Genomic DNA, 49,939 nt, shown 5'->3' on the forward strand with positions numbered 1-49,939 from the left:
GGACAATCTTCTTTTTAAACTCTGGTGTGTAATTTTGTGGCATGATAAGAACCTCTTTTCTCATTGTTTTTAGTATATCTTATTAGCCACTTCCGTTACAACTTTATTATAGCACTTCAAGTCTTTTTTCTTTCGGGGCGGCGCTACGGCGATAAAAATTGCCACAAACATAAGGATACAGCCGATAATCATCCGTCCGCTGAATACCTCTCCCGCCAAAGCGATCGCGAAAAATGTACCAAAGACCGTTTCCGAAGAAAGAAGAATCGCTACATAGTTAGGCGGAGCGATGCTCTGGCACCGGTTCTGTAAGAGAAACGCGAAGGTAGAATTAAAGGAAATCAGATAAATAAGACCCGCTAACGGAACAAGACCTATGTCGACAAGACTTTCCGGTTCCCCGAATATCAGAGCGGTCAGCACGGAAAAGACCGCAGCTGAGGCGATTTCAACAAAGGTAAACAGATTCGCATCCATGTTTTTCATAAAAACGCCCAGCAGGATCACCTCGATTGAAAAGGCCACCGCGAAAAGGAAGGTCAGGAAGTCTCCCCATCCGATGGTCAGGTCATCTTTTAAGGTAAGCAGGGAAATTCCCAGCAGGGCGATCACCGCCGCGGCAATAATTTTCTTGGGAGGACGGATCCTCAGAATCAGCCAGGAAAGCAGCGGCACCATAACCGTATACAGGGAAATGATAAAGCTTTGTTTTCCCGGCGTCGTATACTGGAGACCAATGGTCTGTAACGTATTTCCCAGAAATACCAGGAATCCTACAAGGGACCCTCCAAGAATCATTTTCACATTCATCAGTCGGAATTTTTTCACGCAGAAGCAGGCCATCAGAATCGTCGCGCCTACATAGCGGTATGCGGTGATATTCAGCGGCTCCATTCCCTGAAGAGCGAATTTTCCCGCTACAAAGCCGCCTCCCCAGAACAGGGCGACAAAGAGCAGACCGATATTAGCCATAATGACCGTTTTCCTCTGTTTTCTTTCCTGATCAATATCCACTGTTCCTTTCGCCGGCGTACCGCGTTTCTGTTCATCTGTCATAATCCGCCCTCCTTCCTGCCGCAGTCAGACTGCTTTTATTTTATCGCATTTTCAGGAAGCGGACAATATCCATTTCCGGTATTCTCAGGGGAAGCAGATGGAAATGGAATTCCTTCCGGTTCGGGAAGGCACAGCGGAAAAGCTGAATTGTATCCCAGCTACTGCAGAACGGCTTTGTGGATACAAAACTTTCCCGTTTGCGGAATCAGACTTTATAAAAATTTTGGATTTCGCTCTATTCTCGTAAAATCAATCTCTCAATCCCATAACTTTTGTATCCAACAGCCTATTTTCAAGCGCGCAGGATACAATACGTGTCTCCGATCCACCGCCAACGCGCGCTCCTTAATGTCTATGATGGCCGCAGCCCTTTCCGTTTCCATGCCCATAGCTTTCTTCCTGATAGTCCGGATTCTGTCCGCCCTGATTTTCGGAAAGGGCGCGGATCCTGTCCCGGATTTCCCTCATGGTCATTGCCCGTACCTCCTCCAGGGTGACGGACGGGTCCAGTTCGTTCAGCGCCAGAAACGCCTGATATTTGCCGAAGGAAACGCCGGCCGCATGGGCGTGTTCCCGCTGTTTTACGCTTCCGGAGTGACAATATACGTTTTCATGTTCCGACGCGCACGACTCCATATCCCGCCGGATTTCCGCGCACTGCCTTTCATTTTCTCCAGCCAGAGTCAAAGACAGTTCTTCCTCTTCCTTCAGGCAGGCTTTGATACTCTCATCCTCCAGGATCCGATCCAGCGCCTCCTGATAATTCAAATGTCGGATATCCAGCGATTCCGCGAGCTCCCGCCCGTCCCGGTTGTACCCTTTTACTTCAATAACCCGATCAAATCGGTTCACCTCTATCTCCAGAGATGGATTTACATCGACGCTGATAAAGGCCGTGGGGGTGAAATACAGATAGTACCCTCCTGCCAGGAAAGCACATACAAAGCAGGCCGCGGCGGCAAGCATACTCCACCTGCGCAGAAGCTTTCTTTTTTCTTTTTTTTCTGCCATCCGATCGAAAACATACTGGCGGGTATTAGCTTTCAGGTGTTCTTCCGCGTGAATCGGTTCCAGAGCGGCTTTTATTTTATTCTTCAATCTCCATCCCCCCTTCCAGCTTTTCTTTCAGCAGTTTGCGCGCCCTCGTCAGGAGCGTATATACAGAATTGACATTCTTTTTAAGAATCTGCCCGATTTCCGCCGCCGTATAGCCTTCATAATAGTGAAGGTACACGACATTTTTGTATTTTGGCGGAAGATCAAGTACCGCTTCCAGCACCTCCCTATGCTCCTCATCAAGTTCTCCCGGCTGTTCTGCCAATACGTCTAACGATACCGTCCGGCTGCGGAATACACTTTTGAGCAAGTCCCGGCAGGCATTGATCGTTACTCGGATCATCCAGGCTTTCTCGTGCTCGCCGCTTTGAAAGGCACGCGGAAAAAGGGCATATTTCAGAAAAACCGTCTGAAATATGTCCTCTGTATCCGACTCGTTCTTCAGATGTACCATGCAAATCCGCCGAACCGTATCGGCGTATCGCTCAATGGCCTGATTGACTTCCTCTTCGCTTCGCATTCTCCGCTCACCTTCTGATAATCTTTGTTTTTATCTGCGCCAGCAGGAATGGCTTCCGTGTCCATGGCCGCACCACTGTCCGTATCCGCCCGCGCATCTGTGGCTTCCGTAATAATCACAAACCCCGTCATCGTTGGCATCCCGACAGTATCTCTGATTCCCGGACAACGCGTCTGTCTGAACCGTCCCGTGATTGCTATGGTAATGACCTGCCGCGAAGACTGTCGCGGTTCCCAATCCAAGAATCAGCGCCACCACTAAAATTCCAAGCGTTAATTTTCTCATAATGCTTTCCTCCTCTTCCCTTAATTATCGGCTTTCATAAATAATACGATTCACATCCGGAAAATCATTCATATATGAAAATTTTTTTGTTTTTTCTATCCGCCCCGTACTATTAAAAAAAGTATGGACAATCGCCGGGAATGCGTTTATAATAATTATTAACGACATGTCCCGTTGGTCAAGTGGTTAAGACGCCGCCCTCTCACGGCGGCAACAGGGGTTCGACTCCCCTACGGGATACCAACAGCCCTGAAATTTTAATGTTTCAGGGTTTTTTATTTTCTTGTGACTGCATATATCCTTACTATAACGTGTCAGGAACAGAATGCTTTAACGGTTCATGGGATCTGTGTGAGAAAAACAGCGCGCCCGTCCCAAACTGGTCTGATTTTCAGAATTTGGGACGAATCTTTCCTGTTTGCGCGCCCTGAAATCCGCTAACCTGCCCGGATCGCCCTGCATCTCCGCTTCAGCCGTCCCCTGCACAGATTCCCCTCGCAGTTTCCGCATCTCAGGCTCCAGCCGTAAATTCCTCCGATAAACAGCAGCGACGTACACATCATCATGGAATCCCAGTTAAAAATACGGCAGGTAGTACAGCACCTGGTATGCATCATCAATCGGAAGGGACAGAAATACAGGACGCAAACCATATCGGAAAGAAAATAAAACAGCGTCAGCAGCATGAGTTCCGGTACTCCGATAATCCCTTGCCTGTAAAGTACGAAAAAAATCAGATTAAACCCGATCCATACAGCCGCGACAAGCAGAGTGGAACAGTCCGCCGCGCGGTAACGACCGGCAAACAGCTTTTGCGCTCCCAGGCTGAGCCTTCCGGAAGGGAAAAACTTTTTCAGGATATCCAGAAACACGCCTGCCAAAAACAGCAGAAGACGAACAAGCAGCTGTTTGCGATAATAAGATCCCATTTTCGTTTCTCCTTACTCGATCCTATCGCATTCCATCTGTTTTTTCAACCGTTTCCAGACAGTCTGGTATAAAACAACCGCCGCCATGGAAGCTGTAACTTCCGCGATGGGAAAGGTAATCCAGACGCCGGTCAGTCCAAGGCCGGCCCGTACCAGGAGAAACGCCAGCGGCGGTATAATCATCATCTGCCGCAGAAGAGATATAATCAAAGAATGTCCGCCCATGCCCAGGGCTTCAAAAGCGCCGGCGATAATCACGCCCAGCGCGGAAAAGATAAATCCCACGCATATAATGCGGAAGGCCCGCACACCCATATCCAGCATTTCTTCCGTCCCTCCGAACATCAGCAGAATCCACTTTCCGCCTGCCAAAAACAATATGGTTCCCACCGCCATAATCGCTGCCGTCACGGCAATCGAGCAGTGAAGGGTGCGCTGCATCCTCTTGTAATTCCGAGCGCCATAGTTGTAGCTGATAATCGGCCGCATCCCCTGAATCAGCCCGTTGGATGGCATGTAGACAAAGGTCTGCAGCTTGAAATAAATGCCGAAAACCGCCACCGCCAGCTGAGAGAGCCCCGCCAGGATTCCATTCAGCAGCCCCACGAGAATCGACGGCATTGACATGATCATCCCCGACGGGATTGCGACCCCATACAGACGTTTTACCATTGAGCCGTTCCAGCGGAACCCTTTCAGACGGATATGGACGCCGCAATCCCGCTTTACATATAGTATAATCGCCAGGGAGCAGGCACAGCACTGCCCGATTACCGTCGCGATAGCCGCTCCCTTTACTCCCAGAGCCGGCGCTCCCAGCAGTCCGAAAATCAGAATCGGGTCCAGAATAATATTGACCACCGCGCCTACAATCTGCATGATCATCGGCATCAGCATCCGGCCGGTGGCCTGGAAGATTTTCTCAATCAGAATATGAACCAGGCTGGCCCCCGACAGGCAGATGACAACGTAACTGTAGTCGCATCCCATTTCCAGTATATCCGCTGAATCCGTAAACATCCCTACAAACCAGCGGGAGCCGAACAATCCCAGAATGATAAAAAACAGGATGTGAAAAAAGGTAAGTACCAGCCCGTGGGAAGCGGCTTCGTCCACCTCTCTCTGATTTTTTTCGCCCATGCTCCTGGCAATGCTGGCGTTCACTCCCACGCCCGTTCCTACCGCCACCGCAAGAACCAGGTTCTGCAGCGGAAAAACCAGGGAAACCGCAGTCAGCGCCTCCTGGCTCAGCCTGCCCACAAACAGACTGTCCACAATATTATATAAAGACTGAATCAGCATGGAAACCATCGCCGGAACAGACATGGACATCAAAAGCGGCATGATCGGCTTTGTTCCCATAGGATTTTCATGGTTCCTTTCACTTTGTGACATAAAACTCCTCCTCATCTTTTTTGGAAGCCCGATCCCGCTGACCGGCCTCCCACATGAAAAAAAGCTACAGACTTCCTGTTTATGCTCAGAAACAGGAAAATCTATAGCCTTTTCAAGCTGTTTTATCGTAGCACAGGCAGAAGGCAGTGTCAATATAAAAAACGGAAAAGTTCCCTGCCTGTCGGAGCCAGGCGCATTGTATCCTCTATGGTCGAAAATAGGCCGTTGGATACAAAAGTTGTGGGTTTGAAGGCCTGCTTTTTCAAAAATCGGTCGAAATCAGAGGTTTCTCAAAAAAGCGTTTCCGCAAACCGGAAAGTTTTGTATCCACAAGGCCGTTTTGAAAGGCAGGGGATACAATTCCAGGAACCACAACTTCCGCTTCCTTCCCGATCGCTTCGGAAAACAACCTCTTGACAAAAAGACAGGTACCTTACTATAATAAATAACAGAGGCAAATAATAAGGTGCCTTATTAAAAGAAAGGAGTCACTGTCTTGAATTTTACAGATCGGGAAATTGTTTCTCTCTTTTTTAACGTAGCCAGGCTCAGCCGGAATATCCCCGGTACCAAAGGAAACGATCTGCTTCCTTTTATCGGACAATACCGCTGTCTCCTGCTGCTGGAAAATTCCGGCCCCATAAACCAAAAAGGACTCGCGGACGCGCTGCAAATCCGTCCGGCTTCTCTCGGAGAACTACTGATCAAGCTGGAGGAAAAGGGACTCATCCGGCGCACGCCCTCGGAAAAGGATCGGCGCAGCCTGATTGTCTCTCTGACCGATAGCGGCAAAGAACAGCTGCGGGGCTTTCACCGGCAGAGAGAACAGGCGTACTGCGATATGCTGACGGCTCTGTCCGCGGAGGAAAAGGAGCAGTTTTATCAGATTCTCTCTAAAATTCAGGACTATTATCTGCAAAAGGAACAACATGACTGACAACATTGGGATTACAAAGAAAAAGCGAACACTTATTTTTATCAATATTCTGCTGACCTGCATCGCGTCTTCCATGCTCTCCACAGCGCTGACCACGGCGCTGCCGCCGATTGTGCGGGATTTTCACATCAGCGTTACCACCGGCCAGTGGCTGACCAGCGGCTTTTCTCTGGCAATGGGAATTATGATGCCCCTTACCGCATTCCTGATTACGCGCTTCCCGACCCGCCGGCTTTATCTGACGGCAATCATCGTATTTATCGCGGGGCTGGCGATGTGTGTAATCGCGCCTAATTTTCTCTTTATGATGACCGGACGGGTTCTTCAGGCCTGTGGAAACGGGATTCTCTCGTCCATGGCTCAGGTTATTCTTTTAACCATTTATCCGGCGGAGCAGCAGGGGACCATTATGGGCTGGTACGGACTTTCCGTCGGCGCGGCTCCGGTTGTCGCGCCTACCCTCGCGGGGATTCTGGTGGATTCCATGGGCTGGCAGATGATCTTCTACATCGCCATTGGAATTATGCTGATTTCCCTGGTTTTCGCGATTGCTGTGTTTGGAAATGTGCTGGAAACCACGGAGAAAAAATTCGATATCCACTCTTTTGTTCTGAGCGCTTTTGCCTTTGGCGGCATTACTCTGGGAGTCGGAAATATCGGAACCTACCCGTTTATAAGCCTTCCGCCGCTGCTGCCCCTTGTTATCGGCTGCGTAGCTTCTCTGCTGTTTATCCGCAGGCAGTTTTCTTCCGCGGAACCTTTTCTGGATCTCCGGATCGTTCGTTACAAGGAATTTGCCCTCAGCCTCATCGGAAGCATGCTCCTTTATTTTGTAATGATGGGTTCTTCCATCATTATGCCTCTGTATGTACAGTCCATCATGGGGTATTCGGCGACCATCTCCGGTCTGGTTACACTTCCCGGCTCTCTCTGCATGGCCATTGTCAGCCCCTTTGCGGGAAAAATCTATGATCGTCTGGGTATGAAAGTCCTTTTTGTCGCCGGTTCCCTGTTCATGCTGGCAAGTAATATCGGGATGATCTTCATCACAACCCAGACCTCCATCTGGCTGGCTTCTTTTTTCAACGCTGTGCGCTGCGTCGCCATCGGCTGTCTGATGATGCCCCTTGTAACCTGGGGAATCAACGGCGTCAGCAAAGTCCGGAGCGGACTGACCGCCCACGGAACCGCACTGCTGACCTCCCTAAGGACGATTGCCGGAGCCATCGGAACCGCGATTTTCGTAGCCATTATGACCTGGATGTCGGAAACCAGCGCGGATACCTACGGGGAGGAAGCCGCTATGCACGGTTTGAATGTCACCTTTCTCGCCATGTCGCTCTCCACACTGGCGCTGGTGATCATCGCGGTCTTCTTTGTGCCGAAAAAAGATCGGTAAAACGGAAAACGCCGCGCTCTCCCATAGGAGAAACGCGGCGTTTTCCTTTCCGATTATTTTTTATGAAAGCAAGTGAAGTGCATCACTTGTACTCTCCGTAATGTTTGTACTTATAATAATATCGGCTGTTATCCCGTTTTACTTTATTAAGTACGGCCCCTAAAATTTTGCAATTTGCCATTTCCAGCTGTTTTTTTACATTTACCGCCATACGGTGGCTGGTAGCGTTGCTTTCGATTACCAGCACCGCTCCATCGCAGCAGGGAGCCATAACTGCCGCGTCAATGACGGAAGCAAGGGGTGGTGAATCGATAATCACCATATCATAGCTTTCCCGGAGGCGTTCAATCAGTTCAGAAAACAGCGGTCCGCCCAACAGTTCTGTCGGGTTCGGCGACAGCGGACCCGTTAAAATAACGTCAAAATTGGGAATATTCGTGGCAAATAGGATGTCGCTGATTTGGGCCTGCTTAGACAGATAATGGGACAGGCCTCCCACCTTCTTATCGGCCGCCTGGGCTTTATATCGCCCGAGCATAACGGATTTACGCAAATCCGCGTCTACCAGAACAACTTTTTTATTGTTTTCCGCCATAGAACGGGCAAGCTGGAACGTAACCGTGCTCTTCCCTTCGTTGGGAGCGCAGCTGGTAAAAAGCAGCACTTTTAAATCCGCTCCGCAGAACTGCAGATTGGTCCTCAGGGAATTAAAGGCTTCTCGCTGGCCATAATCCAGCTCTTCCAGATTGTTAAAGATAATTTGGTTTGCCATTACTTTCCACCTCTTTTCTTAAACCTGTGCTTTTTTTCCTTTTTTCCGCTTTCTATAGGAATCTCCGCCAGCGTATTCAGCTCCAGATACCGTTCAATGTCATCCCGATCTTTAATGCTGTCATTGAGAATATACAGTACAATCACAACCAGCGCCGAAAGAAAGGCTCCAAGAAGGAACGCGATGGCGACATTCTTTGTTTTTTCCGGTTTAATAGGCTCATCCGGAAGATGGGCCGTTTCAAACACGGACGGCTCGTCCGTATCCATAACTTTTGAAATCTGCTTTTTCGCTACATTGGAAAATTCATTGGCCACTTCTGTTGTCAGCGCCGCGTCCGTATTCTGGATACTGATGTTGAGAATCCGGGTGTCCGCCGGGTTGGTTACCGTCAGCATCCCCAGCATTTCCTCATATTCCATGTCCAGATCCAGATTATCGATAACTTCCTCTACCACCGCCCGGCTCTGGATCATTTCCACATAGTCCAGGGCCAGGGAAGAGCCTGCCTGAATATCCGCCAGCGACGTAATCGACGTGGACTGAGTCAGAATATAAAGCTTGGAAGTGGACTCATAAACCGGGCTGGCGATAAAAAAACTATATACGCCGGCGCCGGCGGCAAAGACCATGGCAGTCAGCAAAATAATCAGAAACCTTTTTTTCAGCACATAAAATATGTCCCTCAAATCGATTTCAATTTCGTCTCTCTGTTGATTCATTTCTTTGTTCTCCTTATATATATTTATTTTTTGCTAATTGAATCACATTGTTTTGAACAATACGCTCCACCGCTTCTCTTGGTCCATGGGACAGCAATTTTTCAACCGCTTGCTGTAAAACCGGCGCCCTGGACTCACAATTATGGCAATCGCTGGCAATAAAGTGAATCAGATCATTTTCAAATAACTTGAGACACCAGGCAGTCCGCTTGTCAAACTTTCCACCGAGAAAACCGCGGGCGTTTACCTGCACGTACACACCATTCTCTACCAAATCCCGCACCAGATCCAATTCTTTCGCGAGACACTGATACCGTTCTATATGGGCCAGAATCGGCCGGTATCCCGCGGTCACAAAATCGCGCAGGCCCTGGTACAGCTCCTGATATTCCGCTTTGGCGGAGAACTCAACTAGCGCGTAATCCGTGCCGCCCAGAGTGGCCGCCTTGCCTGCGCGCAAATCATCTAAAACCCCTGGCGCGTAGTAAATCTCGTTTCCCATAAAAATCTTCATATCACTATGTAAAGCGGCAAGACGCTTCCGCACCTGTCTGCATAGATCTTCCGCTTTTTTTCGATCATAATCCGGATTCCATTTTCCATAATGGGGCGTCGCGATCAGCACGCGGATCCCTTCCGCGTACGCCTGCTGCAGCATACGCAGAGTTTCTTCCATACTGGCGGAGCCATCGTCGATTCCGGGAAGGATATGCGTATGGATATCCATGTATCTCCATCTTCTGCTCAATCTAGTACCTCTCTTTTTTCTCCGGGGATTTTAGTATGGCCATTCCGATGATCGAAAGCAGCGCCAGACAAAATCCGTTGACCCACAGTACCATAGCCGGACTTTTAAAAAACGCTTCCACAAACGCCTGATAAGCGGGGAAGTCTGAAGAGAATTCCCATTTATTCTCAAATCGCAGCGCGAAACCGGCTATACCGCTGACAATTGCCGTCGCCAGCAGGCTGCTCAGGCCATAGCATCCTCCCTCACGAAAGGTTTCGTGCAGTCGGAAAAGCAGGAAAACCAGAACAGCCGCCAGCAGAAGGCTCGCGGGAAGTAAAATTTTCATCCATGAAAAAATCCCCTCTTTATATTCGAAAAGCACCTCCGCGAAGGGAAAGGATGTGTAATTTTCATAATACCCCGCGGTTTTCGCCGCGATTTCCGCGGAAGCCTCTTCAACCCTCTCGTTTTGTCCCACTTGATGTTCCCTCAGATAGGAAGCGATGCTCCCGGCAATTTGCGTTTCCAGCCTCTTTCCCCGCTCCACATCTCCGGCCCCGGCAATTTCCGCCTCCAGGTCTTTCTTAAACGAGTTTTCATCAATTTGTCCACTGAGAAAGGTTCCCGGCAGGCCGTGTTCCTCGGCTTCTGTCTTCAGCGCTTCCCGCAGTGAACGAACGCTTTCTTGTATATAATTGCTGTTTTGCAGGCTGCTCCGCAAATGGCTTTCACTGAAGATTCCCATCGCGCAGGTCCCCGCAAGCACTGTAGTCAGGCAGAGGAACAAGAGAAACGCGAAGATCGCGCTGATACCGGCCCTGGCTCGTCTTTCACTGCTGTCCTTCATTGCTGTCCTCCTTCAATATCGGTCCGCTGATTTTTTCCGCCGCCACAAAATACCGCTGAGACTTCTCTTCCAGAAAGCCTCCGAATGGATAACAGGTATATAAAATCAGCTCCTCGTAAGGATGCCGCAGCTCCTTTTTCCCGATAGACGAAGCCTCTCCAACCGTAATATCGGTCACCTGATACTGAAAAACTCCGTAAGAAGTTGTCAGCTCAATCCGGTCCCCCTGCTCGATATCCTTTAAAGGTTCAAAATATCCAATATCATGGGCTCCCACCAGAATCGGACGCCCTTCCCCCGGAAGTCCGCTGCCGATATACTGGCCGGCGCCTTTTTCTAAAATAACATCGGAATCTCCATAATACAGCGGGGCGGAAAGACCGATTTTCTCACAGAGGATCCTCCCATAACAACTGCCCAGGTTCGGAAGATCCGCTTCGCTCCTTTTCAGTTCTCCTTCCTGAGGCGGGCTATCCTTTTGTGAGTAATCCCCCACCGGAATCCCCTGCTCGATGGCCATCCGCATTTTTAACGACAAAGCGCTCTTAAACTCTTTGCCCACGGTCACATAAATGCCGCCTGCCAGGATGACAAAGAAAAGCGCCAGTATGATGAAGCGGATGATCCGCGTTTCTCCCCTACGACACATGGCGGTGAGCGAAGAGACGCAGCTTCCAGGCGGCAAGGGTTCCCGCCGGAAGGAGAAACATCAGAATAACAAAGAGCGCGATTATTTTACCAAAGGAAAATCCGGTGTCTTTTACGGGAAGATCGGATTTAAAAACAGCCTGCCCGTTCACTCCTGCCACCCGCAGGGAGGATCGGGATTCCCTGACCTGAACACTGGCCTTTCCTGCTTTTTCTTTTTTATTTTTTTGCGCTTTGCTCTTTTGCGGACGGTTGAGAACGCTGTTGCTGTCACTGCTTCCTGTGGTCCCAGGGACTCCCTCTACAGGCGTCAGGTAGCCGTCCAGCACGCCGCCTTCCACATTGGAATACATCAGCGAAGCCGCCCGCTCCGCCTGTTCCGGGGTAAGCTCAATATCATCGCGGCTCAGATAAGCCCTCAATTGTCCCAGAGCCGATGAAGTCGCCTTGTAGTTTTTCCCCTGATACCGGAATGTGCCTGACGCTTTGCTGATTAATCCGGCCTCCGGTCCATTGATGCTCCCCGCATAAGCGGGAACCATCGAGAATATCATAGTAAGTATCAGTACAATACCCGCAATCATGGATTTCCTCATGATCGTTTCTTTCCTCCTTTGGTTTTGCGCAAATTCCCCTCATGCGCTGAAACTCCGGGAACAGCGCGCTGGTTGTTTCGGCGCTCTCTTCCCGAAATTTCCGGTAATTTTTCAGAAAAACAGAATGAGCCGCGCGGAGTTTTGCGCGGCTGATCTGTTTTTCATTTGCTTTCCCTATTATTTATAAGCCTTCACTTCTACCTGGTATTTGCTGATGTAGGATGGATCGAAGCTTACCGTATATTGGGTCGCGCTTACACTTCTCAGGGTCGCGTTTACCGTTGTGCCTCTGGCAGTCGCTGTCACTTCAATGGTGTCCCCATTTTTCTCTAAGGTAACCCCCTTTGTGTCCGATCCGGCTTTCAGTGTGTTGTCCTGCATGGTCAGCGAAATCTGTTCGCCGGTTCCATCCGCCATCTGGAAGAGGGTCAGGGTATATCCGTTTCCTTCCATCACAAAGCTCTTGTCCGGTACATAGTACCAGCTGGTACGCATCACATCGTCTGAAAATTTGATGGTGACTTTGTTTCCGGATTTGGAAAAGATATAATCATTTCCGGAGTTGTAGTTAAAGGCCGCTTTCGGGAAGTTGTCCCGCACGCTCATCGCGTTGGACCAGTCAAATCCGGCGTTTCCGTTTCCAAACAAATTGTCAATGTCCGCGGGCGTCAGTGTAATTGAGGCAGGCTTGCCCTCTCTTACCGCGGAAACGCGATAGGAACTGTACTTGCTTTCATCCAACGTGTAAGTTCCATTGGAAGCATTCAGTACATCGTAGACCGTCACTTTGTAAGAAGCGGTTTTCTTCGCTCCGTATTTGGCGGTCGCGGTAATGGTCGCGGTTCCCGGAGCAACCGCGGTTACGGTACCGGACGCGTTTACTGTCGCCACTGCCTGATTGCTGCTGGTATAAGTAACCGCCTTGCTGTACGGGTTGGACGGACTGATGGTCAGCGCATTCGTCGCTGTGGTTCCTGTTTGCATTTCTTTGGAAGCAACCGCGAACTTCATTCCTGTAATAGACTGTCTTACGGTTACCCGGCACTTATCTCTGTACTTTTTGTTTTCCTTTGAATACGCGGTGATGGTAACGGTTCCTTTTTTCTTGGGGGTGATGACGCCTTTGCTGCTTACGGTCGCGATATTGCGGTTGCTGGATTTATAGCGCACGCCTTTGTTGTAAACGCCTTTCGGTCCAACCGTCGCCTTTACCGTCTTTTTCACGCCGGTATACGCGGTTGCTTTGGACGCGATTTTTACTCTCGGCGTCATTTTTTTAACGCGGATGGTGATCGTTTTCTTTACCCGCTTGCTTCTCTTAGAAGTTGCCGTAATCCGTACCTTTCCGGTCCGCTTTCCGGTTACAACGCCATTTTTGGAAACTCTGGCAATTCTCGGATTGCTGGATTTCCATCTGACTTTTTTGCTGGCGTTCTTCGGACGGACGGATTTTACGGACACCCGTACTTTACCCTTTATATCCACTCGCTTAGATGTGGCTTTCAGGTAAATTTTCTTTGGTTTTGGCGCTTTTTTACTCGCCGCGCTGACGCTTTCCGTGGAAAGTCCCAGCCCGATGACCGAAAAGGCCATGGCCGCGGCAATTATGAGCGCCATCCATTTTTTCCTTGTCTGTACCATTTTGCTTTTCCTCCTAACAAGTTTTATTTATTACACAAAATTATGTAATCAGTTGGAATACCCGCTCTCCGCCTCGATCTGGCCGCTGACTTTTTTTACAAAGTCCGTCGGGTCGTAATTGTCCTGCCCGAAAAAGCGCTTGTGCAGTTTTTTGACGTTGCTTTCCAGGGTAATAGGAACACCGTACCAGATGGAATTGTGGGTCCATCCGCTGGTCTTATATGGCCAGCCTACGCTGTTTGTCAGGTCATAGGACGCGATGTCCATCAGCGTATCGGTCATGCGGTTGTAGCTCATATTGGTGGTCACTTCCTCCAGGGTATCATCCATAATATCCATCAGTTCTCCGGCAGGCAGTGTCTTTGCCTTGTTCAGAGCCGCGGAAAGAATAATTTTCATCCGCTCGTTTCTCCGGTAATCGCCTCTGGCGGAATCTTTCCGGATTCTCGCGTAAAGAACCGCCTGGTCTCCGTTGATGGTCTGCTTTCCCGCGCTTTTTATCTGATTTTCCGCGGAAAGGCTGCCGTTCATGTAGGTCCGCTCACTTTCCTGAATGTCCACTTCAATGCCGTCTAAGCTGTCCACCAGATCCGCCACCGCTTTCCAGGTAAGGGCCATTCCCTCCCGGATGTTCAGATCCAGGTTCTGGTTCAGGGCTTTGATGCTCTGCTCCATGCCGCCGTAGGCGTAGGCGTGGTTGATCTTATCCAGGCCGTGTTCGTCGTCGATTTTCAGGTAGGTGTCCCGGTAAACGGAAAACATCTTTACTTCGTCCGTTTCCTTATTCATACTGAGAACAATAATCGCGTCACTGCGGTGTCCGGTTTCTGACTCCAGATCTTCCGCGTCAATCCCGAAAAGCACAACATTGCGGTAGTTCTGCAGCTGCTCGTCAACAACGGGATCGATTCCCAGTTCTTCATCTCCGTAAAGAACCTGCTGGGTCGGTTGGGTCTGTTTTTCCGCGTTCTTGTTCTCTTCGCTTCCGCTCATGCCGGTTACGATTACGACTGCCAGCACGACCGCCGCGGCGATAATCGCCAGAATGAGCAGCGCGGTGCTCATTTTAATTGGTTTCTTTTGCTTTCCCTGTTCGGATCGCATATTCTGCCTCCTTCTTTTTTTGTAATAGAAAAAAGCGAGACCGGCCGGATTCGGTCAGTCTTCGCTTTTTGGTTCGTTTTTTCGTTTTAGGGTTAACAGGTATTGTCCGTATTTGGTCATGGAGAGCGCCTCGCCTCTTTTGCGGATCTGTTCCAGACCGACAAAGCCTTCTTTCAGAGCGGCTTCCTCGATGCATCCGATATACTGGCCGGATTTCTGCAGGGCTTTGATAATCTCCGCCGCTTCCAGAAGGGAGTCGGCGGTTCCCGCGTCCATCCAGGTCAAGCCCTTTTCAAAGGGGATGACCCGCAGCTGACCTCGTTTGAGGTATTCCAGGTTTACATCAGTGATTTCCAGTTCACCGCGGGCCGACGGAATCAGGTTTTCCGCGATTTCCACCACCTGGTTGTCATAAAAATACAGCCCGGGAATGATGTAGTTGGATTTGGGCTGCGCCGGCTTTTCCTCAATGGAAATGGCCTTTCCCCTTTTGTCGAATTCCACGACGCCAAAGGGCCTCGGATCCTGTACCCAATATCCGAACACTGCCGCGCCTTCCTTTTGTTCCTGAGCGCTCTTCAGAATTTCCTCAAAATATGGACAGTAGAAAATGTTGTCACCCAGAAGCAGGCAGACGCTGTCGTCTCCAATAAACTCTTTTCCCACGAGAAAGGCGTCCGCGATTCCTCTGGGAACTTCCTGCACTTTATATTCAATATGAAGTCCGATTTCGCCGCCATCCCCCAGAAGGGAGGTGAACGCCTCCTCTTCCCCCGGCGGAACGATAATCAGAATTTCCCGAATCCCCGCCTGAATCAATACGGTCAGGGGATAATATAAAAGGGGTTTGTCATACACCGGCAGCAGCGGCTTGCATACCGGTTTTGTCATGGGGTAAAGGCGAGTGCCTTTGCCTGCCGCTAAGATGATTCCTTTCATGTATGTACGTCTCCTTTTGCGAGTTTCTGTTCTTTTTTGAAATAAGCGATCCGGCTCCAAAAGGAAGCCAGTTCGCTTTATAGGGTGGACTAGTTTTTATGCCTCAGCGATATCAGCGATGTGAATGCTATAGAAGCAGGATGCAAGAGGCAAAATATGGGGTCGGGCGGGGCTGGGCGCACACCTACGTGAAAAATCCCCCGATTGCGTATACCAAATGTATACACACAAAGCGAAAATGGGAAGATTGCGTATAAAATTTACATTTTTCTCCTTGATTTCCGGTGGATTTCCTGCTCGATTGGCTAAAATTCGTAAAATTTTCTACGTAATTTTCAGTTTTTCCACTTAGGTGTATACCGCTCAGCTCGCCATACTTTATTTTTTTTTGTATTGCTAATTCATATTTTCGTACTGTAAATATGAATTATATTTCCAGTGCGAACATGTATTTTCTCCGCTGAATGGCTTACAACGGGACGCCCTCATTTTTCTTAGTCTTTGATTTAATCTCTAGGTCCGTATTTCTTTCTGCCAGCCTGCTCCGGTTCGCCAGTCCTAAAAAACTCATCGTCTCCCGCCTGGTTTTGGGAGTAGCGCAGAATTCCAACAACTTATTTTCATCATGTATGTTATCATGTACACTTGGTATCCATGAAGCATCTTCCTTTCCCCAATTCTTATTTTTTAGTGTCGCGTAGAGCATGAACTCGGACTGACGATATGCTGGTTCCGGCAGTCCCGCTTCTTCCATATCTCTATATACACGATCTACACCTTCTCCAAGTTTGGTATACTCTCGGATTTGCGTTTTCACAAAGGCCACAGCATCTTTTACTTGATCGAGAATGCGTCCCGATCTTCAGGCGCATGTTCCATCACATCAACTTTATCAACCATTCCAGATTTTGATTGTTTGTTACTAATTTTCCAAGGCTGCCGGAACCTGTTTTTTGAAAAAAGAGCAATTTTACATTGCTTCACTCTTTTTCGCCTCCTGGAGGCGTTGAAAAAATAGAAACAACTGAAAAAATTTTCAAAATGTTTCTAAGAAAGCTGTCTCAAAAAGGGCACTCTTCACCACCCCGGCCCTACGGCGTTTCAAAGGGAAGTTTGAAAACACCCTGGTTCCAGGTTGCAACCTGCCTTTCTGACACTCGACAATCTCAAACGCGGCAAAGCGACGATTTGAGATTGAAAAAGCTTGTTGATTTTGATCGGAAAGATGAACAGACGGAAACCCCTCTGCAAAAGCCATCACACTGCTTCCACAGAGGGTATTGTTACGCCATCACGACCATACACTCTTTCTCATAGAAAGCAATGCCATACTTGATGATCTTCTTCGTCCCCCTGCGTTTCAGACCTTCTGCATACTTTTTTTCTTCAATCTGCACGAGTGCCTCATCGCATGCCTTCTCCAGGTTCCCGTCAGCCGCATATTTCAGTTCGATAATCATCCCTATTCTGTCTGGCGTCTGGATAGAGATATCACTGTATCCTTCCCCCGTCTCCCTATTAGACTTAACCAACCACCTTCCCTGGCTCTGCAGTAATCCCAGCAGCATACCGTGATAGAAGTTTTCCTTCATGTTTCTGCGTACTGCTGTATCCCGCACACTGATGGAATCCCAAAGGTAATCACCGAGCATCTCCTGGATGGTTGCCACATCCCCGGCAGGAAACGCCGCGCAGAAACGGTTGATCCGCTCTGTGTCCGAATGCGTTACCTCCCGGAACCAATCCTTCACCAGTTCATAAAATAGTTTGTGAATCTCGCCATTTGGAATCCACAAACTAAATATGTCTGCGTCAGCCTGGTCCACATGTCTACCTGTCAAATAACCTGTGGCATACAGAACACTCCATACATTCTCAAGGCTATCCTCAATATCCCGATAAGTCAGCTCCTGACTGATCCTTTTCGTGATCTTTCCTCCGTTTAACAGTTCCTCTACCTCATCTTTCGTGGTTTGATCTGCCCTCTCAAGCAAACGGCAAACAAGACTATTGCCACTGGTATTCGCCCAGTAATTTTTTGGCGGAGTCGATGGAGCTGCCAACAATTCATCGCAGTAATTGATCACGTCCCAGGGGCAATATACATCCGTATCCCCGAAACGGTATCCATCATACCAATCCCGGATTACACCCTTATGAGGACTCAGTCCGTAGAATGCCAGCATTTCATCCACATCCGCATTGGTGAACCCGAAGAACTCATCATACCGAGCATCCGAGATCGTGTGTACCTTCAGATTGTTCAGTCCGGTGAAGATACTTTCCTTAGAAACCCTGAGACACCCAGTGAGCACCGCAAAGTACAGGCTGTCGTTCGTTTTCAGCGCATTACCCAAAAGATTGCGGACGAGGCTTACCATCTCATCGTAATATCCGGCCAAGAACGCCTTATCCAACGGAACATCATATTCATCAATCAGCAGAATAACCTTCCGGCCGTAATGCTGCGTCAGCAACTGAGAAAGAATATTTAAACTATCAATCAACGTCGCATCTGACATTGCATAGCTTGCGTCACTTCGACTGTCTACATTGATGAGACGTTCATAGGACGTTTTATCTTTTTCATTCAAAGACGGACTTTCAAGCAAAAATCGGAAACGTTTAGACGCATTGCCTATTACTGTCCTCAGTGCATCCGATGCTGCTTTGAAATTCAGTCCATCTACACTTTTAAGGCTGATGGAAATCACGGGGAACTTCCCCATGTATTTCTCACACAATTCTTTGTCCTGCGCAATCTTTAAGCCATCGAACAGCGCAGGGTTGGTCCCTGTCTCAAAGAAGCATTTCAACATACTCATGTTAAGGGACTTGCCAAACCGTCGCGGCCTGGTAAACAGGTTTACCTTTCCCCAATTCTGCAAAAGTTCTTTTATGAACAGCGTTTTATCTGCATAGTAAAAATCCTCCGAAAAAAATTCTTCAAAGTTTTCAATCCCAATGGGAAGTTTCTTTCTCACCTTCCCCGCGCTCCTTTCCGTCATCGGTAGCATGGAATAGTTCCAAAACCGCACTTCTACACCTTTGGTAATCATCCACCTGTTATGTATCCATTTTACCGTTAAGCCGCAGAGCCGTCAAGTTCGTACGAAATTTCGCTGTACGGCCGGTAGGAGTGGACAGAAGCCCTGCTCTATCCTATGATCTGATCTCTTATTTCTTTGGCAATCAAATTGTACTGGAAGAAATCTTCTGTTGCTGTTTGATAGATCACTGCATCTATCTGTTTCTCTCCCGCTCCGGTTTCTGCATTCATCTTCTGAATCTGCTGAATCTCCTGTGCGAACATCCTGTTCCCGGAAGATATGAGATTGTCTTTCCAAAGCTCATCTATATTATAATGATATTGATAATCCGGACAGATCTCATTCCACTGTCCCACCAGTTCCTCTATCTTTTTGCTGTGAAGCGCAAATCCTCATACTGTTTTTTCTTTACCCGTTTCAAAGGAGTGTCATATTCATCGATTAAGAGAATCACTTGCTTGTCACAATGCTTGTGCAGCAATTCCATCAGCACCCTCAGACTAGAATATTAATATTCATATTTAATTCTTTAGCAAGTTCAAAAATTTTATCAACATCAATATTCTTCGCTTTATACTGTTCGATAATTTTAATAAGAACCGCTTTTGCTGTTCCAAAATACTTCCGAACTAATCAATTTTAATATGCTCTTCTCTTAGTTTACTTATTAGTGCTTGCAACGCATTACTAATCACTTCTTTGTTCCCGTCAGTTATATGAAAATCTGACACATGCAAAATAAAATGTAGTGTACTAATGTCACGCATTTTGAATTTCCTTTATCCTCAAATCTAAATTTCCTTATATATCGATGACATACGTCCGAATTGCCAACGGCGCGGATTGCCCTTTATATTCTCTGACCTCTCTCTTATATCTATAACTATTAGCTCACCGACACCAATACATTGCCGTAATTTTATGTCGAATCCATTCGAATCAAATTCAAAAGTTACCAACACAAGATTATAACTCCCGCAGACTACTCTTCATTCAGAGCCCTGCAAGATGCATATTGAATGCCATTAAAATCCGCATCCTTTACCACCCCGTTGTAATAATATTTCCAGCATAATATAATCTTCTATGAACAGCGACCATAACTGAACAGGCTGCTCTGAGCGAATGTATACATATACTTCAATAACCGATTTATTTTTAATCGCATTCCATCCATCTCTGTACTTCAGGAGGTATGGAAACCGCGAGTTTATCATTCCCACCCGTCTTTACAAATAAAACCTGGGTCTGTGCCAGCGCTTTACTTGCATACGCTGTCCGCGGGGGGAGAACAAAAAAGTCTCCTTTATTCAGTGTGTACTCCTGCATGATGTCCATAATAAAGATTTTGTAAGTACCTTGCAGAATATACAAAATTTCCGACGTCTGATCGTGCATATGAGGTACATCCGCTTTGGCAGTCTGATAAAGGGATGTACCAATTTCAAAATCACCCTGTTCAATATAATCAAGAATCTGCGGCTTTTTCAGGTCGCCGATAAAATATTGCCGATATTCCTGATTTAAGGCGGCGTTTATCTCTGCCTCTTTTAGATGAAATATTTTATCTTTTGGTTGTTTCATTTTGTCTCCTTAAGGCGCAAGAGTATTCATTACTGTTTCAGCACTCTTGTGTTCCATTAATTTTGTGATTACGGTCGAAAAATGATTATACAACTTCGGATTTTTCGATTTATACACCATGAATGAAGGTCTTTCTGAATCGTTCCCTGTTAACGGCGAATACAGATCCACTTTTATGTGATTTTTCGTCTTGTCCGGAAAAATTGTTTCAAACAAACCATACGGGAGTGCAACATCTGTGAATTTTGCTAACAACTTAATATGTGGCTGTTTCGCAATAAGAGCCTGTATCGCCTCATAGTTTTTGAGAATCAGATTATTTTTATTTATATCTGTTCCCTGCTCCGGATACATCTTATACTTTGCAGCATCTTCTGCTGCTGATGTCCCTGGCTTTGTCAGTACTAAATTAAATAGTACTCCGCCATCAAGAGCGTCTTCAAACCATGTTCTCCATTCTGGATCATAACTGGTACTGATTACTTCATTGGCGAGAAAAGATGTCCCCGCATAATTAACTAAGCGTATTTTTGTTGCACCTTCTGTTCGTTCTGATAAAGACAAATTCTCTTCCAACTCTCCTTTTGTTGTCAGTAACATCGGTGGCTCATGGTGGCTTCCAATTTTTAAAAACAACGGATCTACAACTGCTTTTACTTTCTCAATGGATATCCCATATGTTTTTTCAAGCATTTCTAAAGCAGATTGAAATTCATACAGCTTGCCTTTTGTCTCAATGTTTTTAACTACATGAATTAGTGTCTCTTTCAATTTTTCAATGCCAATCACATCATATGTCTACTTAAAGACCCTCATCGGACTAATATCAAAAGGAATCTCTGTCCCTTCTTCTGCTATCATAATTACTGGCTTTCCAGTACAATGACTTAGTGCCAATTCATACATTACATTTGGATTGCACCCTGTAAGATTTGCAAAAATCGCATCGTTTTCTGCAATTTCATTCATAATTTGTTCTGTAATATTTCCTGTAACACATATTTGGTGAGCCGCAATTACAGTATAATTTTTCATAACTTTTTTAACAACATGTTCAATCATTGCATCCATGTATTTCCGAAGGTCACTTCCTTCTTTTCCAATCGGTGTTATTACAAAGCATTTTTTCTTGTTCATAAGTTGCTAAACTCCTTCCTGTATCTTTACATAGAATTCAGTTGCTTTATTACGACTAGCTTTGAGGTGCACTGTTTTAACAGTATCTCAATATATCGAATTTCATAGTAAAAAGCTCTCATAATTATAAAAATATAAGATAGGTTTGATATTACAAACTTAATTCTCTGGATAACAAAAAAATCTGCTTTCAATTATTCAGAGACCATACATAATTGCTATAAAATAAGATGTTCACAAAATAACTAACGGTTCAAAGATTATCAGTAAGTATATACATAATAATAATTGAATATTTTATTGTCCTTTGAGCAAAAATGCTGCATACTCAAAATCTTCTATTGTATCTATATCAATACTCACATTTCTGCTCATGATGTATGCGTACTCCTTCTTTTCCAATATATCGATACTTCCTTCTTTATAGGAAATTTTCCTGATATATAATGCCCCATTTATCCTATAGTATCTATCCATCTTCTGTCTTGGAGCATCTGTAAACTTTTTTCTAAAACTTGTAAGTGACCCATCTTCAGGTAATACCATAGCCCATAATGGAGAATGTGTCACTTCACAAACACCTGTAATAGCATCCGCTCTTTTTTCTTCAAGCATATCATAGCCTTCTGCAATATTAGAGGCCGTTCTTAGTGGCGATGTAGGTTGCAATAAACAAATAGTATCAAATTTTTGCCCATTCTCAATATATTTATTGAGGACCTCATTTACCACACTCCAACTTCTTGCCATATCACTACTTTGTTCATTTGATCGCAAAAATGGTACTGATGCACCACTACATCTGGCAATATTAGCATATTTCTCACTGTCAGTAGAAACCATTACCTCATCAAAGCAATTTGACTTCAATGCAGCCTGAATAGAATACCACATAAGAGGTTTCCCATTTAATAACTTTATATTTTTATCTTTTAATCCCTTTGAACCACTGCGTGCAGGTATAATGGCTATATTTTTCATATAATCATACCTCTATATCAAAAAACTTTTTCTTTAAATCTATACAGTCACTATATACGACTTCATGTATTTTTTCAGCAATCTTCTCTGCCGCATGTCCATCTCCATATGGGCTAACGACCATTTTACATTTTATTTTAAAATCTGCATCCATTACGTTCTTAATAGCATTAACAATACTTTTTGTATCTGACTCACAATTCACAATGCTTTCCGATTGCAATCTTCCTTTTTGTCTGTCACCAATATTCACAGTCGGAACTTTAAGTACTGGTGCTTCAATAATTCCACTAGAAGAATTGCCTATTACAAATTCCGCATACTTCACAAGAGAAAGGTATCTCACAACCCCCAATGATGAAAAAACGTGCAAATTCTGAATTCTATATTCTGCATTACCAATCAACTGATTAATATATGCCCCACCTTGATCGGAATTAGACTTCGTAACGATAAATTCAATATTAGGATACGCTTCTACTGCTCTCAAAAAATTGGATATTTGCTCATAAATTCTTCCACTTTCCATTGTAACAGGATGATACGTACAGATTGCGTATTTACAATCCTGTAAGCCAATACTCCCAAGAATTTCCTCTCTTGGTATATTGGCAAGACTCAAAATATTATCTATACTTGTTGAACCATAATTGAACACTCGCTTCGGACTTTCACCTAATTGAAGAATCCTCTTATAGCTCTTCACATTTGTCGGAAAATGAAGATAACTCATCTTTGTAATAGAGTGCCTAATCCACTCATCAATGGCCCCTTCCGTCGTATCGCCACCACACAAATGAAATATAGGTGTATGCGTATTACCTGCAGCTATTGCAATTGCAAGCATCTCATAGCGATCACCAAGAATAACAATACCGGAATAATGTTTTTTATCAAACAAAGATGTGAATTTTCTTAATGTAACAGCTTGGTTAGTAGAAATATCCATAGCATCTTTAGAATCTACAGGAATTACTATCTGCTCATCGATTCGTAGTCCACTCCTCCTGATTTCATCAATTGTATAACCGAACTCCATGGATAAATGTGTCCCGGTGACTATTAGCTCAACGTTAAATCCCGAGTTCTCACATTTTCTTAGTGACTTAATAACTGGCGTTAGAAGGCCAAATTCAGCTCGCGTGGATGTGATAATGGCTATTTTTTTCATATTTCTATCAACTCATCTTCTGAGAAATTACGGATTGCACTCGTTCCCAAAACCATATGCCACTGCATTGGCGATATTCCGTTTCCTGGACGCTTAGTTGTCATATTCTTATCAGTGAGAATTTCCCCTTTTTTAATCTCCCTACTTGCCACAATACTCTTTCTGGCAATCACTTTATTTTCTATCTCTGAGGGAGATAATTCTTTTTTTCCAGTACCAATTGCCTTTTCAATATTTCTTATGGAGATAACCAATCGTTTTAACTCGGCTGGATTAATACTCGCTTTGTGATCTGGTCCATCCATAGATTTATCGAGTGTAAAATGCTTCTCTATTACAGTTGCGCCCATAGCAACTGCTGCAACGGGCACTTCAAGCCCTTGCGTATGATCGGAATAGCCTACTGCTTTTCCAGTAGCCTCCTTAATCGTATTCATAGCACTAAGATTTACATGCTCATATGGTGTAGGATACTGTGTATTACAATGAAGCAAAATAATTTCTGGAACACTGAATTTTTCTAACACTGTAACAGCAGACTTTATTTCCTGAATACTGCACATGCCCGTAGACATAACAATCTTACGTCCTGTCTTGGCAATGGCCTCTAAATAAGGAAGATTCGTAACTTCGCCAGATGGTACTTTCCAAAAATCCATATTGAAAGTTTCGAGAAATGAAATGCTATCCAGGTCAAAAGGGGTTGAGAGAAATCCAATTCCCACTTTAGAGCAATACTCCTTCAATGCAATAAAATTATCGTTTGTAAGAGTTAACTTTCTCAGCATTTCTAATTGAGACTCTTCTGCATCGGTTGTTTTTTTCTGATACTCTGCTTTCTCAGCAAACTTTGAAACAAGTTCTTTAGGCTTAAACGTTTGGAACTTCACATAATCCGCACCTGCATCTTTTGCTACATCAACCATTTTCTGCGCTAATTCAAAACTGCCATTATGATTCACTCCAGCCTCAGCAATAATACATACATGTCTCATATGATCCCCCAAACTATCTAACTGTAACTCCTGCCGGAACTACTTGACCTGGCTTTATTTCCCTGTACTGAATTACTGTAGCATTTGCACCAATAAATGCGGCCTCTCCCACAGTTACCCGACCACACAAAATTGCTGCTACAGCAACGTGGGAAAAATCCTCAACCAGACATTCATGTTCTACTAAAGCCATGGTATTGATAATAACCATTTTCCCAATTCGGGCTTCCGCATTTATAACTGCGCCTTTTCCAATGAAGCTTCCTTCTCCGATTTTCGCATTATCGGAAACCGTGGCTGATGGGTCAATGACAGGCGGAAACTCGAAGCCGATGTTCTTCAATGAATTATAAATTCGTTGGCGGGCATCCCCTTTTCCGAGATATCCAACACACACTGCAACATTTTTCACTCCATCCTTGTAATATTGTGTAAGCACATTATCTGTGCCTAAATACCGATACCTTGAAGAAACTTCTTCTACATCAGTATAACCAATAATACTATATTTACCTTGTCTTTCTATGCAATCAGCAACACTCTTCGCGTGCCCACCATATCCAACCAAAATAATATCTTCCATACCTACTTTGAAACTATATCTAATTTCTCCTCCATCCGCTTCATCTCATCAAATTCGCCCATATCCAAAAAGGAATCTTCACTAACCGGATACATTCCAACTTTTCCCCCTTGCTTCATCACTGCTTCTATAAGATGTGTCATATGAAACATCCTATCAGCTGGAATCAACTCAATGATATCCGGATTTATCACATACATTCCGGTATTGATAAAATAGGAAAGCTTCGGCTTTTCCTCCATACTGAGAAGTTCTCCATTATCACCAGAATGTAAAACCCCATATGGAACGATAATATTCTTTAAGGCTGATACCATTGTGATTGCATTTCTAGATTTGATATGATAATCATATAGATCACCATAATCCGTAAGAATTAATGCATCACAATTCGTAATAAATAGCGGCCTATCAAATTCTTTATCTATTAGCTTAATGCTGCCACCTGTGCCTAGAGGTTTATCTTCTTCAACATATTCTATCTCATATGAGGGAGTGAGCTCTGAAAAATAGGAACGAATCATACCCTTTTTATAATTTACAGTCATATAAAAATGATTGATTCCATATTCAACAAAGCAACCAATAATTCTTTCAACAATTGGTGTATCACCGATCGGTATCAATGGCTTTGGCAATATTTTAGTATATGGATAAAGCCTGCTTCCTTTTCCCCCAGCCATAATAACAACCGGAACACTAGACAGATCTTTTTTAGCAGGCTTCTCCAACTTAAGATTCTCTATTTCTGAAAGAAGGATGATATCAACAACTTTCATACTTCGATCTATAATGGGCAATGCCGCGATAAACTCCTGCTGCATAAACGATTGCGCCCTATCTCTTTCCTCCACGAATAGATATCTAGGATGCGGTGTCATGGCCGATTCTACTGAAGCATTCAATTCGCCAGCTTTCAGAATCCATCTGCGAACATCACCATCAGTAAGAGTACCTTTTAGTAGCCCTTGCTCATCAGTAATAATAAGGATCCCTTTTGCATTTGCATCAATACGTTCCATCGCATCAACAATAGACAAGGTTTCTGTACCAATATACTTAGATAATTGCTCCTTAGTCAATGGCAAGGCCTCCTAATACATCCTTTATCTGTTCAACTACATACTTTATTTCTTCCCTTGTAATCTGAGTACTAGATGGTAAGTTAAGAATTCTATCAGCATAATAAGGTGCCTTTTGCAATTTATATGCATCTTCTTCTCGATAGGGCTCCTGTTCGTTTATAAGGCCCCAGATAGCTCTCGTCTGTACTCCTCTCTCCTCAAGTTCAGTGACTATTCTACGCATTGATGCTGATATCTTACCCTTATCAATTTCCAGGGAATAGAACCACTTATTTGAAGATATTCCTTCACGAAATCTACTCAATTTACCAAGTTCAAATCCTTCAAAAAGCTTACAGTAATAATCATAGTTCTCTTGTTTTCTTCTTATAAACTCGGGCAATTTTTCCATCTGAGCAACACCCAGAGCAGCTTGAAGATTTGTCATTCTATAGTTATATCCAACTTCGTCATGGATATAATGGTGTGGATCACTTTTTGCCTGGGTGGAAAGATAACGAAGGTGATCAACTACTTCTATTCTATTAGCTGTAATTGCACCACCGCCACCTGTTGTAATAATTTTGTTGCCGTTGAATGAATAAGCACCAAAATCCCCAATCGTTCCAGCATATTTTCCAGTCAGTATACCTTCCGTGTAAAATGTACCTAGAGCTTCTGTAGCATCCTCGATCACCTTAAGATTATACTTCTTGGCAGTTTCCATTATTGAAACCATATCGGCCATGTTACCAAACACATGGACTACAATGACCGCTTTCACAACCTTGCCTCTATACTTCAGAGTGTGCTCATTAAATTCACATTTCTCATTACAAAAATCTCGAAATTTCACAGGATCCATGCAGAAACTGTCATCACAATCCATAAAAATCGGTGTAGCAAACTGATACTTTACTGGATTAACAGCAGCAATAAAAGTAAGAGATGGCACAATAACAGCATCGCCAGGCTTTACACCAGCCTCAATCAACGACAGATGTAATGCTGAAGTACCACTCTGGCAAGCAGCAACATTATCTGTATGAAGGAATTTCGCCATTTCTTCTTCTAGCTTTGTAATGTATGTACCACCGGTAGATACCCATCCTTGCTCTAAAGCCTCATCTACATATTTTTTTTCATTCCCCTCAAAATTAGGAATTGACAATGGGATAAATTTGCTCATTTGGTTCCTCTTCACTTACTATTCCCCTTATATTACTTACATCTTATTTTCCAAAGATTTCCCAGTCTCAATATGTTCAAAATTAGAAAGATAATTTTTCATGATAGAAATGATCTCTTCTTTCGTAGTTTCTTTTTCATTAAATGCTATACTTAATTCTTCAAGAAGAACTTTAACTCTCTCTTTATCTGGAATAGGCTTATTTATTATAATGCCTAAAGTTTTCAAACGATTCAAATCTACTATTTCAGACTCTGTACAAAACTCTTCATAAGCTTTTTCACCTGATGTATCAGATTTGGAAAAATGAACTGGATATTGGTGGCTTCCATTTCTAAGTTCTTGCGCTTTATCAATTGCCTCCATATCACTATCACACTGAAGCACTTCATATCCATGTTCATGTAAAAGAGCTGTCGCGATTTTATCAAATGTCATCATCTGCTCTTCTTCAAATCTTGGGAAAAAGATCTCTCTATTATTTCCGAGTATACACGCCAACATACAAATCTGTCCGCTCTCTTCAGGGGAAACAAAATACCTCCTTACATCCGAAGGCGCCGATAAAGGTTGAAATTTCTGTAATCTTGCAAGAAATCCAGCTGGTAAGGATCCATTTGAAAATGCAACATTCGCAAATCTCGCCGTTTTTACAGGGAACTTATCCGAATATGAAAAAATAACATCTTCCATAATTCTCTTGCTGGCGCCCATAATATTGACAGGATTCGCTGCTTTATCGGTCGAAACGCAGAAATACTCTTCAGGTGGGTATTCTGCAAGTAAATCTAGCAGTATCTTCGCATGGAGGACATTATTCTGAAGAAGCGCTTCTACAGAGTAAATATCCTTTTCAGATCTGACATGCTTATGCGCAGAAAAATTCCCTACAATATTGAATCCATCACGCTTTCTAAACATCTTTTCAAATACAGGCGATATAAAATCCATCGGATACGTAATATAATCATCTGGCATGTACATATCCTTTGTTGAGCGAAGATCACGCGTCAATTCAGCCAGTGCATTCTCATTGGTATCAACAACAACAAGAGATGCAGGCTGAAATGGAAGAATTGCCTTGATAAAGGAACTGCCGATACTTCCTGCACCGCCAATTACAAGGACCGTTCTGTCTTTTATTTTTTGTGATAAATGACTGCAATTATTATCTATGTCTATAGAAAACATGCTTTCAGAACGTTTAGTAATATGCTTTGAAATAAATTGATCTAATTTAAACATAGTCTCCCTTGTATGATGTTGATAAAAGTGGAAACACCATATTTCCTTTCCTAATATTGTTGTTCAGGTTTAATTCATATATGACGGTCGCTGTCCATTTTTTCTGTAGCGTGCTACTCGAAATAGTGTTTATTATCTCTACCTTCTAATATGAAATATTTTTTGCTGGATGTATCTGTATATTCTCCTGAGTGCCTATTTCATTCAAATCTGCGATTATAATCTTTTATAAATATGTACCGCATTTTTAGCATTTATAAGTAGCAAAAACACCTCCAGGGAGGTGCTGACTATATTGATGTATAATAATTAAATCTAATACATTGCCAAAAGAACTTCCCACATCTGCTCCTGTTCCAGTACAATTGTAGACCTAACTCAAGGCTATACAGATAGAGATTGACATTATCAACGCTCTAGGCTTTATTCAACATAATAAATGTTTTATTATCAGAATTCATTGTTGTGCCGAATAAATATCTGAATTCTTTTTTCTGAATATACTACATTAAGTCTCCTATGCATCTGATAAGGAAAAGCGTACACTATTACATTAAAGTCCAGTTTTTCTGGCTTTCAATACCGTCAAGGCATTGTCGATTAAAACTGACGCTATATTAATTCCCTGTTTTTTAAAAAAAGGATATGCACTTCCTGTATATCCCGTAACTATAACTGAATTTAATTCCAAAACATATATCTCCTCAGAAACTATAAAATCTATTCTTACAAGCCCAAAGAAATGCAGTTTTCGAACAATTTCTTCAGCTATTCGACAAATTTCTCTTTCTTTTTCACACGTCATTTTTTTTGAATAAGCATTATTGAATCCCCTTAATTTATACTCTTTGGCTTTGCTATAATATGTTACCCCCAAGCTTTTAATTATATTTCCATCGTTTACAACAGCTACTGTACAATCGTTCCCATCAATATATTCCTCTACTAATACTTTAGAATCCGCCCTTAAAACCTCCCTATTTACTAATTCTAATTCATTCATATTATTAATTTTGCAAGGTTGGAATTTATCAGAAGTGGATTTGAATACATACGGGAAAGATAGCTCTTTAATATCTTTAAATTTACTAATATCATTCGCCCAAAGTGTTTTTGGTGTATTAATTCCCAACGCTTCCAGTTGTCTTTTAAACTTATATTTATCTTTTGCCATATTGCATTTCACTGGATCAATATTAAGAGAAATTCCCTTAGCAAGCAAATATTCAGCTAATGTAAATGCAATTGTATGTCCTGTTCCAAAAATTACCTTACTAACTGAATGCAAGTCAAAAAAATTATATATTTCCTCGTGCCTTGACAGATCTATAGCCAAACTGCAATCAGCTTCACTAAATCCGGGTTCATTCTTTTTGCCACAAACAATCGCTACAGAGTAATCTCTTTTGTGCAATTCATCTACCAATGAATCCCCACTGCTTCCTGCTATTAATCCAATCATTACTGTTTCTCCTTGACTTCTTGTACTTAATCAACAATCTATATTAAAGAACAGCTAATACTTTTCGAGCTCTAACATTGTTCTTTAATTACCGAACAAATATTTGCACTTGCATTTGAAACGAAATCAAATGCTTTACTGCTGAACATTAACTCTTTATATTCATCACTTGACTTATCAAGCAACAACCGAATTTCATTAAATAACTGTGATTTGTTTTCTGCCAAACATGCAATTCCCATTTCTATATACTCAATAGGATATCTTTCTCGTTTAAATTTGATTTCAATCAAAGGAATTCCTTTGATTGCAGCTTCCATTCCAGTTGTCGAAAATGTAGTAATTACTAAATGTGCCACTTGCAAATAGTTTTTTGCAGGCTCTTTTTTTACCCATACATTCTTTTGATTAGATTTTTGAAAAGATTCCATTTGCTGGTTAGGATGTAGTTTTATAATAAATAAAACATTTTTCATTTGTTCTGCAATTTCATATATTGCATCAATTTCCTCAGTTTGGTTCTTCCCATTTTCGGCAAAAAAAACAACAGTATAATTATATTTTACTGCAGACTCCTTAAATTCAGTTATCCAGTTATTGTTTATTTTTTCATTTTCCTCAAAAATTGGCTGCCCTGTTACACGAATTTTTTTTTCGGGAACTCCTGCTTTCTGGATTGCATATGTTTTTGCCCATTCATTCATTACGCAAAGAATACAATCATGCTCTAGCTCGTTACATATCGGAAGGTCATTAACCCTTACAACTGGTATATTCAATTTGTCAGCAGCTATTCCCGTTGCCATCTCCATTCGTGGACTTGCTGTAATAACGCAACAGTCAGGATTAATACATTGTAAAATGTTTTCCATTGTTCCAATAGGAAGAAATGCCTTTCGCCCATCTTCTTCAAAGCGTTTCTTTGCTATTGTTGTTCCATACTTCTGAATGAGATCGTATATTCCTATTCCATAGTAAGCTACAGTATCCTCTAAGGATACACCTAACTGATAGTTATGGAATGGTGCCCCATATAACTTCCCCAATTTTTCCACTTCATCTCTGTAAGGTAACCACTCAAGAATATCACTAGCTGTAATATAGTTTATATCTGTTCCTTGTAACTGAAGCGGTGCAGATGTTAATGCCAGATATATAAGATCAACGTTTCTTTCTTTTCGTAGTTCATGATAAATACTCTTTATAATGTTAACATGCCCTCCTCCATAGGACACCATAAAAATCCTTTTCTTTTTCATAATCGTCTATCTTGTCTCAATATGCTCCTCTCCCTATCAAAGCTATAGAAATAGTTCTAGCTAAAATTTTCATATCCGTCATAAAAGAAATATCCTGGACATATTGTTTCTCCCACTCTCTTTTCTGCGCTAATGTCAAACCGCTTCTTCCATACACCTGCGCATACCCACTAATTCCAGGTTTCACATTAAATATTCCTGATTTATAATCTGATTCTTTATAATTTTCAAAAACGCCCGGTCGAAAGCCAACAAAACTCATATCTCCTTTTAAAATATTAAAAATCTGCATAAGCTCATCTAAGCTTGTTTTTCTCAAAAATTTTCCTATAGGCGTGATGCGAGCGTCTCCCGCACTAGTTGATTTTGGTCCTATTCTTTCAGCATCTTTGACCATTGTTCTAAACTTATATATTTTAAACGGCCTTCCATACTGGCCTACCCTGCTCTGTATAAATAATATAGGAAATCCGTCGAAAATTAAAATTGCTCCAGAAATAAGAAGCAATATCCACCAAAACAGAATAAAAAATAAAAGTGCAAAAATAAAATCCAACAATCTTTTAAAATATTTCGAATATAGCATACCTTATTCTCCGTTTTATTTATGCTTCTAAAATTTTATACCTATCTTATTCCCAAATAACATTTTTATTTTAGATGTCTCTTCGATCCTCAATAAGATCAAAGAGAAAAAATATATAAAAGTGGTTATAACCACTTTTATAATTAGATTTACAACTGTTATATTCAAGTTGATAAGTCTGTTATTCAAAAGCACGACTATGATTACTAATATACTAACCATTACTACCTTCACAAAAAATCCCCATAATTTTGTGATTCTAAATTCACCTATATTTGTTTTGATTGTTCTGCATGATATTATAGCTATAAAAACATAAGAAATGGTTGTTCCTAATGCTATCCCTATGACTCCCCAAAACCGTGACAATAGGATACTTCCTATTGAATTTATAATAACCCCAATAATTCCATTTATCATTGCCTGCTTATTATTCTTGTATGCATAATGTACCCGTATTATGATGTCTCTAATTCCTAAAAAAACAAGACCTATACTATATGCACAAAATGCTAATGAAACATTCTGAGTTGCATTCGCATTAAAGGCACCTCTTTCATAAACAATTTTTACAATATCCGATGAATATCCAACAAAGAGAATTGTGATTAATGTAAGAACTAACGTTGAAAGTCTAATATATTTGTATATTGTTTTTATCAATAACTCTTCTCGTTTTTCTGTAACATAGGATGTAAAGTACGAAAAAATTACAGTACATAAACCACCTATTAAAATGCTATGGGTAGTATTAAATAGATATCCACTATATGACAACGTGGAAACTCCCCCTACTGGCAAAGTTGATGCAACTGCTTTATCTACAATTCCTTGGATCTGTAAAATTCCATTGCTCACAAGCAGTGGAGCACTTATTTTTAGTAGATATTTGACTCTCTTATCCTGTGTGGGTCTATTCGGATGAAATCTAGTTTTTTTAACTATACATGTCAAAATGAAAATGCTCTCCAATATGTAATATGCTATAATCCCTATCATCATAGCATCAATTCCTAATGTTTTCGAAAGTGTAACAATTGCAATTATGGTGCAAAAACTTCGTATGACTCCTACAAATTTTCCAGGGAAAAACATTTTTTCAGCCTCAAGTACAGCATTGCATACATAATATATAAACATATTTATTAGAGTAAGGCTAAAGAGTTTGATATACTTTGAAACAATCTCACTGTCTTCAGAATTATAGCCTGGTGCAATAATATATGCTATCTGATCCGAAAAAAATATAAATACCATTGTTAATATTACTATTATTGGGAATATTAACCAAAATGTATTCGAAATAAAGCGATTGCTTTCAATTCTTCCCTCTTTAAACAGCGTTTCTGTATATATCGTTAAAAATGTTATAGCAATGGCTGAGTAAACTGCCGCACCTAAATGTTCCATAGTTTCAGATACTAGCAAAAATTTATCTATTTCACCAGATGTTCCAAAATAAGCTGCAATCACAGCCTGCTTAACGAAACCTATTAACTTTACTATCAGTAATGTTAAGATCACAATCTTAACAGAGTTTAAAATGCTTTTTTTTTCAGACATTTATAGACCTTCTTAAATTATTATTGCGTCTTACTGTAAGAATTTTATTTATCCTGATCAACAGGAGTAGTAATAATGGTATTAGAATTATAGATCCGGTTGAAATTCCTACAAACAATCCATAAAAAGACAAATTACTTCCCAATATCAATGTGAGCGTACTACATTGAGTTCTGTATATTTTTATAATCATCATAATGTTTATGCTGAGCACAATTATTCCAATCATACACATTAATAGCGCAAAAGGCCCTGACATTACTCCAAAAATTTTTCCCAGACCATGCTGCAGCAGGTTTAATAACTTTCCATCAAAATATGTGATATTTTTATTTATCATAAATATCACATATGCTATACCATTGTATATGAATCGAGAAAAAATTATACATATAATCAATAATCTAATTATTCCCCAACGTACTTTTCCCCAAGATCTATACTTCATAGTTCTCATTACATATATTGTTACAATAAATCCTATAGACTCAACCATTATCCCACTACTCACAGTACATAGAAGAACACCTCCTAGCAGTTTTGCATATCGCTCAAACCATCTACCAGGTTTGTCTATAAGGTAAAATACTGTCATTTCATATGTAAGAACTGCAAAACCTAAGAATGCAAAACTAACTCGTCCATTCATTACCGTACATAAAATCACAATAAATATAAATACGATACAATTGCTTACGCCACTTCTTACTTTGTATATTTTCAAAATTAATGTCAAAAAATAGTATAATAACGCAAACACTATTGTACAATAATAGCTAAACGCTAAATTTAATTCTATATCAAAAAATTGTGACATAAGATATGATGGATATGCTATTAAGAGCCTTATTGCATGTATGTGTCCTGTATCTATCCAAAACAGTACATTTTCATTCACTTTCAATAGCACATAGGCCTGTGGAATAAAATCGTACACAAAAATTTTTAAGTAAACTCCACAGACTATGACTCCTTGCACTATACATGAGCAGACTTTATTAACCACGTCATTCTTTCCCCAAAAAATAAGTATCATCCCTATTGAAAGAGAAAAAAAACCACAACTGCTAATAAAACAGGCAATACATAGTAAACTCCATCCGATACAGATTATTATTATTCTATTTGATACATGTATTTTAAAATTTATCATTAGCTATCTGCAAATTCTCCATCATTTAAATTTCTTACTGCCACCACAATTCAAATTATCCTTCCCCTTCAATTTGTAAAACAATCTTTTGTACCATATTCGTAACTTTCTTTTTGTTATTATCAAGTTGTTTTTTAGAATAACGTTCTACCTCTTTTTCATAATTACGGAGAACCTCCATATTTGTTCGAAAGACATCGTCAACTAAGTTCAAATCATTCAGATCATTACTATTACAAAATGTCCTCGAAAGAATCGCACGTGTAGATCCCAGTCGATAATGCTCTTGGACAATATACTCCGCAGGTACTGCACCCGTTCCAATTCTAGCAATACCTCCGAATCCATATGGTAAGCCTTTAGAAGAAAATTTTTTGCAAAGCATCTCAACGACTCCATTTGTAAGCAATTCAAACATAAAAGAGAGTCCATAAGAAATATGTAAATCGTTTAACCCAATATGGATTTCACTAATTCCAGGAATATCTAAAACTTCATCCACAATATCAACCGCTTCTTTTGTTTCCAGAAGAAGTACTGTTTTACTCCTCCCTGCCACGGCATGAATAAACGCCTTGACTTCCTCTATAGTCTTCCAATATGGCAACATAATTAGATCCGCTCCAGCCGCAACAACTGCATTTATCTCTTCAATAGATCCTGCATGCCATTGATTAATTCTAACCAACATTTCCGATGTAGTCAGATGTCCTTTAATCTTTATAATGTCCTCCACCTTATGATTGGACTTAACTGAGTCAAAATTTTTTTGTCTTTCCTTTTTTCCCAGAGTTTCTAAATCAATCCAAATTCGATCTACACCATATTGTTGTGCAATGAGCGCTACATCAAGATTGTTCGTTATATACATCAATTTCAGTGACATTTTTTTACCTCATCTCAAAAAACAACTTCACCAGCCTCAAGTTTTTTACCCCTTTCAACTCTAGTCCCAGCTTTTACAATTGCTCCCGCATTTACATGGGAAAACTCGCCGATTTCTACATCATGATCAATAATTGCTCCCACAGAGATAATGCACCCTTTCCGGACAATCGAATTTGCATTTATAATTGCCTTTGGCTCCACTACAGTTCCAGCTTCAAGCGCAGCGCTTGGACTGATATACGCAGATGAATGAATTAAAACAGGTATAGAGAATCCCATTTCCTCTGCCTGTTTCAGCAATTGTTTTCTGATAGGATTGTTTCCAATCCCACAGAACACTTCACTGTAACAATTTCTGAATTTCTCCATATCAGTAATCGTTCCTATCGCGTTTTCTTCCTCATCGTCCAAGAAATCTACAGTTTCGTAGACAGGAGTTCCATCAATACCTAAAATACTCAGCGCTACTTCCCGGACAACTTTGCCATGTCCGCCGGCGCCAAGTATCAGCAATCTTTTTCCCATACTTTGTATCCTCTAAGACTGTCCTCATAGGCACAGCATTGTGAATTTTAACAATAACCTTATTCTCCCTACCGTTTCTCCACAATCTCCAGTCCCACCTGCGTTTCCACCGTCCGGCCGAACATTTCCAGCTCCAGATAAGCCCGCCGCTTATGCCGGTCGATTCTCTTAATCAGACCTTCATTCCCCTTCAGCGGCCCCTCCCGGATAATAACCTGATCGTTTACAATAAGCCCCTTGGACATACCGACGACCTGTTCTTCTCTTCCAAATTCCAGCAGAAAATCAACCTCTTCTTCTGTCAGCGGCACCACTTCATCACCGGTGCCAATCAGCTTTGTCAGACCCGTCACCCTTTTCAGCGCAAAGGGCAGACGCTCTTTCGCGTCGCTCACCAGGAACACATAGCCGGGGAACAAAATCCGCTGTTCCTTGTGCCACTTGCCCTGATAGCGCTTCATCTGCTCGTAATGAGGGATAAAGCATTTTTCCAGTATCTCCTTTTCAATCAGCTTTTCACACTGAAAGCGGATTTCTTCCTCTTTCCCGGTTCGGACCTGGATCACATACCACATCGTGCTAATCCTCCGCCATTTGGATTCCCTTCGCAACACACCAACATTATCAACAATTCCGTTTTTCTACTATTTGTTACTGACTTTTCAAGCCTTCCGGCACCTGTTTTTTGAAAAAGGGTGATTTTATCTGGCAGTACCCTTTTACGCCCCCTGAAAAGGTTGAAAAAATAGTAACAACCGATATCTTTTTTTAAATGTTTCTAAAAAGCGGGCCCGGGGCTCCAAAATCCGGCCCGCAGACGCACAAACAGAGTCAGAAAAAGAGCACAAACCTCAAAAAGGGCGCGCTTCGCCACCCCGGCCCCGCGGATTCTCAAAAGAAATTCGGAAAATCCGTGGACTCCAGGTTAAAGCCTGCCCTTATAACACTCGACAATCTCAAACGCGGCAAAGCGACGATTTGAGATTGAGTCAAGCTTGTTCCTTTTCTTATCATATAGCAGCTGTCGCGGCCGTTTCGCTATACAATCGCTTTTACCGGCTGCAGCTCATCTTTTTCTTCCTGTCTGCGACCTGCTGTTTTTCTGGTCTGTCTTCCCGCGCCTTCCCGCGTCTGGTAAGTCGGCACCATCTCATGAATCAATTCTTTGATCGAATCCGGATTATCGTAGACGATGTCTTCCAGCCCTTCAATTTTTTTCAGGAATTTTTGCGGCAGACGCAGCGGCTGTCCAATAAAAATCAATTCGTTTCTGGTCCGTCTGAGACCTTCTTCTTTCATGAGAAGCTCTTCATAAAGTTTTTCGCCGGGCCGCAGGCCTGTATAAGTAATACGGATGTCTCCGTCCGGCACATGTCCGGAAAGGAGAATCAGGTTCCGCGCCAATTCGTCGATTTTTACCGGTTTTCCCATATCCAGAACAAAGATTTCTCCATGAGACTGGTCCGCGTAGGCGCCAGCCTGCAATACCAGGGAAACCGCTTCCGGAATGGTCATGAAAAATCGGGTAATTTCCGGATGGGTTACCGTCACCGGGCCTCCCGCGGCGATCTGCTTTTTAAACAGCGGGATCACGCTGCCGTTGCTTCCCAGCACATTTCCAAAGCGAACCGCTACAAAGGAAGTACGGGACTGCCTGTCCATAGCCTGCGCGATCATTTCGCACAGCCTCTTGGACGCGCCCATAATGTTGGTCGGATTCACAGCCTTGTCCGTGGAAATCAGGACAAAACGCGCGACGCCATAGTCGCTGGCCGCCCTGGCCGTTTCATATGTACCCAGAACATTATTTTTTATCGCCTCATTGGGACTGTCCTCCATCAGCGGCACATGCTTGTGGGCTGCCGCGTGATAGACAACGTCCGGTCGATAAGTGGCCATAATATGGCGCAGACGCTTTCTGTCCCTCACAGAACCGATCAGTACCTTCAAGTTCAGTTCCGGATTATGCCATTTCAGCTCCTGCTGAATGTCATACGCGTTATTTTCATAAATGTCGAGCAAAATCAGCTGTTTTGGACTGTACTGCGCGACCTGTCTTGCCAGTTCACTACCGATGGAGCCGCCGCCTCCTGTGATCAGAACCGTTTTTCCTTCCAGGTAGCTGCCTACTTCCTTCATGTCAATCAGTACCGGCTCTCGGCCCAAAAGTTCCTCCACGGATACATCCCGCAGCTGGCTCAGCCTTGCCTTGCCATTTAAAATCTGAGAAATGCCCGGCAGGATTTTCAGTTCACAGCCGGTTTCCTTGCAAATATCCAGGATTTCTTTTCTCTGGCGAGCCTTTGCCGATGGAATCGCGACAATGATCTGATCGATCCGATAAACCCTCGCCATTTCGGGAATATCCCGCCGATTTCCCACAATTGGAATCTGATTGATCATTCTTCCTTTTTTATTGGGATTGTCATCAATCACACAGCATGCCTTTGAGCGGCGCGGCTTTGTCACGCTCAGCTCACGAATCAGCATTCGACCCGCTTCACCGGCGCCGACAACCATCACTCTGCTCAGATTCCCTTTCTTCATTTCCGCGAGATAGCCTTTCCAGACGCGCAGCGCCCGATATGAAAAGCGCATCCCGCAGATCGCCAGGAACTGCAGAAATACACCCACCACGTAATAGCTGATCGGCATTCTCTCAAAGAAAAGGCAGGTCCCTCCGATCTGCGCCCCAAGAGTCAGAAGCGACGCGATTCCCACGCGCCCCAGTTCGTTAAAGCTGATAAATCGCCATACACTATGATACAGCTTCAGAACATAAAAAATACAGATTGTGATGATAGTAAAAAACGGCGCGAACTGCAGCCACGAATGAAGATATTCACGTGGGATCATGGAAAAATGCAGGTCGAACCTGAGCCATAGGGCCAGTCCATATGCCGCGTTCACCGTAATAGAATCATAAATCATCATTAACAAAGCAACTTTCATCCATTTATGCAGATGAAATGTTGCTTTTCCCTCAATCTCTTCTGTAATTGTATCTTCTGATTTTTTACTCATAAATAACACCCCCCCCCCCCGCAAAATTTGCCATACTAGGGCAGGTAAGTCTAGTTTAGTATATCTAAACCAATTATACCGCAAGAATCCCTAAAGTCAACGAAAACTCCCCATTTTTTTCAAGAAAAAAGTCAAAGTGTCACGAATGGTCTCTAAAATGTAACCAATGGCGCGAACACTGTTTTTCTCACCCCGTTGTCATTTACATTTCTGAAAAAAATATTCAGGAATGGATTCCGGCGGGAGCTTCAGCACATTTTCAACCAGAATACTGATTTCCCGCTGTGTGAACTCCTCCTGGTTATTAAGTTTTAATAAATAATTTCTCTCCGGAATTTCCAGAATTTCCGCTACGTCTTTTGAAGAAAACCCTTTGTCGAAAATCGCCTTGATCAAATTTGAATAGTCGAAAATATACAGCATAATTCCCTTTTCCTTTGCATAATAGTTCAGATATTATAAACCAATTATACTAAAACGGATCGGAAAGTCAATGATCCGGTAGTTAAATTGCCCAGGGCAGCGAAAAGCTTCTCCCTAAAATATTGATGTTTTTGGAGATTGATATTATAATTAGGAAAGGACTCAGCGGAGGATATGGTAGTGGAAAAAACAGCATTTGCAAACCGGCTTCGGTTCATTCTGGAAGAAAAAAATATGCGGCAGATCGACCTCTGCCAGAAAACGGGCATCGGCAAAAGCGCGATGAGTCAGTATCTGCGAGGTTCTTTTGAGCCAAAACAGCAAAACCTCCACGCTCTCGCTGAAGTTTTGGGCGTTTCTGAAGCCTGGCTCATGGGATACGATGTACCCCGAAACAAGAAGATCGTTACGCGTGATGATGAGGCAGAAAACCACGGTCCACTACAGCAGCTTCCTGGTTCTTTTTATTTTACCGCTCCCGACAATAGCATGATCAATGCCCACATTCCAAAGGGCGCGGTCGTCGTCATCCAAAAGCAGCCCCTGGAAAATCTCCAAAACGGCGATATTGTGCTGCTATCGCGAAGGGATGAGGGCGAATCCTGTCTGAGATTTTTTTATCAGGACGCGGAAACTTTATTTTTCAGTCCGGCAAACCCGGACGTTTTACCCTTTACATATAGGCTCTCGGACTTAACGGAAAACCGGCTGCAAATTGACGGCGTTGCCCGCCAGGCAATGCTGACGCTGTAGAGCAAAAAAATTGGAGGAACAAAATCAGAGCAGGTGAAGGTATGGCGAATTATTACTATTTAATGAATAAAGAGGAAAAGGTCCTCTTATTTAGAGAGATCCAGGATCGGTACGGGGAATCGTTTTTTGAAAACTGCGAAAGATACCATGCTCCCCTGCCTGTCAGCCTGCAGGGAATTCCGAATCAGCATATCGGTTCCTGGTTGCAGCAGCGAAAGGTCCCCAGTCATCGCAGGCATATTAAAAAGCTGCTCGATCAGCTTGGAATGACGAATTTACAGGGGTACATTGATTTGAGCCACGCCACCAGCTTAAACGATACTTTCTGGGTAAAAAAAGCGGACTCGGATATTCGGTGGCCGGATGTTTCTCTTTATTGCAATCCTTTTGACGACGTTGTTGCTCAAATTGCCTTTGATGGGATTCTATCTGACTTTCACTTTTCTTCCCCCTCGCCTGAATTTAGTACAGATGGGGCCTATGCAAAATGCTGGAAGCGAGAGAAAGACGGAAATATTTATTTAATCAAACGGGGCAACGAAGCCTTCGGGCAGCCCGGATGCGAGCCTTATTCCGAGTATTACGCGGCACAAATCGCAGAAATCCTATGCCCAAAGCGCATTCCTTACGATCTGGAGCCAGCCGCAGCACCTGAGTTAAACCGCGGCAAAAGCATCCCGAATTCTCTGGAAGTCGTCTCCAAATGCAGGTTATTCACATCGGAGCAGATCGGTTTTCTTCCTTTTGCAAAGCTTCCAGGAGAGTATCACTACCTCAGTCAAATTGAAGATGTTTATAAACAGTATCACTGCCTGGAGGAATTCAGGCGCATGATCGTCCTGGACGCTGTCATTTTGAATACGGATCGGCATCAGGGGAATCACGGATTTTTTATAGATAACGCTGCACAAGAAATTCTTGGGATGGCTCCGGTATTCGATCATAACCAAAGCCTGCTTTCCGATTTGACAAACGATCAATTCTGGCAGGAAGCGGACTTGCGCGTCTCTACGAAAGCGCCAAAGCTGGGAATCGATTTTATAAAAACCGCCGCCCGGATGCTCACGCCGGAAATCGCAGAAGATCTGAAACATTTGTTTGACTTCCATTTCAAACGTCATCCCCTTTATAATTTGCCGGAAGATCGGCTGCAAAAGCTGGAACAGATTGTTGCGAATCAGGCTTCGCAAATTTTGTCCTGTTATGATTCCATGTAAAAAAGACCAGGCGCCGTATTTTACACACCAGCGTCCGGTCTTTTCTTTTATCCATTCTATTGCTGCTTCGCAATCAGACTCAGCAGCCTGCCGGTCCTACCGGTAGGTCACCCGTTCCTCAAAGGCTTTTCTTGTGTTTTGCTTTACTTCCTTTTCCGGAACACCCATCGGCACAATCGTTCGCACCGTCTGCTCCGCCGGCAGAGCCAGCAGCTTCTTGATTTTTTCAAAATTTCCATCCAGCTTTGTATCGCCGTCCATCCATACGCCCGCGTAGCCCATTGCGGTAATGGCCAGCAGCATGGTTTCTGTCGCGGAGGCGTAATCTTCGATTTCAAAACAGAGGCCGTCCGCTTCCACATGCTCCGAGGTAACCACGAGAATCACCGGCGCTGTCTTTGTCGCTTCAGACGGCATCAGCTCCCCGATTTCACTGCGCAACCTGGGATCGGTTACTACCACAAAGCTGGTTGTCTGCAGATTATAGCCGGAAGGCGCTTTGATCGCCGCGTCCAGAATTTTGCGGATATCTTTATCCGGAACTGCCTTTTGCTCAAATTTGTCGCGATAACTTCCCCTTCTGTTTACGACTTCAAAAAAATCCATTTTATTCTCCCCTTTTCCCTGTAATATGCTCGATTTCAATTTCATACACTCTGGCCGCGTCCTTGTTTTCTTCCACATACTCCAGGCCGCTCGGGATAAAATCCGGACACAATTTGCGAATCATCATCTCGAACACCCGCTGTTTGTCTTTCATCTCAGTCAGCTCCCGAATCTTTCCGAAGGCGATCACACTTTTAAACATGGTATTCACGTCTTCCTGCAGCAGCTCGGCCTCTGCCACCACGCAAAAGGATACCCGGCTGTCATATTCAAAGTTCCGAAGTTTATGCCCCTTGACCGCCGAATGGATGTAAATCTTCCCGTCATCATAAATATAGTTGATTGGGACTCCATAAGGATATCCGTTCGCGCCGATTGTTGAAAGCACTCCATACTCGCCCGCGTCCAGCAGGGCAATTGTTTCTTCATCGGAAAGCTGTTGCGCTTTCAGCCTCATTTCCTCAAACATCACATTCTCCTCCTTTTTCGATTGGCTTTTCTTTTTCCGTTTATAATGTTATTATATCGTTATCTGGTACTCACAAAAGTACCAATTTGTAATTTATTTACCATGCCAGTATCAAGGAGGGTTTTATGCTGTTAATTAGCCGCGATTCAGGAAAACAGATTTATCTTCAGATTTACGAATATTATCGGGACCGGATCCTTTCCGGTCAGGCGCAGGCCCATTCTTCTCTGCCATCCACACGGCATCTTGCCCGGGAGCTGTCTGTCAGCCGAAACACGGTAGAAACGGCTTATCAGCAGCTTCTTGCCGAGGGATATCTCTACAGCCGGCCGGGAAGCGGTTATTATATTTCTCAGGTCGAGCGGCTTTCTCCTCCCACACCCAAAATTTCTTTTCACGCGGCGGATGATGTGGCGGAAGAGGATCGTATCTCTGTCCCCGGAATTAAATATAATTTTCAGTATGGGCGTCTCGCGCCGGAAAGCTTCCCCCTCAAGACCTGGAAACGAATTGCAAACAAAATTCTTCTTGATGTGGATCCGAATCGTATCACGGCTTATACCAGCCGGACAGGGGATCCTCTTCTCAAGGAAGAAATTACAAAATACTTGTACGAGTCCCGCAATGTTGCCTGCGAAGCGGACCGGATCGTCCTGTGTTCCGGACTGCTTACCGTTATCAGCCTGCTCTGCCAGCTTTTCATGGGGAAGTTTTCTACCGTCGCTGTGGAAGACCCTTGTTATGATACGGTACGCCATATTTTTCAGAACCACGGCTATAAAGTTTGCCCCATTCCCCTGAGGCCCGATGGGCTGGATATCGACGCGCTGCGGGAAAGCGGAGCGCGCCTCATTTATATCACGCCTTCCCACCAGTTTCCTTCGGGTACCGTCATGTCCGCCAGCAAGCGGATCAAGCTCCTGCAATGGGCCCAGGAGCAGGACGGCTATATTATTGAAGATGACTACGACAGTGAATATCGTTACAACAGCAAGCCGCTGCCTTCACTGCATTCTCTGGACAGCCAGGAGAGAGTCATCTACATCAATACCTTTTCCAAATCACTGGCGCCTATGCTCCGTCTCGGATACATGGTGCTTCCTCCCGCTTTAAAGGAGCTGTATGATTTCAAATTTGCCAACTATGGCTGCACCGTTCCCCTTCTCACTCAACTGATCCTTGCCGAATTTATGGCAGCCGGACACTGGCAGAGGCACCTGAGAAGAATCGCGTTATCCAGTAAAAAAATCCACGACCTCCTAGTAAACGAAATACGGAACGCTATGGGCTCACAAGCGGAAATTCAGGGAAACAACGCTGGCTTGCATTTTCTTCTCGCGGTTCACAATGGAATGGACGAGAAGCAGCTGATTGCTTCCGCCCGCCAGGAAGGAGTGCTGGTTTATCCTGTCTCACAGTACTTTTCCGCTCCGCCCAGGAAAAATAACCGCGTTCTCATCGGGTTTGGCGGGATAGAAGCCCAGGGCATTCCGGAAAGCGTTCAGCTGCTGAAAAAAGCCTGGTTTCAGTAAAAGTTTTCCCTTTATAAACGATACCCGTAATTGATACTTACGAAATTGCCGACTCGGCAGCTTTCTTGCCATATCAATTACGGGTACTTTTTATCATTCCGCTTATACGCGCCTTATTTGCACTTTTTCAAAAGCTTTTCCCATTCTTTATCTACATATTCCTGGGTATTCTCAATCATCCATTCATTTCCCGGCTCGAACATATGCTTAAAGCGCCCCTGCTTCGCGAGAAATTCCTCTACTGGTTTTTTGCGCTTTGGCTCATAGGTCAGACGCCACTTACCATCCTCGATTTCGTAAAGAGGCCACACGCAGGTATCCACTGCCAGCTGGCAGATTTCCGCTAAGTCTTCCGCCTCATACCGCCACCCTCTCGGACACGGGGACAGCACGTTCAGAAAGCTGGCTCCCTTTGTGTAAATCGCCTTGTGCGCCTTTTCATGCAGATCTTTAAAGTTGCCGATAAAGGTGGTCTGAGCCGCGTAAGGAATATTGTGGGCCGCTATAATCTCAGTCAGATTTTTCTTGTTTTGGATTTTTCCCGGGCTGACGCTTCCCACCGGCGAAGTCGTCGCGTCCGCGAAACGCGGAGTAGAGGAGGACCTCTGGATACCTGTGTTCATATATGCTTCATTATCATAGCACACATAAACCAGATCGTGTCCCCGTTCCATCGCGCCGGACAGAGACTGCAGACCAATATCATAGGTCCCTCCGTCGCCGCCAAAAGCGATAAACTTAAAGGTATCCGGAATTTTTCCTTTTTTCTTCATTACCTTGTAAGCCGCTTCCACTCCGCTTAAGGTTGCCGCCGCGTTTTCAAAGGCAGTATGAATATAGCTGTCCTCATAAGCGGTATACGGATACATAAAAGTGGAAACTTCCAGGCAGCTGGTGGCGTTGGCCACTACCGCCTTATCCTCCGGCTCCAGAGCCCGCAAAACGCCCCGCACCGCGACGCCCGCTCCACAGCCGGCGCAGAGCCGGTGTCCGCCCACCAGCCGTTCCTTTTTTTCTACTTCTTTCTTCAAATTATATGCCATTATAGAAACCTCGAATCTCTCACACCGATATAACGATAAACGTCCCCCGGATCGTCGTTGTCGTAAATGACGAACAGATCCTGGTAAATATCATAAAAGTCTTCTACTGTAATGTCCCTGCCTCCCAGGCCGTAAATATAATTGACCGCGTAGGGCTTGTCCTCCAGATCGTACAGGGAATTTCTCGCTTCATTAAACAGCGGGCCGCCGCTGTTGGAAAAGCTTTCCGCCTTGTCCATAATCGCCACCGCTTTTACTTTGCACATGGCCTCTGCCAGCGGAATTCTCGGAAACGGCCGAAATACTCTCAGCTTAATCAGTCCGACCTTCTTGCCTTCCGCGCGCAGCCGGTCCACAGCTTCCTTTCCGGTTCCCGCGCTGGAGCCGATGACAACCAGTGCTACTTCCGCGTCGTCCATCCTATATTCCTCAAAGAAACCGTAGCTTCTTCCGGTCATTTCCTCAAATTTCTCCGCCACATCCCGAATAACCGGCATAGCGTCTTTCATAGCCTGCGCCTGCTGTCGTTTGATTTCCATATAGTAAGGAGACGTTCCGTAAGGCCCTACAGCCAGCGGGTTCTCATGTTTTAAAAGATAGTTTTCCGGCTGATACTCGCCTACAAACTCCCGCACTTTTTCATCTTCAATCAATTCGATATTAGACACGCCGTGGCTGGTAATGAATCCATCCTGACAGATCATAATCGGCAGTCTGCATGCTTCCGAAATCAGGATTCCCTGAATAAAGTTATCATAGGCTTCCTGGTTGGTTTCCGCGTACATCTGCAGCCAGCCGGAATCCCGTGCTCCCATGGAGTCGGAATGGTCGTTGTTGATATTAATAGGACCCGTCAGCGCCCGGTTTACTACAGCCATGGTAATGGGAAGTCTGGAGGAAGCCGCCACGTAGAGAAGCTCCCACATCAGCGCAAGCCCCGCGGAAGATGTGGCTGTAACAGCCCGTGCTCCGGCCGCCGACGCTCCCATACAGACGGACATGGCGCTGTGCTCCGATTCAACTGCTACAAAATCTGTATCCACCAGCCCATTAGCGATATATTCGGAAAAATATTGCGGAATTTCTGTAGAAGGGGTAATTGGAAACGCCCCCATTACGTCCGGATTAATCTGCTTCATGGCCATAGCGATGGCTTCATTTCCGGACATTCTATCTCTGATTGCCATTATTTTACCTCCTTCACGAAATCAATCGCGCCAAAGGGACAGACCTTGACGCAGATCCCGCAGCCCTTGCAGTGCATATAATCAAAATCCAGCCGCTTGCCGTCCTTTACCGGAATCGAACTGTCCGGACAGTACGGAATGCAGAGCATACAGTGTTTGCATTTGTCTTCTTTAAAGACCGGCTTCATAATCCGCCAGTCGCCGGTGTTCACCAGCAGGGATGTAGCCGGCTCGAAAATCTCCGCTCCCACCGTCATGTCCTGCCATGTGGAATGTTCGTTAATATCCTGTGCTCTTCGTTTCATTAGCTTACCTTTACCTCTTCCATTGATTTTTTCAGCGCTTTCATATTACCTTCCACAACCTCCGGTTTGTGGGAAAATTTGTGGCGGAAGGATTCTTCCATATCCCGGATAAACTGTTCCTGGTCAATGACATGGCTGACTTTCACGGCAGCCGCCAGCATCGGGGTGTTGGGATAATTTTTCCCCAGAGTTTCCATGGAAATCTTCTCCGCGTCCACGGCGCAAATTTTCCCTTTATACTCCGGAAGCATCTCGCGGATTTCCTCCGGTTCTTTTTTGCTGTTAATAATCAGCGCTCCGCCGTCTTTAATTCCCTTTGTCACATCTACCGTTCCCAGCAGCGTCTCATCCACCACCACTACATAATCCGGATGGTAAATGTTGGAGTGAACCTTGCAAGGTTCATCGGTGATCCGGTTGTAAGCCGTAATAGGAGCTCCCATTCGCTCCGGTCCATATTCCGGAAACCCCTGCACGTGCTTTCCGGAGTTAAAAGCAACGTCCGCCAGCAGCAGACACGCCGTTTTCGCGCCCTGTCCGCCCCGGCCGTGCCATCTGATTTCCACAGCCTCGTTCTGCTTTGTCTTCTTTTCCATTCTTGAACATCCTTTCTTTTACAGTGTTGTATTAAAGAGCGATATTCCAGTTTGCCTCTATCTCAATAAAAAAGGGTTTTCACCCTTGTATAAGGACGAAAACCCGTAGATCTCGCTATACCACCTAATACAACATACTAACATACGCGTTCCTGATAACGGAGGAATACCCGTCAGAACTTACTCCCTTTTTTCGAGGCGGCTGCCGGGGCTCTCCCGTCCGCCGTCTTTGGTTTCGGCTCTGCGACTCAGAAGTGATTTTCGGTTCGCGCTCTCCTGCCCCGGGCTCGCACCATCCCCGGTTCGCTTTCCATTCAAGCGGCGCCTACTCTCTTCGTCACAGTCTTTGTTCTGTATTTAATTTTCTTTGTGTATTTTAACGCACCGCGCCTGTCCTGTCAATATTTTTATTTATTTTTCACAAAATAATTCACTTTTTATTGTGATAAAAAACGATCGTTCAGGGGAAACTAATCACAAGAGGTGATACATTTGCTAATAGGACACTTTAAAAATGATAACCGCGCGAATCCAACCCTTGTTATCGAGCATATTGTGGCGGAAACAGAAAAAAATATTGAAAAGATGACCGGAAGAAAAGTAAAGCTGGTGGCTTACGAGGTAAAAAAATCGATCTATTGACATTGTAGCGTGACAAAAAGATCGACGCCTCGCGGCCTTCCACGTCTTTCGCTCAAAGCTGCCGAAATAATTCACCGTCCATTTTTATTCTTGCTTATCTAAGCATATATTTTTGCAAATCCTGTCGCCGTTTAATGTGCAGTTTCTGTAACGCCATAGACACGTAATGTTTCACTGTGTTAGGCGAAATACTCATATGCTCGCTAATCTCCTGATTCGTCCATCCCCGGGCAGCGAGCATAGCTACGGCAAACTCACTGGTAGTCAGATTATCAGCTACATCATGCCCTGTATCCGGATTATGCACTTTTCTCCAGCCTGCGGAGAACCGATATGTTATCTCAATAATCCGCTTGAACTCTTCCGGCCATCTCTTTTTGATAACCGCCTCCAGCATTCCACCCAAAAGCCCATGATGCTCCCCAAAACCTTCGATCAAATCATCGGGCCTCGCCAGATCCCATGCGGCCAACAGATGCTCCCTCGCCTGTTCGGGCTGTTTGAGACTCATGTAATCCATTACCGCTACCAGGTGCAAATAAATAGCGGGGATCGGATACTTCTCCTGCTGCATAGCGAGGGTTGTTTCTACAATACCGACGCTTTTCCCATATTCCTTCTTCAAATAAGTATAATGGGCCTGCACATAAAAAGCGAACGCCTGAAGTCCCGGCGGCAGCAGTGGCAGATAAGTTTGAAGCGGCGACAGTTTTTCCGGCAGGGGCAGATGCAGCAGGACCGCTCCAGCGGCCGCGCAGAAGGCCTTAGCCGCCCCGATCTGCGGAACCGCTTCCGAATTAATGTCCTCCATATTACGTCTCATTTCATTCAGTGCATATCTTGCTCGTGAGATTTGTCCGAGAGAAAGATTGGCATAAGAATAGATTAGGCAGCCCGAAAGACGAATTTCCATATTCGGATGCGCCAGATATCTCCCTGTCTCAATAACCGCCCTCTCTGGCTGTCCGCTGAAATAGTGGTATTCAGCAAGGGCAATGTCTTTCCGCGGACCGTCTTCCATCGCTTCAATCATTTTCACACAACTCCCCGGTTTAAAGGCTGTGTTCATAAGGGGCATAAGCTCCATACAAAAATGGATCTCCGATCCGCTTTTTGTATGGTTTTCCTTCTTTTTCACGCTTTGAGAAATGTCCGGCTTTTCCGCGCATTGAGGAATACCCCAGGACACTCCGAATTTTCTGACGCCCTCAATTTTCCCTTCCGCACAGTATTTCTGCACCATTCGCTCTGAAATCTTCCATTTACCCGCCGCTTCCCGCACAGTCATATACTCCATCACAATGCTCTCCCAGATTTCGTTTACTGTATATTATTATATTCGTTTTGCCAAACCTTTTCAATGGCAGGAAAGGAAACGCAAGGGTATCGTCCGGAGGATTGAGGATGCCGCCGCGCCACCGCGCGAACAAATCACAAAAAATCGTCCCCGCATGCCGCTGCACGCGAACAAACCCCAGAGCTTAGAAGCAATATTTGCGCTTTTCCTTCCATACTCTGCGTAATTTTTAGAAATGAGCCGCGCTCCGGCTAAAATCCGCACTTCCCATTCCCCCTTTCCCCCCAATGGTCGCGCCTTGCGCCCTTCCATATTCTTTATTTCTGAAATGTTCGCGCTTTCGCCGCTGCCGGAAAAGTACCGGGAGGTGGCACGCTAATGGCACGGTTTTTGAGGAAAAAAGGGCATCAGGAAAGGTTATTGGAAGAAATTCAAAAAACAGAGAAACCGCTGAAACCCCGAAAATTCAACAGTTCCAACGGTTTTACCTGGCACCCCCGAGATGATTCGAACATCCGACGCACGGTTTAGGAAACCGACGCTCTATCCCCTGAGCTACGGGGGCTCAACAGGCTTATTACAAAATAAGCACTTTTTAATAATACCATATATATATCGGGGATTTCAACACTTTTCATTCAAAATCCAGGGAAATCAAGTTTCAGAAAATACTGACGCAAGCAAGAGTGGATCGAGCAGACAATCCATCATAATCTTGGAAATGGGACGTTTGGATTTCTCCTTTTCTTTGTACCGTTTGATGAGATTCAAAGCCATCTTCCGAAAGACATTGAGCTGTTCCTGAACCTCTCTGGTTTCTACTCTACAGGAATC

General features: G+C 43.9%; 55 protein-coding genes and 2 tRNA genes. 7 read left to right on the forward strand and 50 right to left on the reverse strand.

The annotated features are described in order from the left end of the window. Positions 1-69: 69 nt before the first annotated feature. The 4 genes from H9L42_RS14635 to H9L42_RS14650 all read right to left on the reverse strand — a co-directional run bounded on the left by H9L42_RS14635 (position 70) and on the right by H9L42_RS14650 (position 2,917). Positions 70-1,056 (reverse strand): DMT family transporter, encoded by a 987-nt coding sequence (locus H9L42_RS14635; RefSeq protein ID WP_187304155.1) that lies wholly within the window; start codon positions 1,054-1,056, stop codon positions 70-72. 345 nt (positions 1,057-1,401) lie between these two features. Then, on the reverse strand, positions 1,402-2,154 hold the full coding sequence (locus H9L42_RS14640; RefSeq protein WP_187304156.1) for an anti-sigma-I factor RsgI family protein: 753 nt from the start codon (positions 2,152-2,154) through the stop codon (positions 1,402-1,404). After that, positions 2,144-2,632 carry an RNA polymerase sigma factor gene (locus H9L42_RS14645; RefSeq protein ID WP_187304157.1) on the reverse strand — a complete coding sequence of 163 codons (489 nt, stop codon included), beginning with the start codon at positions 2,630-2,632 and terminating at the stop codon, positions 2,144-2,146. Before H9L42_RS14645 ends, H9L42_RS14640 begins: the two co-directional genes overlap by 11 nt. Before the next feature lie 30 nt (positions 2,633-2,662). After that, the gene (locus tag H9L42_RS14650; protein WP_187304158.1) at positions 2,663-2,917 is read right to left on the reverse strand and encodes a hypothetical protein; all 255 of its coding nucleotides are present in this window, start codon (positions 2,915-2,917) and stop codon (positions 2,663-2,665) included. A 168-nt stretch (positions 2,918-3,085) separates the two neighbouring features. Here H9L42_RS14650 and H9L42_RS14655 point away from each other — a divergent pair. Then, a tRNA-Glu gene (locus H9L42_RS14655) sits at positions 3,086-3,160 on the forward strand. Positions 3,161-3,354: 194 nt separating this feature from the next. Here H9L42_RS14655 and H9L42_RS14660 read toward each other — a convergent pair. Together H9L42_RS14660 and H9L42_RS14665 are read right to left on the reverse strand one after the other, a co-directional pair. Beyond that, positions 3,355-3,846: a hypothetical protein gene (locus H9L42_RS14660; protein ID WP_187304159.1), complete on the reverse strand. Its 492-nt coding sequence runs from the start codon at positions 3,844-3,846 to the stop codon at positions 3,355-3,357. Positions 3,847-3,858: 12 nt separating this feature from the next. Continuing rightward, the gene (locus H9L42_RS14665) at positions 3,859-5,241 is read right to left on the reverse strand and encodes an MATE family efflux transporter (RefSeq protein ID WP_187304160.1); all 1,383 of its coding nucleotides are present in this window, start codon (positions 5,239-5,241) and stop codon (positions 3,859-3,861) included. Between the two features lie 496 nt (positions 5,242-5,737). On the opposite strand from H9L42_RS14665, the gene H9L42_RS14670 reads away from it, so the two are divergent. Further along, a complete protein-coding gene (locus tag H9L42_RS14670) occupies positions 5,738-6,178 on the forward strand; it encodes a MarR family winged helix-turn-helix transcriptional regulator (RefSeq protein WP_187304161.1) in 441 nt (146 codons plus the stop codon). After that, positions 6,171-7,577, forward strand: a complete 1,407-nt coding sequence (locus H9L42_RS14675; protein ID WP_187304162.1) for an MDR family MFS transporter — start codon at positions 6,171-6,173, stop codon at positions 7,575-7,577. Before H9L42_RS14670 ends, H9L42_RS14675 begins: the two co-directional genes overlap by 8 nt. A gap of 82 nt (positions 7,578-7,659) precedes the next feature. On the opposite strand, the gene H9L42_RS14680 is transcribed toward H9L42_RS14675, so the two are convergent. The 35 genes from H9L42_RS14680 to H9L42_RS14845 all read right to left on the reverse strand — a co-directional run bounded on the left by H9L42_RS14680 (position 7,660) and on the right by H9L42_RS14845 (position 39,458). Continuing rightward, the gene (locus H9L42_RS14680) at positions 7,660-8,349 is read right to left on the reverse strand and encodes a CpsD/CapB family tyrosine-protein kinase (RefSeq protein ID WP_187304163.1); all 690 of its coding nucleotides are present in this window, start codon (positions 8,347-8,349) and stop codon (positions 7,660-7,662) included. Beyond that, positions 8,349-9,071 carry a YveK family protein gene (locus H9L42_RS14685; protein WP_187304164.1) on the reverse strand — a complete coding sequence of 241 codons (723 nt, stop codon included), beginning with the start codon at positions 9,069-9,071 and terminating at the stop codon, positions 8,349-8,351. The genes H9L42_RS14680 and H9L42_RS14685 overlap by 1 nt, the downstream gene beginning before the upstream one ends. Before the next feature lie 13 nt (positions 9,072-9,084). Next, a complete protein-coding gene (locus H9L42_RS14690; RefSeq protein ID WP_187304165.1) occupies positions 9,085-9,819 on the reverse strand; it encodes a CpsB/CapC family capsule biosynthesis tyrosine phosphatase in 735 nt (244 codons plus the stop codon). A gap of 1 nt (position 9,820) precedes the next feature. Beyond that, positions 9,821-10,648, reverse strand: coding sequence for a hypothetical protein (locus tag H9L42_RS14695; protein ID WP_187304166.1), 828 nt, complete (start codon positions 10,646-10,648; stop codon positions 9,821-9,823). Beyond that, positions 10,632-11,216 carry a sortase gene (locus tag H9L42_RS14700; RefSeq protein ID WP_187304167.1) on the reverse strand — a complete coding sequence of 195 codons (585 nt, stop codon included), beginning with the start codon at positions 11,214-11,216 and terminating at the stop codon, positions 10,632-10,634. Before H9L42_RS14700 ends, H9L42_RS14695 begins: the two co-directional genes overlap by 17 nt. 70 nt (positions 11,217-11,286) lie before the next feature. Further along, positions 11,287-11,892 (reverse strand): hypothetical protein, encoded by a 606-nt coding sequence (locus tag H9L42_RS14705; RefSeq protein WP_187304168.1) that lies wholly within the window; start codon positions 11,890-11,892, stop codon positions 11,287-11,289. 177 nt (positions 11,893-12,069) lie between these two features. Then, positions 12,070-13,533 carry an Ig-like domain-containing protein gene (locus H9L42_RS14710; protein ID WP_187304169.1) on the reverse strand — a complete coding sequence of 488 codons (1,464 nt, stop codon included), beginning with the start codon at positions 13,531-13,533 and terminating at the stop codon, positions 12,070-12,072. A 48-nt stretch (positions 13,534-13,581) separates the two neighbouring features. Next, positions 13,582-14,637: an LCP family protein gene (locus H9L42_RS14715; RefSeq protein ID WP_187304170.1), complete on the reverse strand. Its 1,056-nt coding sequence runs from the start codon at positions 14,635-14,637 to the stop codon at positions 13,582-13,584. Between the two features lie 54 nt (positions 14,638-14,691). Next, positions 14,692-15,576 (reverse strand): glucose-1-phosphate thymidylyltransferase RfbA, encoded by an 885-nt coding sequence (gene rfbA / locus H9L42_RS14720; protein WP_187304171.1) that lies wholly within the window; start codon positions 15,574-15,576, stop codon positions 14,692-14,694. A 469-nt stretch (positions 15,577-16,045) separates the two neighbouring features. Further along, positions 16,046-16,393, reverse strand: a complete 348-nt coding sequence (locus tag H9L42_RS14725) for a hypothetical protein (RefSeq protein WP_187304172.1) — start codon at positions 16,391-16,393, stop codon at positions 16,046-16,048. 17 nt (positions 16,394-16,410) lie between these two features. Further along, the gene (locus H9L42_RS14730) at positions 16,411-16,560 is read right to left on the reverse strand and encodes a hypothetical protein (protein ID WP_187304173.1); all 150 of its coding nucleotides are present in this window, start codon (positions 16,558-16,560) and stop codon (positions 16,411-16,413) included. Positions 16,561-16,612: 52 nt separating this feature from the next. Continuing rightward, positions 16,613-16,834, reverse strand: a complete 222-nt coding sequence (locus H9L42_RS14735) for a hypothetical protein (protein WP_187304174.1) — start codon at positions 16,832-16,834, stop codon at positions 16,613-16,615. A gap of 25 nt (positions 16,835-16,859) precedes the next feature. Continuing rightward, a complete protein-coding gene (locus H9L42_RS14740) occupies positions 16,860-18,635 on the reverse strand; it encodes an AAA family ATPase (protein ID WP_346726330.1) in 1,776 nt (591 codons plus the stop codon). Between the two features lie 98 nt (positions 18,636-18,733). Further along, positions 18,734-18,982, reverse strand: a complete 249-nt coding sequence (locus H9L42_RS14745) for a hypothetical protein (RefSeq protein ID WP_187304175.1) — start codon at positions 18,980-18,982, stop codon at positions 18,734-18,736. A gap of 8 nt (positions 18,983-18,990) precedes the next feature. Then, positions 18,991-19,119 carry a hypothetical protein gene (locus tag H9L42_RS17465; protein WP_465270670.1) on the reverse strand — a complete coding sequence of 43 codons (129 nt, stop codon included), beginning with the start codon at positions 19,117-19,119 and terminating at the stop codon, positions 18,991-18,993. 665 nt (positions 19,120-19,784) lie between these two features. Then, positions 19,785-20,210 carry a cupin domain-containing protein gene (locus tag H9L42_RS14750; RefSeq protein WP_187304176.1) on the reverse strand — a complete coding sequence of 142 codons (426 nt, stop codon included), beginning with the start codon at positions 20,208-20,210 and terminating at the stop codon, positions 19,785-19,787. A 9-nt stretch (positions 20,211-20,219) separates the two neighbouring features. After that, positions 20,220-20,999, reverse strand: a complete 780-nt coding sequence (locus H9L42_RS14755) for a hypothetical protein (RefSeq protein WP_187304177.1) — start codon at positions 20,997-20,999, stop codon at positions 20,220-20,222. Positions 21,000-21,008: 9 nt separating this feature from the next. After that, positions 21,009-21,347 (reverse strand): hypothetical protein, encoded by a 339-nt coding sequence (locus H9L42_RS14760; RefSeq protein ID WP_187304178.1) that lies wholly within the window; start codon positions 21,345-21,347, stop codon positions 21,009-21,011. Positions 21,348-21,644: 297 nt separating this feature from the next. Next, positions 21,645-22,328 (reverse strand): acylneuraminate cytidylyltransferase family protein, encoded by a 684-nt coding sequence (locus H9L42_RS14765; RefSeq protein WP_187304179.1) that lies wholly within the window; start codon positions 22,326-22,328, stop codon positions 21,645-21,647. A 4-nt stretch (positions 22,329-22,332) separates the two neighbouring features. Continuing rightward, positions 22,333-23,499 carry a UDP-N-acetylglucosamine 2-epimerase gene (gene neuC, locus H9L42_RS14770; RefSeq protein WP_187304180.1) on the reverse strand — a complete coding sequence of 389 codons (1,167 nt, stop codon included), beginning with the start codon at positions 23,497-23,499 and terminating at the stop codon, positions 22,333-22,335. After that, positions 23,496-24,494, reverse strand: coding sequence for an N-acetylneuraminate synthase (gene neuB, locus H9L42_RS14775; RefSeq protein WP_187304181.1), 999 nt, complete (start codon positions 24,492-24,494; stop codon positions 23,496-23,498). The genes neuC and neuB overlap by 4 nt, the downstream gene beginning before the upstream one ends. Positions 24,495-24,507: 13 nt before the next feature. Next, entirely contained in the window at positions 24,508-25,077 is a 570-nt protein-coding gene (locus H9L42_RS14780) for a NeuD/PglB/VioB family sugar acetyltransferase (protein WP_187304182.1), read from the reverse strand. 2 nt (positions 25,078-25,079) lie between these two features. Further along, positions 25,080-26,159 (reverse strand): nucleotidyltransferase family protein, encoded by a 1,080-nt coding sequence (locus H9L42_RS14785; RefSeq protein ID WP_187304183.1) that lies wholly within the window; start codon positions 26,157-26,159, stop codon positions 25,080-25,082. Continuing rightward, a complete protein-coding gene (locus H9L42_RS14790; RefSeq protein ID WP_187304184.1) occupies positions 26,152-27,330 on the reverse strand; it encodes a LegC family aminotransferase in 1,179 nt (392 codons plus the stop codon). The genes H9L42_RS14785 and H9L42_RS14790 overlap by 8 nt, the downstream gene beginning before the upstream one ends. A 36-nt stretch (positions 27,331-27,366) precedes the next feature. Then, positions 27,367-28,575 carry a polysaccharide biosynthesis protein gene (locus tag H9L42_RS14795; protein WP_187304185.1) on the reverse strand — a complete coding sequence of 403 codons (1,209 nt, stop codon included), beginning with the start codon at positions 28,573-28,575 and terminating at the stop codon, positions 27,367-27,369. A gap of 553 nt (positions 28,576-29,128) precedes the next feature. Next, a complete protein-coding gene (locus tag H9L42_RS14800; protein WP_187304186.1) occupies positions 29,129-30,037 on the reverse strand; it encodes an ATP-grasp domain-containing protein in 909 nt (302 codons plus the stop codon). A 71-nt stretch (positions 30,038-30,108) separates the two neighbouring features. Continuing rightward, complete coding sequence (locus H9L42_RS14805; protein ID WP_187304187.1) at positions 30,109-31,296, reverse strand: glycosyltransferase family protein; 1,188 nt, start codon at positions 31,294-31,296, stop codon at positions 30,109-30,111. 16 nt (positions 31,297-31,312) lie between these two features. Then, entirely contained in the window at positions 31,313-31,882 is a 570-nt protein-coding gene (locus H9L42_RS14810; protein ID WP_187304188.1) for a sugar transferase, read from the reverse strand. 27 nt (positions 31,883-31,909) lie between these two features. Continuing rightward, positions 31,910-33,445 (reverse strand): murein biosynthesis integral membrane protein MurJ, encoded by a 1,536-nt coding sequence (gene murJ / locus H9L42_RS14815; protein WP_187304189.1) that lies wholly within the window; start codon positions 33,443-33,445, stop codon positions 31,910-31,912. Continuing rightward, positions 33,438-34,451, reverse strand: a complete 1,014-nt coding sequence (locus tag H9L42_RS14820; protein WP_187304190.1) for a hypothetical protein — start codon at positions 34,449-34,451, stop codon at positions 33,438-33,440. Before H9L42_RS14820 ends, murJ begins: the two co-directional genes overlap by 8 nt. Positions 34,452-34,653: 202 nt before the next feature. Continuing rightward, positions 34,654-35,484 carry an aldolase/citrate lyase family protein gene (locus H9L42_RS14825; protein ID WP_187304191.1) on the reverse strand — a complete coding sequence of 277 codons (831 nt, stop codon included), beginning with the start codon at positions 35,482-35,484 and terminating at the stop codon, positions 34,654-34,656. A 14-nt stretch (positions 35,485-35,498) separates the two neighbouring features. After that, on the reverse strand, positions 35,499-36,011 hold the full coding sequence (locus tag H9L42_RS14830; RefSeq protein WP_187304192.1) for a PglD-related sugar-binding protein: 513 nt from the start codon (positions 36,009-36,011) through the stop codon (positions 35,499-35,501). A gap of 68 nt (positions 36,012-36,079) precedes the next feature. Continuing rightward, the gene (gene loaP / locus H9L42_RS14835) at positions 36,080-36,586 is read right to left on the reverse strand and encodes an antiterminator LoaP (RefSeq protein ID WP_187304193.1); all 507 of its coding nucleotides are present in this window, start codon (positions 36,584-36,586) and stop codon (positions 36,080-36,082) included. A 463-nt stretch (positions 36,587-37,049) separates the two neighbouring features. Further along, a complete protein-coding gene (locus H9L42_RS14840) occupies positions 37,050-39,035 on the reverse strand; it encodes a polysaccharide biosynthesis protein (protein WP_243235815.1) in 1,986 nt (661 codons plus the stop codon). A 198-nt stretch (positions 39,036-39,233) separates the two neighbouring features. Then, complete coding sequence (locus tag H9L42_RS14845) at positions 39,234-39,458, reverse strand: DUF739 family protein (RefSeq protein ID WP_187304194.1); 225 nt, start codon at positions 39,456-39,458, stop codon at positions 39,234-39,236. Between the two features lie 180 nt (positions 39,459-39,638). Here H9L42_RS14845 and H9L42_RS14850 point away from each other — a divergent pair, with 180 nt between their 5' ends. Together H9L42_RS14850 and H9L42_RS14855 are read left to right on the forward strand one after the other, a co-directional pair. After that, positions 39,639-40,211 (forward strand): helix-turn-helix domain-containing protein, encoded by a 573-nt coding sequence (locus H9L42_RS14850; protein ID WP_187304195.1) that lies wholly within the window; start codon positions 39,639-39,641, stop codon positions 40,209-40,211. 41 nt (positions 40,212-40,252) lie between these two features. Next, positions 40,253-41,428 carry a HipA domain-containing protein gene (locus tag H9L42_RS14855; protein ID WP_187304196.1) on the forward strand — a complete coding sequence of 392 codons (1,176 nt, stop codon included), beginning with the start codon at positions 40,253-40,255 and terminating at the stop codon, positions 41,426-41,428. Between the two features lie 96 nt (positions 41,429-41,524). On the opposite strand, the gene H9L42_RS14860 is transcribed toward H9L42_RS14855, so the two are convergent. Together H9L42_RS14860 and H9L42_RS14865 are read right to left on the reverse strand one after the other, a co-directional pair. Next, complete coding sequence (locus tag H9L42_RS14860; protein WP_187304197.1) at positions 41,525-42,034, reverse strand: nitroreductase family protein; 510 nt, start codon at positions 42,032-42,034, stop codon at positions 41,525-41,527. A gap of 1 nt (position 42,035) precedes the next feature. Continuing rightward, the gene (locus H9L42_RS14865; RefSeq protein WP_187304198.1) at positions 42,036-42,503 is read right to left on the reverse strand and encodes a pyridoxamine 5'-phosphate oxidase family protein; all 468 of its coding nucleotides are present in this window, start codon (positions 42,501-42,503) and stop codon (positions 42,036-42,038) included. A 125-nt stretch (positions 42,504-42,628) separates the two neighbouring features. Between H9L42_RS14865 and pdxR the strand changes: the two genes are divergently transcribed. Then, positions 42,629-44,035, forward strand: coding sequence for a MocR-like pyridoxine biosynthesis transcription factor PdxR (gene pdxR, locus H9L42_RS14870; RefSeq protein ID WP_187304199.1), 1,407 nt, complete (start codon positions 42,629-42,631; stop codon positions 44,033-44,035). Positions 44,036-44,148: 113 nt separating this feature from the next. Here pdxR and H9L42_RS14875 read toward each other — a convergent pair whose 3' ends face one another. From H9L42_RS14875 to H9L42_RS14890, 4 genes are read right to left on the reverse strand one after another with little or no spacing between them, the layout of a single operon-like run. After that, the gene (locus tag H9L42_RS14875) at positions 44,149-45,078 is read right to left on the reverse strand and encodes a thiamine pyrophosphate-dependent enzyme (protein WP_187304200.1); all 930 of its coding nucleotides are present in this window, start codon (positions 45,076-45,078) and stop codon (positions 44,149-44,151) included. After that, entirely contained in the window at positions 45,078-46,265 is a 1,188-nt protein-coding gene (locus H9L42_RS14880) for a pyruvate ferredoxin oxidoreductase (RefSeq protein WP_187304201.1), read from the reverse strand. Before H9L42_RS14880 ends, H9L42_RS14875 begins: the two co-directional genes overlap by 1 nt. Continuing rightward, positions 46,265-46,570 (reverse strand): 4Fe-4S binding protein, encoded by a 306-nt coding sequence (locus tag H9L42_RS14885; RefSeq protein WP_187304202.1) that lies wholly within the window; start codon positions 46,568-46,570, stop codon positions 46,265-46,267. The genes H9L42_RS14880 and H9L42_RS14885 overlap by 1 nt, the downstream gene beginning before the upstream one ends. Continuing rightward, the gene (locus H9L42_RS14890; protein ID WP_187304203.1) at positions 46,570-47,166 is read right to left on the reverse strand and encodes a 2-oxoacid:acceptor oxidoreductase family protein; all 597 of its coding nucleotides are present in this window, start codon (positions 47,164-47,166) and stop codon (positions 46,570-46,572) included. The genes H9L42_RS14885 and H9L42_RS14890 overlap by 1 nt, the downstream gene beginning before the upstream one ends. Before the next feature lie 492 nt (positions 47,167-47,658). Here H9L42_RS14890 and H9L42_RS14895 point away from each other — a divergent pair, with 492 nt between their 5' ends. Further along, the gene (locus H9L42_RS14895) at positions 47,659-47,808 is read left to right on the forward strand and encodes a hypothetical protein (protein WP_187304204.1); all 150 of its coding nucleotides are present in this window, start codon (positions 47,659-47,661) and stop codon (positions 47,806-47,808) included. 94 nt (positions 47,809-47,902) lie between these two features. Here the strand turns inward: H9L42_RS14895 and H9L42_RS14900 are convergent, their stop codons facing one another. From H9L42_RS14900 to H9L42_RS16845, 3 genes are all read right to left on the reverse strand, one after another. Continuing rightward, on the reverse strand, positions 47,903-49,105 hold the full coding sequence (locus tag H9L42_RS14900; RefSeq protein ID WP_187304205.1) for a LuxR C-terminal-related transcriptional regulator: 1,203 nt from the start codon (positions 49,103-49,105) through the stop codon (positions 47,903-47,905). A gap of 489 nt (positions 49,106-49,594) precedes the next feature. After that, a tRNA-Arg gene (locus H9L42_RS14905) sits at positions 49,595-49,670 on the reverse strand. Positions 49,671-49,759: 89 nt separating this feature from the next. After that, positions 49,760-49,939: hypothetical protein (locus tag H9L42_RS16845; RefSeq protein WP_465270671.1), on the reverse strand; the 180-nt coding region annotated here is incomplete at its 5' end.

This window comes from Zhenpiania hominis (genome assembly GCF_014333425.1).
GTDB classification, from domain to species: Bacteria; Bacillota; Clostridia; order Peptostreptococcales; family Anaerovoracaceae; genus Hominibacterium; species Hominibacterium hominis.

What these genes read in the sequence shown, in the direction of transcription:
- H9L42_RS14635 (WP_187304155.1), bottom strand. Translation starts at nt 1,056, where the DNA reads ATGACAGATGAACAGAAACGCGGTACGCCGGCGAAAGGAACAGTGGAT.
- H9L42_RS14645 (WP_187304157.1), bottom strand. Translation starts at nt 2,632, where the DNA reads ATGCGAAGCGAAGAGGAAGTCAATCAGGCCATTGAGCGATACGCCGAT.
- H9L42_RS14650 (WP_187304158.1), bottom strand. Translation starts at nt 2,917, where the DNA reads ATGAGAAAATTAACGCTTGGAATTTTAGTGGTGGCGCTGATTCTTGGA.
- H9L42_RS14660 (WP_187304159.1), bottom strand. Translation starts at nt 3,846, where the DNA reads ATGGGATCTTATTATCGCAAACAGCTGCTTGTTCGTCTTCTGCTGTTT.
- H9L42_RS14665 (WP_187304160.1), bottom strand. Translation starts at nt 5,241, where the DNA reads ATGTCACAAAGTGAAAGGAACCATGAAAATCCTATGGGAACAAAGCCG.
- H9L42_RS14675 (WP_187304162.1), top strand. Translation starts at nt 6,171, where the DNA reads ATGACTGACAACATTGGGATTACAAAGAAAAAGCGAACACTTATTTTT.
- H9L42_RS14680 (WP_187304163.1), bottom strand. Translation starts at nt 8,349, where the DNA reads ATGGCAAACCAAATTATCTTTAACAATCTGGAAGAGCTGGATTATGGC.
- H9L42_RS14685 (WP_187304164.1), bottom strand. Translation starts at nt 9,071, where the DNA reads ATGAATCAACAGAGAGACGAAATTGAAATCGATTTGAGGGACATATTT.
- H9L42_RS14695 (WP_187304166.1), bottom strand. Translation starts at nt 10,648, where the DNA reads ATGAAGGACAGCAGTGAAAGACGAGCCAGGGCCGGTATCAGCGCGATC.
- H9L42_RS14705 (WP_187304168.1), bottom strand. Translation starts at nt 11,892, where the DNA reads ATGAGGAAATCCATGATTGCGGGTATTGTACTGATACTTACTATGATA.
- H9L42_RS14710 (WP_187304169.1), bottom strand. Translation starts at nt 13,533, where the DNA reads ATGGTACAGACAAGGAAAAAATGGATGGCGCTCATAATTGCCGCGGCC.
- H9L42_RS14715 (WP_187304170.1), bottom strand. Translation starts at nt 14,637, where the DNA reads ATGCGATCCGAACAGGGAAAGCAAAAGAAACCAATTAAAATGAGCACC.
- rfbA (WP_187304171.1), bottom strand. Translation starts at nt 15,576, where the DNA reads ATGAAAGGAATCATCTTAGCGGCAGGCAAAGGCACTCGCCTTTACCCC.
- H9L42_RS14735 (WP_187304174.1), bottom strand. Translation starts at nt 16,834, where the DNA reads ATGGCTTTTGCAGAGGGGTTTCCGTCTGTTCATCTTTCCGATCAAAAT.
- H9L42_RS14740 (WP_346726330.1), bottom strand. Translation starts at nt 18,635, where the DNA reads ATGATTACCAAAGGTGTAGAAGTGCGGTTTTGGAACTATTCCATGCTA.
- H9L42_RS14750 (WP_187304176.1), bottom strand. Translation starts at nt 20,210, where the DNA reads ATGAAACAACCAAAAGATAAAATATTTCATCTAAAAGAGGCAGAGATA.
- H9L42_RS14760 (WP_187304178.1), bottom strand. Translation starts at nt 21,347, where the DNA reads ATGAACAAGAAAAAATGCTTTGTAATAACACCGATTGGAAAAGAAGGA.
- H9L42_RS14765 (WP_187304179.1), bottom strand. Translation starts at nt 22,328, where the DNA reads ATGAAAAATATAGCCATTATACCTGCACGCAGTGGTTCAAAGGGATTA.
- neuC (WP_187304180.1), bottom strand. Translation starts at nt 23,499, where the DNA reads ATGAAAAAAATAGCCATTATCACATCCACGCGAGCTGAATTTGGCCTT.
- neuB (WP_187304181.1), bottom strand. Translation starts at nt 24,494, where the DNA reads ATGAGACATGTATGTATTATTGCTGAGGCTGGAGTGAATCATAATGGC.
- H9L42_RS14780 (WP_187304182.1), bottom strand. Translation starts at nt 25,077, where the DNA reads ATGGAAGATATTATTTTGGTTGGATATGGTGGGCACGCGAAGAGTGTT.
- H9L42_RS14790 (WP_187304184.1), bottom strand. Translation starts at nt 27,330, where the DNA reads ATGAGCAAATTTATCCCATTGTCAATTCCTAATTTTGAGGGGAATGAA.
- H9L42_RS14795 (WP_187304185.1), bottom strand. Translation starts at nt 28,575, where the DNA reads ATGTTTAAATTAGATCAATTTATTTCAAAGCATATTACTAAACGTTCT.
- H9L42_RS14800 (WP_187304186.1), bottom strand. Translation starts at nt 30,037, where the DNA reads ATGATTGGATTAATAGCAGGAAGCAGTGGGGATTCATTGGTAGATGAA.
- H9L42_RS14805 (WP_187304187.1), bottom strand. Translation starts at nt 31,296, where the DNA reads ATGAAAAAGAAAAGGATTTTTATGGTGTCCTATGGAGGAGGGCATGTT.
- H9L42_RS14810 (WP_187304188.1), bottom strand. Translation starts at nt 31,882, where the DNA reads ATGCTATATTCGAAATATTTTAAAAGATTGTTGGATTTTATTTTTGCA.
- murJ (WP_187304189.1), bottom strand. Translation starts at nt 33,445, where the DNA reads ATGTCTGAAAAAAAAAGCATTTTAAACTCTGTTAAGATTGTGATCTTA.
- H9L42_RS14825 (WP_187304191.1), bottom strand. Translation starts at nt 35,484, where the DNA reads ATGTCACTGAAATTGATGTATATAACGAACAATCTTGATGTAGCGCTC.
- H9L42_RS14830 (WP_187304192.1), bottom strand. Translation starts at nt 36,011, where the DNA reads ATGGGAAAAAGATTGCTGATACTTGGCGCCGGCGGACATGGCAAAGTT.
- loaP (WP_187304193.1), bottom strand. Translation starts at nt 36,586, where the DNA reads ATGTGGTATGTGATCCAGGTCCGAACCGGGAAAGAGGAAGAAATCCGC.
- H9L42_RS14840 (WP_243235815.1), bottom strand. Translation starts at nt 39,035, where the DNA reads ATGAGTAAAAAATCAGAAGATACAATTACAGAAGAGATTGAGGGAAAA.
- H9L42_RS14845 (WP_187304194.1), bottom strand. Translation starts at nt 39,458, where the DNA reads ATGCTGTATATTTTCGACTATTCAAATTTGATCAAGGCGATTTTCGAC.
- H9L42_RS14855 (WP_187304196.1), top strand. Translation starts at nt 40,253, where the DNA reads ATGGCGAATTATTACTATTTAATGAATAAAGAGGAAAAGGTCCTCTTA.
- H9L42_RS14860 (WP_187304197.1), bottom strand. Translation starts at nt 42,034, where the DNA reads ATGGATTTTTTTGAAGTCGTAAACAGAAGGGGAAGTTATCGCGACAAA.
- H9L42_RS14865 (WP_187304198.1), bottom strand. Translation starts at nt 42,503, where the DNA reads ATGTTTGAGGAAATGAGGCTGAAAGCGCAACAGCTTTCCGATGAAGAA.
- pdxR (WP_187304199.1), top strand. Translation starts at nt 42,629, where the DNA reads ATGCTGTTAATTAGCCGCGATTCAGGAAAACAGATTTATCTTCAGATT.
- H9L42_RS14875 (WP_187304200.1), bottom strand. Translation starts at nt 45,078, where the DNA reads ATGGCATATAATTTGAAGAAAGAAGTAGAAAAAAAGGAACGGCTGGTG.
- H9L42_RS14880 (WP_187304201.1), bottom strand. Translation starts at nt 46,265, where the DNA reads ATGGCAATCAGAGATAGAATGTCCGGAAATGAAGCCATCGCTATGGCC.
- H9L42_RS14885 (WP_187304202.1), bottom strand. Translation starts at nt 46,570, where the DNA reads ATGAAACGAAGAGCACAGGATATTAACGAACATTCCACATGGCAGGAC.
- H9L42_RS14890 (WP_187304203.1), bottom strand. Translation starts at nt 47,166, where the DNA reads ATGGAAAAGAAGACAAAGCAGAACGAGGCTGTGGAAATCAGATGGCAC.
- H9L42_RS14900 (WP_187304205.1), bottom strand. Translation starts at nt 49,105, where the DNA reads ATGGAGTATATGACTGTGCGGGAAGCGGCGGGTAAATGGAAGATTTCA.